The organism is Methylophilus sp. DW102 (assembly GCF_037076555.1).
Lineage (GTDB): Bacteria > Pseudomonadota > Gammaproteobacteria > Burkholderiales > Methylophilaceae > Methylophilus > Methylophilus glucosoxydans.
This window is the reverse complement of the sequence record NZ_AP029023.1, coordinates 2,934,903-2,992,573: the sequence shown is the minus strand read 5'-3', so window position 1 is coordinate 2,992,573 and position 57,671 is coordinate 2,934,903. Positions and strand designations below refer to the sequence as shown.

At 52.1% G+C, this 57,671-nt stretch carries 54 protein-coding genes and 2 tRNA genes (2 of these 56 cut by a window edge); 32 read left to right on the top strand and 24 right to left on the bottom strand.

The features are described 5' to 3' along the window. A protein-coding gene (locus tag AACH41_RS14255; RefSeq protein ID WP_338655894.1) for an arylamine N-acetyltransferase crosses the window boundary here: on the top strand, positions 1-3 show its 3' portion. 762 nt of this gene lie to the left of the window's left edge; only the last 3 of its 765 coding nucleotides appear in the window; the start codon falls outside the window, past its left edge; it ends in the stop codon at positions 1-3. Positions 4-57: 54 nt separating this feature from the next. Here the strand turns inward: AACH41_RS14255 and AACH41_RS14250 are convergent, their stop codons facing one another. Then, on the bottom strand, positions 58-279 hold the full coding sequence (locus AACH41_RS14250; RefSeq protein ID WP_313984704.1) for a hypothetical protein: 222 nt from the start codon (positions 277-279) through the stop codon (positions 58-60). A gap of 97 nt (positions 280-376) precedes the next feature. Then, positions 377-1,201, bottom strand: coding sequence for an SDR family oxidoreductase (locus AACH41_RS14245; protein ID WP_194749706.1), 825 nt, complete (start codon positions 1,199-1,201; stop codon positions 377-379). A gap of 59 nt (positions 1,202-1,260) precedes the next feature. Here AACH41_RS14245 and AACH41_RS14240 point away from each other — a divergent pair, with 59 nt between their 5' ends. Continuing rightward, positions 1,261-1,635 carry a DUF6394 family protein gene (locus AACH41_RS14240; protein ID WP_194749680.1) on the top strand — a complete coding sequence of 125 codons (375 nt, stop codon included), beginning with the start codon at positions 1,261-1,263 and terminating at the stop codon, positions 1,633-1,635. 13 nt (positions 1,636-1,648) lie between these two features. Then, positions 1,649-3,340: an NAD-binding protein gene (locus AACH41_RS14235; RefSeq protein ID WP_275357520.1), complete on the top strand. Its 1,692-nt coding sequence runs from the start codon at positions 1,649-1,651 to the stop codon at positions 3,338-3,340. A gap of 40 nt (positions 3,341-3,380) precedes the next feature. Here the strand turns inward: AACH41_RS14235 and AACH41_RS14230 are convergent, their stop codons facing one another. The 3 genes from AACH41_RS14230 to argS all read right to left on the bottom strand — a co-directional run bounded on the left by AACH41_RS14230 (position 3,381) and on the right by argS (position 6,384). Further along, positions 3,381-4,025 (bottom strand): thiol:disulfide interchange protein DsbA/DsbL, encoded by a 645-nt coding sequence (locus AACH41_RS14230; protein WP_194749682.1) that lies wholly within the window; start codon positions 4,023-4,025, stop codon positions 3,381-3,383. 66 nt (positions 4,026-4,091) lie between these two features. Beyond that, the gene (locus AACH41_RS14225) at positions 4,092-4,685 is read right to left on the bottom strand and encodes an SPOR domain-containing protein (RefSeq protein ID WP_275357522.1); all 594 of its coding nucleotides are present in this window, start codon (positions 4,683-4,685) and stop codon (positions 4,092-4,094) included. Between the two features lie 40 nt (positions 4,686-4,725). Then, entirely contained in the window at positions 4,726-6,384 is a 1,659-nt protein-coding gene (argS, locus tag AACH41_RS14220) for an arginine--tRNA ligase (protein ID WP_338655889.1), read from the bottom strand. Between the two features lie 59 nt (positions 6,385-6,443). Here argS and AACH41_RS14215 point away from each other — a divergent pair, with 59 nt between their 5' ends. The 12 genes from AACH41_RS14215 (at position 6,444) to AACH41_RS14160 (ending at position 21,819) form a co-directional block, all read left to right on the top strand. Beyond that, positions 6,444-8,711, top strand: coding sequence for a primosomal protein N' (locus tag AACH41_RS14215; protein WP_338655887.1), 2,268 nt, complete (start codon positions 6,444-6,446; stop codon positions 8,709-8,711). Between the two features lie 138 nt (positions 8,712-8,849). After that, positions 8,850-10,559, top strand: a complete 1,710-nt coding sequence (locus AACH41_RS14210; protein WP_338655885.1) for a ShlB/FhaC/HecB family hemolysin secretion/activation protein — start codon at positions 8,850-8,852, stop codon at positions 10,557-10,559. Between the two features lie 193 nt (positions 10,560-10,752). Further along, complete coding sequence (locus AACH41_RS14205; protein ID WP_338655883.1) at positions 10,753-14,421, top strand: YDG domain-containing protein; 3,669 nt, start codon at positions 10,753-10,755, stop codon at positions 14,419-14,421. A gap of 104 nt (positions 14,422-14,525) precedes the next feature. Beyond that, a tRNA-Gly gene (locus AACH41_RS14200) sits at positions 14,526-14,599 on the top strand. Positions 14,600-14,610: 11 nt separating this feature from the next. Next, complete coding sequence (locus AACH41_RS14195; protein ID WP_194749687.1) at positions 14,611-15,468, top strand: hydroxymethylpyrimidine/phosphomethylpyrimidine kinase; 858 nt, start codon at positions 14,611-14,613, stop codon at positions 15,466-15,468. Next, positions 15,452-16,078, top strand: a complete 627-nt coding sequence (gene thiE / locus AACH41_RS14190; protein WP_338655882.1) for a thiamine phosphate synthase — start codon at positions 15,452-15,454, stop codon at positions 16,076-16,078. Before AACH41_RS14195 ends, thiE begins: the two co-directional genes overlap by 17 nt. A 70-nt stretch (positions 16,079-16,148) precedes the next feature. Further along, positions 16,149-17,519: a UDP-N-acetylmuramate:L-alanyl-gamma-D-glutamyl-meso-diaminopimelate ligase gene (mpl, locus tag AACH41_RS14185; protein WP_338655880.1), complete on the top strand. Its 1,371-nt coding sequence runs from the start codon at positions 16,149-16,151 to the stop codon at positions 17,517-17,519. Between the two features lie 15 nt (positions 17,520-17,534). Beyond that, the gene (locus AACH41_RS14180) at positions 17,535-18,488 is read left to right on the top strand and encodes an energy transducer TonB (RefSeq protein WP_338655879.1); all 954 of its coding nucleotides are present in this window, start codon (positions 17,535-17,537) and stop codon (positions 18,486-18,488) included. A gap of 31 nt (positions 18,489-18,519) precedes the next feature. Further along, positions 18,520-18,834 carry an NAD(P)H-dependent oxidoreductase subunit E gene (locus AACH41_RS14175; protein WP_338655877.1) on the top strand — a complete coding sequence of 105 codons (315 nt, stop codon included), beginning with the start codon at positions 18,520-18,522 and terminating at the stop codon, positions 18,832-18,834. A 12-nt stretch (positions 18,835-18,846) separates the two neighbouring features. Continuing rightward, a complete protein-coding gene (locus AACH41_RS14170; protein ID WP_338655875.1) occupies positions 18,847-20,130 on the top strand; it encodes a biosynthetic peptidoglycan transglycosylase in 1,284 nt (427 codons plus the stop codon). Between the two features lie 43 nt (positions 20,131-20,173). After that, complete coding sequence (locus AACH41_RS14165) at positions 20,174-21,259, top strand: pseudouridine synthase (protein WP_338655874.1); 1,086 nt, start codon at positions 20,174-20,176, stop codon at positions 21,257-21,259. Positions 21,260-21,429: 170 nt separating this feature from the next. Then, positions 21,430-21,819: a YidB family protein gene (locus tag AACH41_RS14160; protein ID WP_338655873.1), complete on the top strand. Its 390-nt coding sequence runs from the start codon at positions 21,430-21,432 to the stop codon at positions 21,817-21,819. Between the two features lie 42 nt (positions 21,820-21,861). On the opposite strand, the gene pyrE is transcribed toward AACH41_RS14160, so the two are convergent. After that, positions 21,862-22,509: an orotate phosphoribosyltransferase gene (gene pyrE, locus AACH41_RS14155; protein ID WP_194749695.1), complete on the bottom strand. Its 648-nt coding sequence runs from the start codon at positions 22,507-22,509 to the stop codon at positions 21,862-21,864. Positions 22,510-22,536: 27 nt separating this feature from the next. Here pyrE and AACH41_RS14150 point away from each other — a divergent pair, with 27 nt between their 5' ends. Then, on the top strand, positions 22,537-23,310 hold the full coding sequence (locus AACH41_RS14150) for an exodeoxyribonuclease III (RefSeq protein ID WP_338655870.1): 774 nt from the start codon (positions 22,537-22,539) through the stop codon (positions 23,308-23,310). Positions 23,311-24,230: 920 nt separating this feature from the next. Here the strand turns inward: AACH41_RS14150 and AACH41_RS14145 are convergent. The 3 genes from AACH41_RS14145 to AACH41_RS14135 form a co-directional block, all read right to left on the bottom strand. After that, complete coding sequence (locus tag AACH41_RS14145; protein WP_338655868.1) at positions 24,231-25,475, bottom strand: AmpG family muropeptide MFS transporter; 1,245 nt, start codon at positions 25,473-25,475, stop codon at positions 24,231-24,233. A 172-nt stretch (positions 25,476-25,647) separates the two neighbouring features. After that, on the bottom strand, positions 25,648-25,968 hold the full coding sequence (locus AACH41_RS14140; protein ID WP_194749612.1) for a c-type cytochrome: 321 nt from the start codon (positions 25,966-25,968) through the stop codon (positions 25,648-25,650). Positions 25,969-25,981: 13 nt separating this feature from the next. Beyond that, positions 25,982-27,850: a methanol/ethanol family PQQ-dependent dehydrogenase gene (locus tag AACH41_RS14135; RefSeq protein WP_194749611.1), complete on the bottom strand. Its 1,869-nt coding sequence runs from the start codon at positions 27,848-27,850 to the stop codon at positions 25,982-25,984. Between the two features lie 270 nt (positions 27,851-28,120). Here AACH41_RS14135 and AACH41_RS14130 point away from each other — a divergent pair, with 270 nt between their 5' ends. Further along, a complete protein-coding gene (locus AACH41_RS14130; protein WP_338657610.1) occupies positions 28,121-30,034 on the top strand; it encodes a sigma-54-dependent Fis family transcriptional regulator in 1,914 nt (637 codons plus the stop codon). A gap of 19 nt (positions 30,035-30,053) precedes the next feature. Here AACH41_RS14130 and metW read toward each other — a convergent pair whose 3' ends face one another. From metW to hemA, 8 genes are read right to left on the bottom strand one after another with little or no spacing between them, the layout of a single operon-like run. Beyond that, a complete protein-coding gene (gene metW, locus AACH41_RS14125) occupies positions 30,054-30,659 on the bottom strand; it encodes a methionine biosynthesis protein MetW (RefSeq protein WP_338655864.1) in 606 nt (201 codons plus the stop codon). After that, a complete protein-coding gene (locus AACH41_RS14120) occupies positions 30,656-31,783 on the bottom strand; it encodes a homoserine O-acetyltransferase (protein ID WP_275357551.1) in 1,128 nt (375 codons plus the stop codon). Before AACH41_RS14120 ends, metW begins: the two co-directional genes overlap by 4 nt. A 52-nt stretch (positions 31,784-31,835) precedes the next feature. Continuing rightward, positions 31,836-32,639: a TIGR01458 family HAD-type hydrolase gene (locus AACH41_RS14115; RefSeq protein WP_194749608.1), complete on the bottom strand. Its 804-nt coding sequence runs from the start codon at positions 32,637-32,639 to the stop codon at positions 31,836-31,838. A 43-nt stretch (positions 32,640-32,682) separates the two neighbouring features. Continuing rightward, positions 32,683-33,555: a peptide chain release factor N(5)-glutamine methyltransferase gene (gene prmC, locus AACH41_RS14110; protein ID WP_338655860.1), complete on the bottom strand. Its 873-nt coding sequence runs from the start codon at positions 33,553-33,555 to the stop codon at positions 32,683-32,685. Further along, a complete protein-coding gene (locus AACH41_RS14105; RefSeq protein ID WP_338655858.1) occupies positions 33,556-34,404 on the bottom strand; it encodes a DNA alkylation repair protein in 849 nt (282 codons plus the stop codon). It lies immediately after the preceding gene. Next, complete coding sequence (locus tag AACH41_RS14100) at positions 34,404-34,898, bottom strand: hypothetical protein (protein ID WP_338655857.1); 495 nt, start codon at positions 34,896-34,898, stop codon at positions 34,404-34,406. The genes AACH41_RS14105 and AACH41_RS14100 overlap by 1 nt, the downstream gene beginning before the upstream one ends. A gap of 8 nt (positions 34,899-34,906) precedes the next feature. Continuing rightward, on the bottom strand, positions 34,907-35,989 hold the full coding sequence (prfA, locus tag AACH41_RS14095) for a peptide chain release factor 1 (protein WP_338655856.1): 1,083 nt from the start codon (positions 35,987-35,989) through the stop codon (positions 34,907-34,909). 51 nt (positions 35,990-36,040) lie between these two features. After that, positions 36,041-37,300, bottom strand: coding sequence for a glutamyl-tRNA reductase (gene hemA, locus AACH41_RS14090; RefSeq protein WP_194749603.1), 1,260 nt, complete (start codon positions 37,298-37,300; stop codon positions 36,041-36,043). 215 nt (positions 37,301-37,515) lie between these two features. Between hemA and rpe the strand changes: the two genes are divergently transcribed. The 8 genes from rpe (at position 37,516) to hemB (ending at position 44,625) form a co-directional block, all read left to right on the top strand. Next, the gene (rpe, locus tag AACH41_RS14085; RefSeq protein ID WP_049639627.1) at positions 37,516-38,223 is read left to right on the top strand and encodes a ribulose-phosphate 3-epimerase; all 708 of its coding nucleotides are present in this window, start codon (positions 37,516-37,518) and stop codon (positions 38,221-38,223) included. Between the two features lie 18 nt (positions 38,224-38,241). Beyond that, a complete protein-coding gene (locus AACH41_RS14080; protein ID WP_338655848.1) occupies positions 38,242-38,934 on the top strand; it encodes a phosphoglycolate phosphatase in 693 nt (230 codons plus the stop codon). A 178-nt stretch (positions 38,935-39,112) separates the two neighbouring features. Then, on the top strand, positions 39,113-40,630 hold the full coding sequence (gene trpE, locus AACH41_RS14075) for an anthranilate synthase component I (protein ID WP_338655847.1): 1,518 nt from the start codon (positions 39,113-39,115) through the stop codon (positions 40,628-40,630). A gap of 1 nt (position 40,631) precedes the next feature. After that, positions 40,632-41,198 carry an aminodeoxychorismate/anthranilate synthase component II gene (locus tag AACH41_RS14070; RefSeq protein ID WP_026295541.1) on the top strand — a complete coding sequence of 189 codons (567 nt, stop codon included), beginning with the start codon at positions 40,632-40,634 and terminating at the stop codon, positions 41,196-41,198. Continuing rightward, a complete protein-coding gene (gene trpD, locus AACH41_RS14065; protein ID WP_338655842.1) occupies positions 41,198-42,223 on the top strand; it encodes an anthranilate phosphoribosyltransferase in 1,026 nt (341 codons plus the stop codon). The genes AACH41_RS14070 and trpD overlap by 1 nt, the downstream gene beginning before the upstream one ends. After that, on the top strand, positions 42,220-42,708 hold the full coding sequence (locus AACH41_RS14060; RefSeq protein ID WP_338655840.1) for a DUF3465 domain-containing protein: 489 nt from the start codon (positions 42,220-42,222) through the stop codon (positions 42,706-42,708). Before trpD ends, AACH41_RS14060 begins: the two co-directional genes overlap by 4 nt. 16 nt (positions 42,709-42,724) lie before the next feature. Beyond that, a complete protein-coding gene (trpC, locus tag AACH41_RS14055; RefSeq protein WP_338655838.1) occupies positions 42,725-43,513 on the top strand; it encodes an indole-3-glycerol phosphate synthase TrpC in 789 nt (262 codons plus the stop codon). 119 nt (positions 43,514-43,632) lie between these two features. Continuing rightward, positions 43,633-44,625 (top strand): porphobilinogen synthase, encoded by a 993-nt coding sequence (hemB, locus tag AACH41_RS14050; protein ID WP_275357570.1) that lies wholly within the window; start codon positions 43,633-43,635, stop codon positions 44,623-44,625. 78 nt (positions 44,626-44,703) lie between these two features. Here the strand turns inward: hemB and AACH41_RS14045 are convergent, their stop codons facing one another. The 3 genes from AACH41_RS14045 to nudB all read right to left on the bottom strand — a co-directional run bounded on the left by AACH41_RS14045 (position 44,704) and on the right by nudB (position 46,760). Next, positions 44,704-45,132, bottom strand: a complete 429-nt coding sequence (locus AACH41_RS14045) for an HIT family protein (protein WP_338655837.1) — start codon at positions 45,130-45,132, stop codon at positions 44,704-44,706. Next, a complete protein-coding gene (gene nadA, locus AACH41_RS14040) occupies positions 45,132-46,229 on the bottom strand; it encodes a quinolinate synthase NadA (protein WP_338655835.1) in 1,098 nt (365 codons plus the stop codon). The genes AACH41_RS14045 and nadA overlap by 1 nt, the downstream gene beginning before the upstream one ends. Positions 46,230-46,304: 75 nt before the next feature. After that, the gene (gene nudB, locus AACH41_RS14035; RefSeq protein WP_338655834.1) at positions 46,305-46,760 is read right to left on the bottom strand and encodes a dihydroneopterin triphosphate diphosphatase; all 456 of its coding nucleotides are present in this window, start codon (positions 46,758-46,760) and stop codon (positions 46,305-46,307) included. Between the two features lie 177 nt (positions 46,761-46,937). Here nudB and AACH41_RS14030 point away from each other — a divergent pair, with 177 nt between their 5' ends. The 3 genes from AACH41_RS14030 to AACH41_RS14020 are packed head-to-tail and all read left to right on the top strand — an operon-like array spanning position 46,938 to position 52,530. Further along, entirely contained in the window at positions 46,938-48,266 is a 1,329-nt protein-coding gene (locus AACH41_RS14030; protein WP_338655833.1) for a TolC family protein, read from the top strand. A 4-nt stretch (positions 48,267-48,270) separates the two neighbouring features. Continuing rightward, the gene (locus AACH41_RS14025; RefSeq protein ID WP_338655832.1) at positions 48,271-49,431 is read left to right on the top strand and encodes an efflux RND transporter periplasmic adaptor subunit; all 1,161 of its coding nucleotides are present in this window, start codon (positions 48,271-48,273) and stop codon (positions 49,429-49,431) included. 3 nt (positions 49,432-49,434) lie between these two features. Beyond that, a complete protein-coding gene (locus AACH41_RS14020; RefSeq protein ID WP_338655831.1) occupies positions 49,435-52,530 on the top strand; it encodes a CusA/CzcA family heavy metal efflux RND transporter in 3,096 nt (1,031 codons plus the stop codon). A gap of 296 nt (positions 52,531-52,826) precedes the next feature. Here AACH41_RS14020 and AACH41_RS14015 read toward each other — a convergent pair. Together AACH41_RS14015 and ispH are read right to left on the bottom strand one after the other, a co-directional pair. Continuing rightward, a tRNA-Thr gene (locus AACH41_RS14015) sits at positions 52,827-52,902 on the bottom strand. 65 nt (positions 52,903-52,967) lie between these two features. Then, the gene (ispH, locus tag AACH41_RS14010; protein WP_313985792.1) at positions 52,968-53,930 is read right to left on the bottom strand and encodes a 4-hydroxy-3-methylbut-2-enyl diphosphate reductase; all 963 of its coding nucleotides are present in this window, start codon (positions 53,928-53,930) and stop codon (positions 52,968-52,970) included. Positions 53,931-54,047: 117 nt separating this feature from the next. Here ispH and purU point away from each other — a divergent pair, with 117 nt between their 5' ends. Beyond that, positions 54,048-54,902: a formyltetrahydrofolate deformylase gene (purU, locus tag AACH41_RS14005; RefSeq protein WP_338655830.1), complete on the top strand. Its 855-nt coding sequence runs from the start codon at positions 54,048-54,050 to the stop codon at positions 54,900-54,902. Between the two features lie 91 nt (positions 54,903-54,993). Here the strand turns inward: purU and lysA are convergent, their stop codons facing one another. Together lysA and AACH41_RS13995 are read right to left on the bottom strand one after the other, a co-directional pair. Beyond that, the gene (lysA, locus tag AACH41_RS14000) at positions 54,994-56,238 is read right to left on the bottom strand and encodes a diaminopimelate decarboxylase (protein ID WP_338655829.1); all 1,245 of its coding nucleotides are present in this window, start codon (positions 56,236-56,238) and stop codon (positions 54,994-54,996) included. Further along, a complete protein-coding gene (locus AACH41_RS13995; RefSeq protein WP_228518864.1) occupies positions 56,235-56,375 on the bottom strand; it encodes a lipoprotein in 141 nt (46 codons plus the stop codon). Before AACH41_RS13995 ends, lysA begins: the two co-directional genes overlap by 4 nt. A 182-nt stretch (positions 56,376-56,557) precedes the next feature. On the opposite strand from AACH41_RS13995, the gene AACH41_RS13990 reads away from it, so the two are divergent. The 3 genes in view from AACH41_RS13990 to AACH41_RS13980 are tightly spaced (each overlapping or abutting the next) and all read left to right on the top strand, a layout consistent with a single transcriptional unit that may run on beyond the window. After that, positions 56,558-56,968: a type IV pilin protein gene (locus tag AACH41_RS13990; RefSeq protein WP_194749010.1), complete on the top strand. Its 411-nt coding sequence runs from the start codon at positions 56,558-56,560 to the stop codon at positions 56,966-56,968. Beyond that, positions 56,968-57,480: a GspH/FimT family pseudopilin gene (locus AACH41_RS13985; RefSeq protein ID WP_194749009.1), complete on the top strand. Its 513-nt coding sequence runs from the start codon at positions 56,968-56,970 to the stop codon at positions 57,478-57,480. The genes AACH41_RS13990 and AACH41_RS13985 overlap by 1 nt, the downstream gene beginning before the upstream one ends. After that, positions 57,474-57,671: the 5' end (the start) of a hypothetical protein gene (locus tag AACH41_RS13980; protein ID WP_338655825.1), read on the top strand. Its footprint extends 207 nt past the window's final position; only the first 198 of its 405 coding nucleotides appear in the window; it begins with the start codon at positions 57,474-57,476; the stop codon falls past the right edge of the window. Before AACH41_RS13985 ends, AACH41_RS13980 begins: the two co-directional genes overlap by 7 nt.

The window sequence follows — 57,671 nt, the reverse complement described above, 5'->3', positions numbered from 1 at the left end:
TAAAAACCTTTACCCCATGCATCCTGACCTGCCAGGACGTCGCAGAGGCTGGTTTGACTAGCGTGGAGCAGATTGCTCTTTGTTCACCAGTTTACGTATCAGCCGGTTGGCATTAATGGCTGCCAGCGTGGCACCGAATTCGTAATCGTCAAAGCGTGACGCTTCAATATAAGGCAAGGCAACCAGCTTGCCGTTAATCAGGCAGATGCGGCATTGGTCTTGCCAGACCTCGTGTGCTTGTGGCTGTAGAGGGTGTTGGCGGGGTTGGGTGTTGTCCATACTTCTCTTAAAACAAGGTGGGTTTGTTTGATTATCTCCAACTGAAATATCTACTCAATAGCCTGTTCGGGCTAATCGACCTTGATGGCGGCTAAATTTAATCGGGTAGCCTGGCTTTATGCGGTGCTTTTTTCATGATCCAGTCCCACAGGCCGGGCGGGATCAAGCGGAGCAGGCGTGCGACGATACCCATTTGCCAGGGGATGACACTAAAGCGGCGTTGTTGGGCAATCACGCGCATGGCTTTGCGGGCGAAGACATCGGCATCCATGAGAAAGGGCATGGGGTAGGTGTTGATGTCGGTCATGGGCGTGCGGATGTAGCCGGGGGCGATGGTGGTGACGGTAATCGCATATTGCTGCATTTCGACGCGCAGGCTTTCGAGGTAGGTAATGGCCGCTGCTTTACTCGCGCTGTAAGCGCCGGCACCAGGCAAGCCGCGAATCCCGGCCACACTGGCGATGCCAACTAGTTGCGCCATCTTGCCCTGCTCTGTTGCCTGTTTCATGGCCTCGATAAACGGTTGAAAAGTGTGCACCAGTCCCATGACGTTGGTATCAAACACGGCTTGAAAGGCGGGGATGTCGTCCTGGTATTCGGTGAGGGTGCCACGGCTGACGCCGGCATTGCCGATGACGATATGCGGGGTGCCATATTGCTGGATGGCGGCTTGCGCCATGGCTTGCATCTGGTCTGCCTGCCTTACATCGACGCTGTAAGTTGTACAGGCAACCTGATATTGGCTGCTCAGCTGACTGGCAAGCGCTTGCAGGGCGCCCGTATTGCGACCGCACAGACTTAGTTGCAATTGTTGCCGATAATGTTGGGCATAGGCCGTGGCCATGGCGGCGCCAAGGCCACTGGAGGCACCGGTAATCACAATATGCAGGCAGTCAGAATTGGTTTTCGCCATAAAATACATTGCAGTAAACAAATTTTAATCGGGTAGAATGCCATAAAACACTGGTCGGGGAAACGTAGATGAATTTGGAAAAAGTGATTTTTGGCTTTTTTATTATTCTAGCCATGACGCTTAACTTTGGATTTTTTGTTGGTGATATTGATAACCCGCAACATCACTTGCATTACGAGTTGTATGTCGCCATTGTGGTGAATTTGATCGCCACCGTACTTAAATTTGGTGACCGGACGCAGATTGGTGCGATCCACCTCGCTACCAGCCTGGTCGCCGATTTACAGTTGATTGGCGCAGCAATTATCTGGACCGTTGCTGGTAGCAACGGCGCGGATACTGAGGTGATTGTCGGGGTGGTTTCTTTGTCTGGTGGTGCATTTCTCGCCAATATCACGTCGGTCATTTTGCTGATTTATGAAACCGTGACCCTGCGTCGCTAAGCACGTAGTCAGCATGACGCTCAATCAAATTGTGTTCTGGATTTTGCGGCGCATGCGTGCGCCGCTGCTGATGTTGATTGTCAGCTATGCCATTGCGATGATTGGCTTTGTGTTGATCCCCGGGGTAAATGACCGCGGCCAAGCCTATCATCTGAATTTCTTCGATGCCTTTTATATTCTGAGTTATACCGCGACCACCATCGGTTTTGGTGAACTCCCCTACCCGTTTACCACGCCACAGCGTCTGTGGATGACTTTTTCGATTTATGTGACGGTGATCTCCTGGTTTTACGCCATCGGGGCGATTATCGGGTTGTTTCAGGAGGGCGCACTCAAGCAGGCGTTTAAAACTGCGATTTTCCAGCGCGATGTCAAAAACCTGATGGAGCCGTTTTACCTGATTTGTGGCTATGGGGAAACCGGCGGCGAGCTGGTCAGGGCGCTGGATAGAAACGAGTTGCGGGTGGTGGTGCTTGAACGCTCGCCAGAACGCGTGAATGAACTTGAGCTGACGAATTACCAGTTTCATATTCCGCACTTATGCGCAGATGCAAAGTTATCCGAGGTGTTGCTCTACGCCGGCATTAAAAATCCCATGTGCCGCGGGGTGGCGGCGCTGACCGATGATGACCATGCCAACCTGGCAATCTCGGTGGCGGTGAAGCTGATCAAGCCTGGATTGCCGGTGCTGGCGCGTGTACAGGATGATGTCATCGCCGCCAATATGGCCTCGTTTGGCACAGACCGCATTATTAATCCTTACCATATTTTTGGGGAACACTTGGCCATGCGGCTCAACGCATTGGGCACTTACCTGCTGCATGAGTGGTTGACGCGTGCACCGGGCGATGCGATTGAAACCCCGGCCGCCATTCCGCAAGGCCACTGGATTGCTTGTGGCTTTGGTCGCTTTGGCAAGTCCGTCGTCAAAAGCCTGCAAAATGAGGCCATGCATGTCACGATCATCGAGGCAGATCCGGCAGGCACGCAATGTGAGCAATGCATTATCGGCAGCGGTGTGGAGTCGCACATCTTGAAACAGGCCGGGATTGAGCAGGCGGTGGGTATTGTAGCGGGCACCGACAATGACATTAATAACTTGTCTATCGTCATGACGGCATTGGAACTCAACCCTAATCTGTTTGTGATCATCCGCAAGAACAAGCGCCATAACGAGCCGCTGTTTCAACATTTTGATGCCGACATCACCATGCAGCCCAGTGATGTGATTGCACACACCTGTTTGTCTTATATGGTTTCACCCATGTTGGCCGAGTTTCTTGCCACGGCGCGGCATCAGGGCAATGCCTGGGCCAATGCCGTGATTGCGCAACTGGTTTCCAAGCTCGGTGAGCAAGTGCCAGATACCTGGGATATTACGATTGCGGATGACATGGCCGTGGCGGTGTGTGGCCTCATGCAGCAAGGCTTGGGACCAGCGCTCAAGCATTTACTCATGAATCCTGCCGGTCAACAGCGGCATGAAATGCCGGTGGTGCCGTTAATGTTGCTGCGCGCGGGTGAAAAAATGTTATTACCGGACCTGGCGACGCCGCTGGAGATGGGCGATAAAATTTTATTCTGTGGTTTGGATCAGGCCAAATCGATCCAGCGCTATCTGTTGCACGACCTGAAAACCTTGCATTATCTGGTGACAGGGAATGAGATGCCTGAAACCTGGATTGGCCGCTGGCTGAAACAATAAAAAACCCTGCCTAAGCAGGGTTTTTTATTGTCATTGGTGCTTATTTTTTACCCGCTGCGCGGTCCTTGCGCACGTTCTGGATAATAAAGTCCGCTGTTTGCAAGGCAGCTTCATTGCCTCCGGCCATGGAGCTGCCGGTGATGTATTTGCCATCAACAATCAAGGCAGGTACGCCTGTAGCGCCGGAAGCGCGGAACACCTGCATGGCTTTGTTCATTTGCATGTTCAGCGCAAACGACTTAAAAGCTTTTTCAACTTTAATCTTGTCCAGGCCACCTTGTTTGGTCACCCAGTCAATGGCTGCAGCTTCGTCCGCCGGGTTCAAGCTTTTTGTTTTATGAATGGCGTCAAACAATGGGGTATGCAGTTTATCCAGTACGCCCAGTTCTTGCATGGCAAAATAGGTTTTGGCCATGGGCGCCCAGCTGGCATTGGGTAAGGCTGGCATGCGTTTGAAATACACATCCGCAGGTAATTTTTTCACCCAGGCTTCCAGCGGATGCTCCATGTGATAGCAGTGCGGACAGCCGTACCAGAATAACTCCATCACTTCGATTTTGGCAGGTTGATCGGTCGTTATTTGCTGTGCAACCTGATCAAATTGCTCACCCATTTGCGGCTCAGCCAAGGCAGCAGTGGCGGTGAAGCCTGCCCAGAGCATCAAACTTAACAACATTTTTTTCATGATATTCGTTTCCTTATGTGTGGAAAGTAATGGTTTAACGTGACAGTTGGCGATACGATGACAGCATTAATGCGATGCTGAAGATTCGATATTGACCTTGATCAGATTAGGCTGAAAGCCATTGGTTTCCAGGTCATGGCTGATTTTTGTAATTTTTGCCAGATCGTTGAGCGGTCCAATGCGTACACGGTGCATGGTGCCCTTGTTCGGAATTTCTGCCGTTTGTACAACGGCCTCAAAGCCTACCAGTGCCAGTCGGGTTTTGAGATTGTTGGCATCATCCTCTTTGGCAAACGCGCCCACCTGAATAAAGTAGCTTTCTTGTTTGATGGTCGGGTTCTTTTTCACTTGCTCTTCACTGATTTTGCTCTCGGTATCCGGCAAAATGGTGTAGAAGTCAAATTTGTTAGGGTCCTCAATCGAGGTGCTCCCAGGTTTGACTTCTTCTTCGGTGACGGTGCTTTTGATCGGCAGCTCTTGCGAGCCGCTGTCATTCTTGAAGGCGCTGGAGAACGGGCTGTGGTCACCTTTGATATAAATGATGAGCGCGACCGTCAAGGCGACGCCCAAAAACAAGCCGACCAGCAGGCCGTTAAAGAAGGTGCTGCCGCTGCTCTTGCTTTTTGCTTTGGCTTGTGAGGGTTTGTAGTCGCGACTCATAGATAATTTGAACCAATCAATTCGGGCACTTTTCAGGTGCTTACATTTTATCCGGGGCGCTTACCCCCAGCAAAGACAAGCCATTGCGAAGGACGACGCGGGTTGCGGTAATCAGCGACAGGCGTGCCAGTTTGACTTGTGCATCATCCACCAAAAATTTGGTGTCATTGTAATAACTATGCAGGGCACTGGCTAGCTCCTTGAGATAGTTGGCCACCATGTGCGGTGCCAGTGCCTGGCAGGCGCTGCTGACCACTTCAGGGTATTGCCCCAAGGCTTGCATCAGGGTTGTTTCTGCTGCGCTGTTGAGTGGTGACAGGTCGGTGGTGGTGAGGCTGCCAACATCGCCGCCCCATTGATTCAATACGCTGCAAATGCGCGCATGCGCGTATTGGATATAGTAAACCGGGTTGTCATTGGTTTGCGCACGTGCCAGATCGATGTCGAACACCAATTGCGAATCCGGGCTACGCGCCGCCAAAAAGTAACGCGTGGCATCACAGCCAACTTCTTCAATCAGGTCGCGCAAAGTCACATAGCTCCCTGCACGTTTTGACAGTTTGACCTCTTCACCGCCGCGCATCACCGTGACCATTTGGTGCAGCACGTATTCGGGCCAGCCTTGCGGAATGCCAACATTGAGGGCTTGCAGCCCGGCGCGCACGCGCGTAATGGTGCTGTGGTGGTCTGCGCCCTGCTCGTTGATCACACGTTTGAAACCGCGCTGCCACTTTTCACGATGGTAAGCGACATCCGGCACAAAATAGGTGTAGCCACCTTCTTTTTTGCGCATGACGCGGTCTTTGTCATCACCAAAATCCGTTGTGCGCAGCCATAAGGCGTCGTCTTGTTCATAGGTGTGACCACTGGCGATCAGCGATTGCACGGTGTTGTCTACCTTGCCTTCGGTGTATAGCGCGCTTTCGAGTGAGAACACATCAAATTTGATCTGGAATGCCTGCAAGTCGAGATCTTGCTCATGGCGCAAATAAGCCACCGCAAATTTTCGGATGGATTCCGTATCATTGACATCACCGCTGGCAGTCACCTGCATGTCGTCAGCAGTCACCGTCGCTTTGGCTAAAAAGGCCTCTGCAATTTCGAGGATATAGTCCCCACGGTAACCATCTTCAGGGAAGCTTGCATCGTCTGGCGGTATCCCTTGCGCGCGCGCCAGCACCGATTTGGTCAGGTTATCGATTTGTGCGCCCGCATCATTGTAATAAAACTCACGTGTCACCTCCCAGCCATTGGCGGCCAGTAATCGGCATAAACAGTCGCCGACCGCAGCACCGCGGCCATGCCCCACATGTAACGGGCCAGTGGGGTTGGCAGAGACAAACTCCACCTGAACTTTTTCGCCTTGCCCTGCCGGGTTGCGGCCAAACTGGTCGGTTTGTTTCAAAATATCGTGCACGATGGCCTGTTTGCTATCTGCCGACAAAAAGAAATTGATAAAGCCTGCACCCGCAATCTCCACCTTGCTGATCACCTGGTTGGCGGGCAAGCCGTCGATAATCTGCTGGGCAATCATGCGCGGATTTTGCTTGAGCGGTTTAGCCAGTTGCATGGCGATATTGGTCGCGAAATCCCCATGCTCGGCAGATTTTGGCCGCTCAAGGATGATATGGAGACTGGAGGTGTCTGCCACCAGCGGCGTCACCGCTTGCAGAATCAGTTCTGTGATCGTTTGTTTCAAGGTTAAAATGATGCGTTATCGTCAAACCGCCATTTTAACCTAATTAAGCCTTTTCACCCATGTGTTCAACATCCGCCGCTCCTCAGGTCACCACGTCCGCCAGCATTGTGCGCGTCGTGCTTGATGTGCCGCTGGAGCGTGAGTTTGATTACCTGAATCCTGGCCTGGTGATCAAAGTGGGTAACCGCGTGGTGGTGCCATTTGCTGGGCGGCAACTGGTGGGGATCGTGATGGCTCTGGTCAATGAGACCGATATCCCCTTGCACAAGCTCAAAGCGGTATTGCAAGTGTTTGACGACGTGCCGCTGGATGCTGCCAGCTTCAAATTATTGCGCTTTTGTGCAGACTATTATCACTATCCGTTTGGGCAAACCGTATTATCCAGCCTGCCATTGCGCTTGCGGCAAATTAAGCCGGCGGTGTCGCGCAAAATGTGGCTCTATCATCTGGCACAAGCGGTGCCAGATGCGTTGATCGGAAAGCGGCAACAAGTCTTAGCGAGGTTGCTGGCCTTGCTGCAGCAGCACGCCGAATGCAGTGAGGCCATGCTCGCTGCGGTTTCTGCCACTTGGCGCAAAGCGTTACAGCCCTTGCTGGATGGCGGCTATGTAAACAGGCGAGAAGTCATCGCGACGCGGCCCTCCATGCCTGCCTCCGCGCAGGTCCCCGAACTCAATGACGAGCAGGCCGCGGCCGTTGAGGCGATTCTGGGCCGCCTGCATGGATTTCAGCCCTGGCTACTGTTTGGGATCACGGGTTCGGGTAAAACCGAGGTGTATATTCGCTTGCTGGAAAAAGTGTTGGCCGATCCAAAGTCGCAAGTGCTGATTATGGTGCCAGAAATCAACCTGACACCGCAGCTGGAAAGCCGTTTTCGTAGCCGGCTCAGTGAGTACGCATTGGTTACCTTGCATAGCCATTTGAGTGAGAGTGAGCGCTTGCAAAACTGGCAAGCGGCACAGTCTGGCGCCGCACGCATTGTGATCGGGACGCGCTTGAGTGTGTTTACGCCCATGCCGCACCTTAAGCTGATGATTCTGGACGAAGAGCATGACAGCTCTTACAAGCAACAAGATGGCATGCGTTATCATGCGCGCGATGTTGCGCTGGTACGTGCGAAGCAGCATGGTGTGCCCGTGGTGCTTGGCAGTGCCACGCCTTCGCTGGAAAGCTGGTACAACGCAACGGGCGATCACGAGCACGCAGGCGGCAGAAAGCCGATTTATCGTTTGCTCACATTAAACAAGCGGGCGGTGGCGCAAGCCACATTGCCACGTATTTTTTGTATAGATACTGCGCATCCGCCGCCAGAAGCTGGATTTACGCCCTTGTTGAAGCAGGCGATAGCGCAGCGTTTGCAGCGTGGCGAACAAAGCTTGTTGTTTATTAATCGCCGTGGCTATGCCCCGGTGCTGCATTGCTCGGCCTGCCAGTGGCTGGCCGATTGCCGCCGATGTTCTGCCAAAGCGGTGCTGCACCTGCGGCAGCGCGTGCTGCGCTGTCACCACTGTGGCGATGAGCAGCCTATTCCGCTGCAATGCCCAAGTTGCGGCAATCCAGATTTGCGCCCGGTTGGTCAGGCGACGCAACGCATCGAGGAAACGCTGCAGCAGGTCTTTCCGCAGGCGCGTGTCGCACGCGTGGACAGAGATACCATTCAGGCCAAAGATGCTTTAACTACCTTGCTTTCCGAGGTGCATGCTGGTGAAATCGATATTTTGGTGGGCACCCAAATGCTGGCCAAAGGCCATGATTTTGCTAATCTGACCTTGGTGGGTGTGCTCGATACCGACAGTGCATTGTATAGCCCGGATTACCGCGCCAGCGAGCGCTTGTTTGCTCAATTAATGCAGGTGGCCGGTCGTGCCGGCCGTGGTGAAAAACCGGGTGAGGTGTTAATACAAACGGCCTTCCCGCAGCACCCATTATTTGCCGCCTTGCGCGAGCAGAATTACGCCGAGTTTGCACAGGCTTTGTTGCAAGAGCGAATGGCGATGCAGTTCCCGCCTGCTACCTATATTGCCGTGATGAAAGCAGAAGCCACTGAGTATGCCTTGGTAAACCAGTTTCTGACGGAGTTTAGTTTGGCCGCCAGAGCCTATGTCGATCAGCATGCTGCAACTTTGCCTGATCAGCCGCTAATTTATGATCCTGTCAGACCAGGGCTTGCACGCCTGAACCGTATGGAGCGGGGTTATGTGATGATGCAATCTGCACATCGCAACGCCTTGCAGCAGCTACTGCAAGTCGCCGTCGCCTGGGTAAGAGCACATCCATTACAGGCGAAAATTCGCTGGGTATTGGATGTCGATGCCCTGGAATACTAGCAAATTTGCAAAAGTGGTCTTCAATGACAGGGTGTTTTGTAAAAAAGAGTTAGTGTTTGATTGTTTTTTAAGGTAAATTTGAGGGTTGAGATATTATTTGTAGCATATTGATTTTAATAAAAGTTTTGGGGAGTCATCTTGAAAAAACACACGACAGGTATGCGCCTGATTCCTTGGCTGGTCATGGGATATTGCTCGCAGGTTTTGGCAGGGGGCGTTTCGTTCCCGGAGCCCTTGCAGCCCAATATCCCTAGACCGATTATTCCAGAGCCACGGCCCATTATTCAGGTGCCACAAGAAACGCCACAGCCAGAAAAAAAACAAAAGAAATCCAGTCTGAAGATTGTGGTCAAGGCGTTCAAATTTTCTGGTAACAAACAGTTTTCAGATGAGGTGCTTGCAGCACAAGTCGCCTCGCTGACTGGCCATGAAGTTGGTATGCGCGAGCTAAATGAAGCGGTGGGTACCATTCGGAACTATTACCGCCAACGTGGCTACTTGCTGACACAAGTCTATTTGCCTACGCAAGATTTGCAAAAAACTACTGAAGCAGAAGCTGTGGTTGAGTTGGCGATTCTGGAAGGTACTTTGGGCGAGGTGAAAGCCGAAACCGGTGAAGGGCTGAATCAGTCGTATTTCCAGTCTGTTTCCGAGTACGGCTTGAACAAGGGGGATGTGCTCAATGAGCGCAACCTTGTGCGCAATATCATGGTGATGAACGGCTTGCCGGGCATTCAGGTCACCTCTCAGCTCAACCCCGGTGAGGCTGTGGGCAGTTCAGATGTGGCTGTGTCTGTTGAACCCAGAGCGCGTTACAGTGGGTATGTTGCGGCAAACACTTACGGCAACCGTTACACCGGTCGAGAAACATTAGGTTTTGGCGGTGCCATCAACAACCTGAACGGTCGTGGAGATCAATTGGCGGTGGTGGGTAAAGTTTCCAGAGATGAAGGTCAGCGCTCATTGAGTGGATTGTATCTGACCCCTGTTGGCAGTGCAGGTAATATTTTAAATCTGGCTTACAGCTATGTAGATTATGAGCTTGGTCGCGATTTCAAACAGTTTGATGCGTCGGGCGATGCGCATTATTTTTATGCGTCTTTAGAACATCCCTGGTTACGTGAAACTAAAAAAAGCATTTCATTCAAAGTGGGTAGCAACTACAAAATTCTGGATGACGATGTGAAGGCATTTTCTATTAACAACCGCCGTAACATTAGCAGCCTTGAGCTCGGCGTGTTAGGTGATTGGATCAATGAGACCGGTGACGTTGCTTATCAATGGAGTTTGGTGCTCACGCAAGGGAATGTTTCATTCAAGGATGCCTCAGCAAAGGATACGGATAGGTCTCAACTTGATACCCAGGGCAGTTTTACCAAATGGAACTGGACTTCCAGCCGTACGCAGGTATTCGACAATGGCGTTAACTGGATTGTGCGGGCAGATTACCAAGGCACAAATAGTAACCTTGATATCGCAGAGCGCTTTGGTATTGGGGCCATTAACCGCTGGCGTCAATTCTCTGATATCCCCAGCCAGGCAGACCAAGGCTGGATGGCAGGAACTGATTTACGCCGTACTTTTGCGACCACGGGCGCTGACGTGACTCCCTACATCCAAGCTGTGACGCCGTTTGTTTTTTACGATGCTGGTCGTGGCAAGTTAAATCATGACCCGATTGGCAGCAGCAACTATGTCCGCTCCCAACATGTGGGTATCGGTACTGATATCCAGATTCCAGGACAGTGGGTATTAACGACCACTTACTCCCAGCAAAAGCGTGATCTGGATGGGTCGTCAAGTAATACTGAGTACCAGCTCTGGGGTCAGTTGAGAAAAAATTTCTAGTAGTAAACCAACAGGCCTCGGCCTGGCAAAAATAAAATAAGTAGCTCGGATGAATAGGCATTAGTCATACTGGGCTACATACAAAAAAAAATTCCTGAACCAAAATTACATTCATATCAGGAATATGAGAGAAGTAATGGTAACCCACTGGTCATGAGATCGGTGGCGTTTATTATTAACAAGGAGAAGTGTCATGAAAGCAGCATCCTTAAACCATATCTACCGTCTTGTGTGGAGTCGGCTTCAGCAAGCTTGGGTTGCCGTTGCAGAAACCGCGCGTGCGCAAGGTAAGTCCAGTGTCAGTGGAAAAGTGCCTGAACCGGCTTCTGGCTATATAGGCAAGCGACATATTGGTGCTATCACCTCTTCTGCCAAACGTGGCATGCTTGTCGCCAGTGCATTTGCTGCGGTCATCGCTCCATTGACTTCTTTTGCTGATACCAATGTGGTTGCTGGGGTGGTTGCGGGTGATCTGGCAGTCAAAGATTTGAGCAGTACGCATACTCAGTATACCCATACAGCCAATGTCAATATTGTTGATTTTTACAAGTTTGGTGTAGAAAAAGGCCATCAACTAGATGTTGTGATGCCAGATGCTGGCCGTGCGCTCTACCGTGTAATCGGAGATAGCCGTTCCGAAATCATGGGCACACTTAATTCCAATGGAAGCCTGTTCCTGATTAACCAAAACGGGATTTTATTTGGTCACGGTGCAGAAGTGAATGTCGGTAATATCGTTGCCTCCAGTTTGGACATTTCTAATGATGACTTTATTAAAGGCAAATACAATTTTGCCGTGGGCAGCATCGTTGGTAACGTGGAAAACTATGGTGTCATCAAAGCAAAAAATGAAGGCTACATTGTTCTCTTAGGCAAAACCGTCGATAACAGTGGTACCTTGGTCGCAAGCAACGGTAGTGTGGTATTGGGCTCTGCCCAACAAGCGACATTGGACTTTTTTGGCAATGGGCTGGTTAAAACCAAATTGTCTGGTGGTGCACTCGAGGCCACCATTAAAAACAGTGGTTCCATTTATGCCGATGGTGGCTTTGTGCAAATGGCAACCAATGCCCGTGCCTCAGCCATCAATATCTCCGGGATTGTGGAAGCCAATCAACTGGTCGAACGTAATGGCGTCATCCGTCTGGAAGGTGGCGATAATGCCAAAGTCGAAGTGTCAGGCCGCTTGATTGCGAAAGGTGAGCACACTACTGGCGGCACTATTGAGGTCACAGGCGAGCAAGTCGCTTTGATGAACGGCGCTGTGCTGGATGCCTCCGGCGATAAAGGCGGTGGCAAAGTGTTGGTAGGTGGTGATTACCAAGGTAAAAATGATGCGGTTTACAACGCTAGAACCACTTATGTAGCCAGCGGTGCAACGATCAAAGCAGATGCCATTCAGGAAGGCAATGGCGGTAAAGTGGTTGTCTGGGCGGATGATTTGACCCGTTACTATGGCGAGATTTCTGCTCAAGGCGGCGCCAAGAGTGGAAACGGTGGGTTTGTTGAGGTCTCTGGCAAGCAGCACTTGGCCATGCTAGGTGACGTTAATGTTGGTGCCACAAATGGCATCGGTGGCACCGTTTTATTTGATCCTGAAAACATTGTTTTGAATAACACCGCGGCATCTGCACCAGCAAACCAACCGGATGGCACCCCAGATGATGCATTCGCCAGTAATCCAGGGGCAAATACTGAAGTCAATGTCACTCAGGTGAAGGGTTACAGCGAGCTCTATTTGCAAGCTAACAATAACATTACCGTTAACAGTGCGCTTACGATGAATCGTGATGGTAGCGTGCGTCTGGAAGCAAATAATGACATCAATGTAAATGCTGCAATTACAACCACTGGCAAAGGCAGTATCAACCTTAAGGCAGATGCTGACAATAGCGGTACCGGTAATTTAGCAATTGGTGCCAATATTTCAGGGACAGGCGGCGTCACACTTTCAGCTGCGACATTGACGCATACAGCGGGTGATATCAGTGCGCCTGGCGCCGGAAGTAGCACAGGAAACGCTGGTAATGTGAATATTACGGTGACTGGTTCTGCAGATTTGGGCTCAGCAAATATTTCTGCCAAAGGGCGTGAAAACTCATTTCCGCCAGCTGGGTTTAATGGTGGCACAGTAACGATCAATGCTGGCAGCCTCAATATGACAGGCAATATTGATACTTCGGGCTCTTCAGTCGTGGCCCCTAACGGACAAGTTGTTGCATTGCCAGGTGGTAATGGCGGTGCAGTGACAATCTCCACCTCCGGAAATGCTACTGTCGGTAACATCACTACTGGCGCTGGCGGGGCGGGTGCTGGTAATAATATTGCTGCCAGTAATTCAGGTGCAGTTCAAATCAGTAGTGCTAGCGGCAATCTGAATATTGGTAATATTAATACTCAAGGCGTCAGCAACTCCAATGGAGCAAATGTCACTCTAACCGCTAACAATGGGAGCGTTAATACCGGGGACATTAATACGAATGCCTCCAATCCTGGCAATAACAACGGTACAAATGCAGGTAATATCGCTGTGAATGCGGGTACGGGTATTAATGTTGGCAATATCAACGCTTCGGGTGCAACAGGTAAAGGCCAAAGCGGTAATGCTGGGTCGGTCTCACTTGTTTCGACTGATGGTGATGTTGTCACTAAAGAAATTTCACTCAAAGTCGGTTTTGCGTTAGCCAATGGAACAATTGGGCAGGCTCCTGATCTCTTTATTCGTGCGGGCCGCGATGTAATTCAGTCTGGCAATATCATTACTAATGCTCAGAGTTTGAATACGACAATTGTTGCAGGCAGAGGGTATAGGAATACCAGCAACTTTGATATTTCTACGGGTGCAAATGGTCGTTGGCTCATTTATTCACAGTCACCGGATAATGGGCAGCGCGGGACAAAAATCCTCAACGGCTATGATTTCAAGCAGTACGGCACTACTTATGATGGTGTAAAAAATGGTACGCAGCAGATCAATGCTGCAGCCAAAGGGAATGGCTTGATTTACTCTGAAAATATTGTGATTGATCCCAAGCTATCTGGGTCTGTAAGTCGTGTTTACGATACGACAACAGATGCTAGTATTGCAGGCTTATCATTGGTGACAGAGGGCCGTGATGGTGATGTGATTAATTACAGTAATATAGTTTCTGCAACTTTTGATAACAAAAATGTTGGCGACAATAAGGTCGTGACCACTAATCCTATTTCGATCCTGAGTGTGACTAATACAACAAGTAGAAATGGTGTTGATGTGGCGAGACAGGTGTATGGTTATACCTTGACCAACAATCAGACCTCAGCAAGTGCAACTGGAGCTATTGGTCAAATTACCCCGGCTAGCCTTTCAACTGTCGCTGGAATAACAGCCAATGACAAAGTTTTTGATGGAAATACACTTGCTTCTTTAAATACGGGTGCTGCCATATTTAATGGACGGTTGGGTAATGATCAGCTGACAGTGGCGACAGCTGATGGGCAGTTTATTGATAGTGCCGTAGGTGCTGGTAAAACTGTTAATATCAGTGGCATCACTTTAGGTGGTGTAGATGCAGGTAACTATACACTGGTTAATAATACCGCAACGACTACAGCTAGTATTTTGGCTGTTCCAACGCCCCCTACCACCCCAACGACTACAACGTTGAATATCTCACCACGTGACAACGCTGGTTTAGGTGGCCTGGTCGGAACTAACCCTGCTTTGAATACGATGACCATCGTTTCTCTGAACCCTGCTGCGGGTGATGATGAAGATCCGGATGCAGTGGCTTGTCCAGTGAATGAAGATCACCTGGGTAGTACGCCTATCCTTAGTTCTGGCGTTAAATTGCCAGATGGTGTGAACTCGAATTGTATTTAATGTGTTGAGTGTTAATAAAGCCGGGCAATTGTCCGGCTTTATTTTTATGCTGAATAATGTTTTGTATTCATGCTAACACCAAGTAAAATAGAGCCCGTTCATCTGCGGCTGTAGTTCAATGGTAGAACGCCAGCTTCCCAAGCTTGATACGCGGGTTCGATTCCCGTCAGCCGCTCCAAAGGATTTTTCATGGCAAATACCCCTCCCACCGTTTTAACGTTTGCGGCCACAGATCCCAGCAGTGGTGCAGGTGTGCAGGCCGATATTCTGGCGCTCTCCAGCATCGGGTGCTACCCGTTGTCAGTGATTACTGGCATTACCGCGCAAGATACAGTGGGGGTAGAGAGCGTGATGCCACTGGATGCAGACCTGATCAATGATCAGGCACGCACCATTCTGGAAGATGTCTCCGTCAGCGCGTTTAAATTGGGTTTGCTGGGGAGCGTTGAAAATGTGGCAGTGATTGCCGAGATTGTGGCTGATTACCCGGATGTGCCGCTTATCATCGATCCGATTCTTGCATCCGGCCGCGGCGACGAGTTGTCGAATGAAGAAATGCAGGCCGCGATGTGCGAGCTCTTGTTCCCGCAAGCCACTCTGATTACGCCTAATAGCCTGGAGGCCCGTCGCCTGGCCTATTACGATGAAAGCGACGAGGTGAAGCATAGCTCGCTTGAAGAATGTGCGCTACGCCTGCTGGGCATGGGGGCTGAATATGTGATGATCACGGGCACGCACGAGCGTTCAAATGACGTCGTTAACAGTTTGTATGGTTTACAAAATGGGGCGCCTGGCCTGATCAAGGATTATCACTGGGAGCGTTTGCCTGGCAGTTATCATGGCTCTGGCTGCACGCTCACCAGTGCCATCACCGCATGTTTGGCACATGGCTTGAGTATGGAAGAAGCCGTGCACGAAGCACAGGAATTCACCTGGCAAACCCTGCGTCACGCTTTTAGGCCGGGCATGGGGCAATTTATTCCCGACCGTTTCTTCTGGGCACGTGAGTCCGAGGTACAGGAAAAAGCGAGTGAGCTTCAGCATTAAAGGTTTGTATCTGGTCACGCCAGATTGTGATGACACTGCATTGTTGTGCGGACAGGTGGCACAGGCCTTGCAAGGGGGCGTTGCCATTGTGCAATACCGTCATAAAACGGCCACCGAGGCCTTGCGTCTGGAGCAAGCGGCAGCCTTGTTGTCATTATGCCGTGGCGCTCAGATTCCCTTTTTGATTAATGACCATGTTGATCTGGCCGCTCATCTGGATGCAGATGGCGTGCATGTGGGTCAGCATGACCGTGCCATCACGCAGGCACGCGCCCTGCTTGGTAAACAAAAAATCATTGGCGCTTCTTGCTATAACCAGTTTTCGCTGGCGGAACACGCGCAAACTGCGGGGGCGGATTACGTGGCTTTTGGCGCCTGTTATCCTTCTTCTACCAAGCCGAATGCGCCGCGTGCCGAGACTGCGTTGTTTGCGCAAGGCAGGCAACAGTTGTCTGTGCCGGTGGTTGGCATTGGGGGGATAACGTTGGAGAATGCCCGTCCATTGATCACGGCTGGCGCGGATGCACTGGCCGTGATTAGCGATATTTTCCAGGCGGACGATATCACTGCCCACTGCCGGGCATATCAGTCTTTATTTGCGTCAAATTGAATCACATCACTACCGTTTTGCCAGACGTTGTTTGGTAAAATGCATGCGTTAATCTGTTCTGGTAAATTCTATGCATATTCACATCCTTGGCATTTGTGGCACGTTTATGGGCGGCATCGCCGTGCTGGCCAAGGCGGCCGGGCATCGGGTCACTGGCTGTGATGCCAATGTGTACCCGCCTATGAGCACCCAACTTGAGGCTCAGGGCATTGAGTTGATCCAAGGCTTTGATCCTTCGCAAACGGGCTTGCAGCCTGATATTTATGTGATTGGCAACGTGGTGACGCGCGGCAATCCTTTAATGGAGGAAATCCTCAATCAAGGATTGCCTTATATTTCTGGCCCACAGTGGCTGGCAGAGAATGTGCTGCAAGGTAAATGGGTACTGGCCGTGGCCGGGACACACGGCAAAACCACCACGTCTTCGATGCTGGCCTGGGTGCTGGAGTACGCCGGGTTGGCGCCGGGCTTTTTGATTGGCGGCGTGCCTGAAAACTTTGGTGTTTCTGCGCGGTTGCCACAAACACCCAGGCAAGATCCGCAATCGGTCTCCCCTTTCTTTGTGATTGAGGCCGATGAATATGACACCGCTTTCTTCGACAAGCGCTCAAAGTTCGTGCATTACCGTCCGCGTACAGCCGTACTGAATAATCTGGAATTCGATCATGCGGATATCTTTGACGACCTTGCCGCTATTGAAAAGCAGTTCCATCACCTGGTGCGCACCGTGCCTCAGCAAGGTCTGGTGGTCGCGAACCAACAAGAAAGCCTGGACCGGGTACTTGCACGCGGGTGTTGGAGTGCTGTGGAGCGCATAGACAGCGCGAGTGGCTGGCAAGTGCAACATGTGGATGCCCAAGGCCGCTTTGATGTGTTTTTTAACGGTGAGCGCCAGGGCAATGTGAGCTGGAATCTGCTCGGCGAACATAACCGTAATAATGCGCTGGCAGTGATTGCCGCCGCCCGCCATGTCGGTGTTGCACCTTGCATTGCGATTGAGGCCTTGAGCGAATTCAAAAACGTCAAACGCCGCATGGAAGTCAAAGGCGTGGTTAACGAAATCACGGTGTATGACGATTTTGCCCACCATCCTACCGCGATTGCCACCACGGTTGCAGGCTTGCGCGCCAAAGTGGGCGCAGCTCGCATTCTGGCCGTCCTCGAGCCACGCTCTAACACCATGAAACTGGGTGTGATGAAAGAGGCCCTGCCCGACAGCCTGCGCGATGCCGATGCCGTATTTTGCTACGCCAGCAACCTGGGCTGGGATGCGGCAGCGGCGCTGGCGCCGATTCAGCACAAAGCCCAAACCTTTGATGACCTGACACAGTTAGTGGCCGCTGTAAGCGCCATGGCCAAACCTGGCGACCATGTGCTGGTGATGAGCAATGGCGGGTTCGGCGGCGTGCACCAGAAATTATTGCAGGCTTTGCAGGGATAAACAGGCAGACGCCGCATGGGCCTCGTGAAAGGTTTCAGCAAACAGTCACCACTGGTATGGGCCTTGTGGGCTTCTTTACTGGTGCACGCCGTATTGCTGACGCTCCATTTTCAGCCCGAACTCAAGGCGTTTAAAGACCAGATTCCCTCTTTGCAGGTGATGCTGGTCAACAGCAAAACCCGCAGTGCGCCAGAAAAAGCGGATGCGCTGGCACAAGCCAACCTTGATCGCGGCGGCAATACCGATGAAAAGCGGCAGATGAAAAGTCCGCTGCCCAGCGTGCAGCAATTACAAGCAGCCTTGCCCGCTACGCCACAGGCAAACACCGCCTCAGCAACGCCTGCCGCGGCCCCGCAAGAGTCTGAGCTGGTTCGAGAAAAACAGCGGGTGACCCAACTGGAGCAAGAAGCACAGGCACTACTGACGCAACTAAAAGCCAGTACATCGGTCACTAGTCTGCAGGCGCCGTCCACATTGCCGCATCCATCCAGCAAAGAGCAAACGCCGGCAAAATTGCTGCCAGAGCAATCACAGCCGCAATTGGCTGCCATGCAAGAAATGGCCAAGCTGGAAGCATTGATTGCCAAGCAGCAGGAGGCCTATGAAAACCGCCCCAAGCGACAGTTTATCGGTGCCCGCACACGCGAATATCGCTTTGCGAATTATGTGGAGCAATGGCGGCAAAAAATTGAGCGTGTGGGAAACCTGAATTATCCGCAGGCGGCCCGAACACAAAAGTTATATGGTCAATTGCAGATGACGGTGTCGATCAAGGCCGATGGGTCGATAGAAGATATTCGTATTCATCGCAGCTCCGGGCACAGGTTGCTCGATGAGTCCGCACGTCGCATTGTGCAATTGGCCGCGCCGTTTCCGGTATTCACCGAAGATATTCGTCAGGATACCGATGTGCTGAGTATTACCCGTACCTGGAACTTTACCAGGGATGACCAACTTTCGACTGAGTAATGTGCAGTCCCTATTTACTGAGGCAATTTAGATGACTCCAAGCCACTTTCAATACCATGTCTTTTTCTGCCTGAACCAGCGTGAAAACGGTGAAGACTGTTGTATGCACAAAGGTGCCGAAGCGGCTTTTGATTACATGAAAAAGCAGGTCAAACAGCAAGGCTTGGCTGGGGCTGGCAAAGTGCGGATTAACCGTGCCGGTTGCCTGGACCGTTGTGGCGTTGGCCCGGTCATGGTCGTCTATCCAGATGCGGTTTGGTATACCTTTGTCGATGAAAGCGATATTGACGACATCATCGAAAGTCATCTGCAGCAAGGCAAGGTTGTGGAGCGCCTGGTGGTCTAAGCATTGCTCAACATGGTCAGACTCTGGTGCAAACGCCTGTTACTCACGCTCTTGGCAGCTGTTCTGCTGACAACGCTCGCCGTCACCGCCTGGATTTGGCAGCCCTATGATAAAACTGCCTGGCGAATAAAGCTGCCGATAGGCAGTGGCGTTCAGGTCCGTGTGTTGCCGCTGTTCATGCTGGCGACCTCGCCAGTTGGCCGCTGGTGGCTGGACCACAAGGCATTTAGCCTGCACCATGGCCAGATCCGCTTGTATGATGCAGACGGCTTGCGTGTCCACTGCCAGCAATGCTGGTTAATCGCTAAATCGGTGAGTGATAAGCCCCTGATGCTGGAAAGTGTCGAGTTATGGCTCAAGCTGAATGGCCAGCAACTTCACGGACACCTGGTTGCGCACTCCTCAGCGCTCCCCAATACCCCTTCCGCAGAGCCCCCGCCCGCCTTCAAAATTAACTTTGAAGGCAAAGTCACCATGCACGCCTTAAAGCTTAACTGGACGCTGCCTGCTACCCCCTTAGCGAGCTTGCTGGCACCCTTGGCCAGTCATTCCTCCAGCATCTCGCAGGCGCATGTCTCAGGCATTCTTAGCGCCAGCGGTACCCTGCGCTGGCCCAAGCAGAGCTGGAGTGCACAACCTCAGCTTGAACAGCTGCAAGTGACAGGGCTTGATCTCAGCAAAGTCACAGCGTCGACGGTGCAGTATGATTGCCCCTTGCTTGATGAGCAAAAACATCCTGAAAAAGTCCACTGGCTCAGTTATGAAAACATGGGGCATTGGCTGCCGATGGCGGTGATCATCGCCGAGGATGCCGAGTTCAGGCACCATCCCGGCTATGTGCTCACGCAAATGCGGCAGCTATTAGGCAAAGAAAGCACGGATAAAGCGGTAGGCGGCAGCACCATCACCCAGCAGGTCGTGAAATACATGTTCACCAATGGTGAACGGACCTGGAAGCGTAAAATTGAAGAATTGCTCTACGCGGTGCAGCTCGAACACACTTTAAATAAAACACAAATTCTTAATTTGTATCTGAATACGGTGGATTGGGGCCCGGGGCTGTGTGGTGCACACGCAGCGGCCAACTATTATTTTGGCCTGGAGCCTGCCAAGATGAATCCGATTCAGGCCGCCTGGCTGGCGGGCATCATCCGCAACCCGCACCGTGCCTGGAAACAACAGTTTATTGCCAGAAACCCCGTATTGTCGCGTGCTGAAAGTATTTTGCACTATATGCCGGAAAGTGCCCGCAAACAGCCTGGCACCCTGAATTTTCGTCCGCTGCCAGTCAAATAAATTACAATAGCGTCTTATTCATTTCTATGGTGAGACGACTACTTTGTCTACGCTCAAACTCAATAAATCTCCCGCGGCCACAGAACAAAAACGAGAAAAGCCGGTGCGGCCACTTTCACCCGAGTTGCGCGACCGCAGCAAAGCGCCCCCTGTCAAAAAAGAACGGGCTGCAGCCGTGCCGCAAGCGCGCGACGCACAAGCGCAACCCGCACGCAAAGAAAAAGCCGTGCGTGATAAAAAGCCACGTGCATTTGATGGCAAACCCGAACAAAAAGAGAGACGCTCACCCACCGCCAACGACGGCCGTCGAGAATACAACCGCGAACAGCAGCGTCCGCGCATGACAAAAACCGATGACCGCCCCACTCGCCCGTCAGCCCCTGCGCCCGCTGCCATTGACCAGCAGCCTCGCTTGTCCAAAGTGATGGCCGACCGCGGCTTGTGCTCACGTCGCGAAGCCGACGACTGGATCGTGAACGGTTGGGTCAAGGTCAATGGTGAAATCATTGAAACCTTGGGCACCCGCATTGACCCAGCGGCCGAGATTATTATCAGTGCCTATGCCAAAGAGCATCAGGCCGAAACCGTCACCATTCTGCTACACAAACCAGTGGGTTACGTCAGCGGCCAGGCTGAAGATGGCTATGAACCAGCAGTAGTACTGGTCAATCCAGACAATCAATGGCCCGAAGATAGCAGCGGTATCCACTTCAAGCGAGGCCATTTGCGTGGCTTGGCCCCCGCCGGGCGGCTGGATATTGACTCCACCGGACTGCTCATACTCACACAAGATGGCCGCGTTGCGCGCAAGCTGATCGGGGATGACTCCAGCGTTGAAAAAGAATACTTGGTGCGGGTTGAAGGTCAGCTCAGTGCCAATGGCCTGGCTTTGTTGAATCATGGCCTGAGTCTGGATGGGGTGCAGTTAAAACCTGCCAAAGTTTCCTGGCAAAATGAAGATCAACTGCGATTTGTGTTACGTGAGGGGCGTAAGCGCCAGATTCGACGCATGTGTGAACTGGTGGGATTGCACGTCGTCGGCTTAAAACGGATTCGCATAGGCAGTATCAACTTGGGTAAGTTACCGCCGGGACAATGGCGTTATTTGGGCGAGCATGAGCGTTTTTGATTGGTCTTTTCTGAATCGGTAAACAATTTACTTCTAAGATAGTTATTAAAGCAGATTGATTGGCTCTTGGGATCTGTCATTCCGGCCTAGAGCGGATCCAGGCGGGGTAATCGTTGCCTGGGTGCAATAAAAGAAGAACTATTTGGACAATAAACTAGGAGCAGCCCAGAATGGGATTATTCGATAGCGTCGCTGGTGCCATGATGAACAAGGTCATGGGTGATAAAGGTCCATTGGCAAAACTGGCGATGGAGCTATTTCAACAATACGGTGGCTTGCCTGGCATTTTGCAAACGCTGAAAAACGGCGGCTTGAGCGAGCAGGTTGATTCGTGGGTAGGCACAGGGGCGAATTTGAATGTGAGTGCCCAGCAAATCGGCGCTGCCTTGGGGACTGCAGTATTGAGTGGGATCGCCGGTAAGTTGAATATGACGACCGATGAGCTGAGCAGCAAAATTGCCGAACATTTACCCGATGTGGTGAATCAATTAACGCCGAATGGTGTGGTGGAGAATAATCCGGCACTTATCATGTCGCGCTTGATGGGCATGCTGAAATAAAAAAAGCGAGCCGATGCTCGCTTTTTGGTGGGATCCGCCGGCTTAGCGTACGCAATATTGTGCGCGGTACGCTTCAATGGCCGGGAAATACTGCGCCAGCTTTTCGTTGCCTTGCAAATAGGCAAACAGGTCAGCCAGTTTGGCAATACTGACCACCGGCATCTGGTTGGTTTGTTCAACCTCCTGCACGGCAGACAACTCCCCTAGCCCCTTTTCCTGGCGATCCAGGGCGATGCTGACCGCGCAAGGCGTGGCTCCTGCTTTGCGGATGAGTTCAACAGACTCCCGGATAGAAGTGCCCGCAGAAATCACGTCATCAATAATCAGCACACGGCCGTTCAATGCAGCCCCGACCAACGTCCCGCCTTCGCCATGGTCCTTGGCTTCTTTGCGGTTATACGCATACGGATAATTATGGCCCAGACGTGCAAATGCAATACTGATCGCGGTCACCAGCGGAATGCCTTTATAAGCTGGCCCAAACAGCATGTCGAATTGCAAGCCAGACTGTAGAATGCTGTTTGCATAAAACTCACCCAGTTTGAGCATGCTCTCGCCGTCATCAAACAGGCCAGCATTAAAAAAATATGGGCTCAAGCGGCCGGCTTTGGTTTTAAATTCACCAAAGCGCAATACCTGTTTGTGGATGGAAAAAGCAATAAAATCGGCACTAAGTGTGTTGGCAGTCATTTTAAAAAAGCAGAAAGTATTTAAACAATGCGTATTATAACCTTGAACCTCAATGGCATACGGTCAGCCTGCAACAAAGGCTTTTTGCCCTGGCTGGCGAATAGTGGCGGCGAGATTGTGTGTTTACAGGAGCTCAAAGCCCAAGCCGGTGACATGCAGCCTGACATGCTGCAGCCGCCTGGTTACCACGGCTATTTTCACTATGCTGAGAAAAAGGGCTATAGCGGTGTGGGGATTTACAGCAAGCAGCCTGCAGACAAGGTGATTATTGGCTTGGGCCATGCCGAAATAGACGCTGAAGGGCGCTATCTGGAATGTCAGTACGGCAATCTAAGCGTGGTGTCTTTATACCTGCCGAGCGGCTCTAGCGGCGAAGAGCGGCAGCAATTCAAATTTGCCGTGATGGCAAAATTTTTGCCGCATCTGGAGCAGTTGATTGCCTGTGGCCGCGAGGTCGTAATTTGCGGCGACTGGAATATTGCCCATCAGGAAATCGACCTCAAAAACTGGAAAGGCAATAAAAAGAACTCCGGCTTTTTGCCAGAAGAGCGCGCCTGGATGGGGGATGTGTTGCAACGTGTCGGCTGGGTCGACACTTATCGGACGCTGTATCCGGACACCACCGATGCGTGCTACACCTGGTGGAGTAACCGTGGGCAGGCTTGGGCCAAGAATGTGGGTTGGCGCATTGATTATCAGCTAGCAACGCCTGCGTTAGGTGCGAAGGTGATGGCGGCGAGCGTGTATAAGGCGGAACGGTTTAGTGACCATGCACCTTTGATTGTGGATTATGCGGATTGAGTAAGCAAGGTTGTTCTTTTTAGCTTGCTGGGATAGTGCGTTCTGTCATTCTGACGTAGGTCGGAATCCAAGTGCTCTAGTGAGTACTTTGTTAATATGATGCCGAATGCATGAAGAGTTTGTTTCGCCTCTAGGCGAGTTACTTTCTGTTGCTTGCCCCACAGAAAGTAACCACAACTAACGCAGTGTTGCGGCGAAGGCTAACCTTTAGGTTAAGCCACGCAGTGGCGGCCGAAGCCAAAGAAGAGGGTACCCAGCCATCACGGCCTTTGGCTTCCTTGCGTTGTTGGCTACGGCCGCTACGCTTAACATTGCTGCGCAAGTTAGCCTACGCCGTAACAGACTGCTTCGCAGTCTTAGTTATCAACAAAGTAAGCGGTCACGAAACTCGCCCTGACAAGCCACACACTTCGTGGCTTGTTGCGGAACTCAAACAGCCGATGGCCGACATCCCCCACTTCGTCTCCGCTACTCAGCGTGATGGAATGGGATTCATCTCGCCAAACTCACACTATTGAAATTTGGACCGTTCAAAAACTCAAATTCTTTTCTTTTTAGCCCACAAACGGTGGCGCTCATGGGTTTTCGGGCCCCTATCTGCCGCGCCGAGTAGCGCAGCCAAAACAAGGAAGAAGGCAGCGACTGTTCGAGTCCCGCACCAGCTCACGTATTTTGTGAGCTGCCAGGTCGAGTTTCGTGACCGCTTGTTTTGGCGAGCAACGCAGGAATGAAGCGGAAGCTAGGGTGTCTTGTTCTTTGCATTCTTTCTTATGGACAAGCATAAGAAAGAATGGTCGCCTAAAGGCGAAATAGACCCTTCCAAAATCCCAAAGCGCACTCAAAAGTAAATCACAGCCTGTGCAAGCAAAGAAAAGTAACTCGTCAAGAGTCGAAAAGAAACATATTTGTCTGCGAAAAACCTATTTTTCCCGCCAAGGAGCTACCTTAAACAACAGCAACATCCCCGGGATTGCCAGCAAAGTGCACACATAAAAAAACTGCTGCCATCCCAGTGCCTCCACCATGCCACCAGTCAGAGCATTAAAAACCGAGCGCGGTACGGCGGATAGGCTGGTAAACAAGGCGAGCTGGGTTGCGGTATAGGCGGGGTTGGTTTCGCGTGCCATGTAGGCCACATAAGCCGCTGTGCCCAAGCCAACGCCAAAGGCTTCAAAGCCGATCACAATCGCAAGCATGCTGCGTTCCGGGGCACCGATCTCGGTAAAGGGGCCGCTGCCCGCGAGCCAGGCGAACCCCAGGATGGAGAGTGCCTGCACGACTCCAAAGATCCATAAACCGCGGTTAATACCCAATTTCAGCATCCAGATGCCGCCAACGAAGGCACCGGCGATTTGCATGACCAGGCCGCTGCCTTTGGCAATGGCGCCGATATCGGTTTTGCTGAAGCCCATGTCAATATAAAACGGGGTAGCGAGTGCGGTGGCCATGCTGTCGCCCAGCTTGTAGAGCAAGATAAACAGCAACACCCACAGTGCATGCTGCCAGCCGCTGCGATTAATAAACTCCTTGAAAGGTTCAATCACGGAGGCGAGCAAGGTTTTGGGCGCGCTGGCCATCACGGGTTCTTGCGCCCACAGTGTAAATCCGATACCGGGCAGCATAAACAGGCCAACGACCAAAAATACCTGCGACCAGGCCAGATGGTCTGCCAGAATCAGGGCCAGCGAGCCAGGAACCAAGCCAGCAATCCGATAGGCGTTGACATACAAGCTGTTGCCCAACCCCAGCTCTTCATCGCTCAGTGTTTCGCGGCGGTAGGCATCAATGACGATATCCTGACTGGCCGAAAATAGCGCTACCAGTGTGGCAAGCAGGGCGACCATGCTGATTTCTTGCTGCGGATGGAACATGCCCAGGCCCACAATACTGGCCAGCAGCGCCAATTGAGTGCCCAGTATCCAGCTGCGGCGGCGGCCCAGCGCTTGTAACAAGCTGTAGCGGTCCATCAAGGGCGACCACAAAAACTTCCAGGTATAGGGCAGTTGCATAAAGGCAAAGGCGGCGATGGTTTTGAGATTGAGGCCTTCGCTACGTAACCAGGCAGGCAACAGTTGCAGCAAAAGATACAGGGGGAGGCCAGAACTGAAGCCTAGGGCGACACACATCAGCATGCGGCGTGTAAACAGGGTTTGCGAGATCGTCATGCCCGCATTGTAAACGCTTTTAAGGCTTGGCTAATTTTGGGGCAAAAAAAAGCCAACCCTTGCGGGTTGGCACACTCGGAGATCAATGGTAAAACGGTTGGAAACAGGACGTCAGTGGGCAAGTGAATCATCCATATTGCACAGGCCACCGACGCCTTATTTCGCAGGGGAACTACAAACTCAACACCCACTGGACGATGGTCTTGATATCTTCGTCCTTCACTTGTGGGCTGTTCGGTGGCATAGGCATTTCACCCCATACCCCGCTGCCACCGGCTTTCACCTTCTGGATCAGCTTGGCTTCAGCGGTTTTATCACCTTTGTATTTGGCGGCGACTTCTTTGTAAGCCGGGCCAACGACTTTTTTGTCGATGCCATGGCAAAGCAAGCAGCCGCTTTTTTGAGCCAAGGCCTCGGCGCCACTCCCTGCAATGGCAGAGGCTGTGGCAGCCAGCAAGGCCGTGGCGAGCAAGGTTTGGTTAAACAATTGCATGCGACTTCCTCTCTTATAAGCTGAATACATTCATGGCGCCACCACCAGGTGCGGCGTTGTATTTAGTCAGTTCCTTGTAACCACCGGCAGCACCCAAGCCATCGGTATCATTGGTCAAGCCCAGGTTCATCGCCACGGCCGCCCAACCACCAATGCCAGACAGTACGCCGACGTATTGTTTGCCTTTGTGACCGTAGGTGATCATGTTGCCGACCACGCCGGAACCTACTTGGAATTTCCACAGTTCTTTACCGGTTTTGGCATCCAGTGCTTTCACCCAACGGTCCAGCGTACCGTAGAAGACCAGATCAGACGCGGTGACCAGTGCGCCACCCCAAGCAGAGAATTTCTCCTTGTTGTACCACTGAGCTTTGCCTTTGAGGCCATCCCAAGCCATAAAGCCACCCATCACGCCGTCTGGACCGGCAAACATGGTCAATGTCGCCCCTACCCAAGGTTGACCGGCCACATATTTCGATTCAACTGGCTCATAGGTCATGCACACGTGGTTAAGCGGGACATAGAACGTTTTGGTTTTCGGTGAAAACGCGGACGGTTGTTCGTCTTTAACACCCAGTGCAGAAGGGCAAACGCCTTTTGCGTTGTAATCCTGGTGCGTAGAGTATTTTGGATCCTTGACCGGAATACCGGTTTTCAGATCAATCTTGGTTGCCCAGTTGACGAACGGGTGCATTTTTTCAGCGACCAGCAGCGTGCCGTTGGTACGGTCAAAGGTATAGCCAAAACCGTTACGGTCAAAGTGGGTGGCCAATTGCTTGCCGTTTGCTTCCCACAACACGATTTCGTTCATGCCGTCATAATCCCACTCGTCGTGTGGCGTCATCTGGTAGCCCCAGCGTGCCAAGCCGGTATCAAGGTCACGGGCAAAAATCGTCATCGACCATTTGTTGTCGCCTGGACGTACGTCTGGGTTCCAGGTACCTGGGTTACCGCTGCCGTAGTACATCAGGTTCAATTTTGGATCATAAGAATACCAACCCCATGTTGGGCCGCCGCCATTTTGCCAGCCATCTTTCTGCTGTTGTGGTTTGAGCCAGGTGCGTACACCCAGGTTGGCTTCTGGAAATTTCAGTTGTGCTTTGTCCAGATTCTTGAAGGAACCACCCATTTTGTTACCACCATTCACGTCTTCGTACAGAGACAGTGCGCTGTAATGTGGGTTTTCCTTGTTGAAGTCTGGTCCAATCATGACTTCGCTGTCTGGACCGGTGCTGTAGGCTTTCCAGATCAGGCTGCCATCTTTGATGTTGTACGCGCTGATGTGGCAACGTACACCGAATTCACCGCCTGAACAGCCAGTGATTACTTTATCTTTAAACACGTGTGGAGCGTTGGTGTTGGCCGCGCCTGTTCTTGGGTCGTTGACAGTTACTTCCCAAACCTTGGCCCCTGTTTTTGCATCCAGAGCGACCAGTACGCCATTATTCTGTTGCAGCAGAATCTTGCCGTCACCGTAGCCCAAGCCTTTGTTCACGTTGTCGCAACACATGACGGATTGCACATCCGGGCTTTGTTTAGGGAAATAAGACCACAGAATTTTCTGGTCATCGTTCAGGTCCAGCGCATACACGTTGTTAGGGAATGCGGTGTGGATAAACATGGTATTGCCGATGACCAGCGGTGCACCTTCGTGACCGCGGTTCACACCAGTGGCAAACGACCAGGCCATTTTCAATTGTTTGACATTACCTTTGTTGATTTGTGACAAGCGGCTATAGCCCTGATTCGCGTAGTCTTTACGCTGCATGGCCCACTGATTGTCATCTTTCATTAAAGTGTCCAGTTCAGCATCTGCCCATACGCTGGTGCTGATGCTGCCTAACAGTAATGCGCTGATGGCAAGCTTGATACGTTGTTGCATAAATAACCTCCAAAATGGTTGCTTTGAAGCTGGATGAGTTGTGTTGACACGCCGTTAACAAATGCTTCTTTTGTGACGGCTTGATCACTCATTGCAATGCGTGTGCCAACCGCAATCATGTTTTGGAAATTTTTAAAAAATATATTAAAATCAGTAGGTTATAAAAGTATGATCAATGCTCGAGATTCTGTGCAAGATAGCCTGTACTGTTCACAACTGTGTCATACTGGTACAGTTGTTCAATCCGACGTGACAGGTGTTCAGTTTTCCATGCCCAACAAGTATTCCCCCTCCTCCACCCCTCTGCCGCAAGCAGGCTTGCGTGATGATCAGCGCGCCATTGCCGAAGCGATTGCCCGCTCGTGGCGGCGGTGTATGGTCAAAGGCGTGGATGAGCAAGCCCCGGCAGAAGATCAGATTATTACTGCCCAGGAATTGGCGCAGCGGCTGGAGAAAAACCGCCTGTTATTGGCGCAAGCCGAACCGGAAATGATCACCTTGAGTGAGCAAATTGCCCATACGCGTAGCCTGGTGATTTTGACCGATAACGAAGGGGTGATTTTGCGCACCATGGGTGAAGGCGTGGATGAAAATCAGATCCGCGCCTCATTATTGCCTGGCGCGTCGTGGAGCGAAGAGCACCGGGGCACCAATGCCATAGGCACTGCGCTGGTAGAGCGCCTGGCCATCAGTGTGCAGGGGGCTGAGCACTTCATGGCCTATCATCATTCACTCAGTTGTTCCGCTGTGCCTATCTTTGCTGCCAATAACCATTTGGTTGCGACGCTGGACGTATCCAACGACCTCAATGCGCCGCAGCAGCATACGCTGGCCCTGGTCAAAATGGCGGCACAAATGGTCGAAAACCGGCTGTTTCATGCCACTGCAGAGGGTGAAATCGCCGTGCATTTTCATGTGCGGCCAGAATTTATTGGTACCTTGTGGGAAGGGGTGGCGTTGTTTGATGCGGCTGGCCAGCTACAGACGATCAACCGTAGTGGTCAGTTTCAGTTTGGTTTGCCGCTGGACCAGGATAGCCTCTCTGCGCGGCGTATTGCATTTGAAGATATTTTTGACGAGTCGTGGATCGCGTTCAAGCAACGCGGTTTAAATGCCGATGTCCTGTTTCCACTGCATCTGCGTAATGGCGCGCGGTTATATGCCCGCGCCTCGGCGAGCCAGGCGCCTTCCGCTCCGAAAAAAATGCCGCCGCTGGCGCCGCGCGAGTCTGCCGCCAGTCTGGAGCTGCTGGACAGTGGCGACCCGCAATTCAAGCTGGCGATCACGCAAGTGAAGCAAGTGCTGGACAAAGACATCCCGGTGCTGATCCTCGGCGAGACCGGGGCCGGTAAAGAATTATTTTCACGCGCGATTCACGATGCCAGTGCGCGCCGCCACAAGCCGTTTATTGCCGTCAACTGTGCGGCCTTGCCAGAAGGGCTGATTGAAGCCGAACTGTTTGGCTATGAAGAAGGCGCCTATACAGGGGCCAAGCGTAAAGGCAATCTTGGCAAAATCCAGCAAGCGGATGGCGGCACCTTGTTTCTGGATGAGATTGGCGATATGCCATTGTCACTGCAAGCGCGCTTGTTGCGCGTCTTGCAAGAGCGCAGCGTGACGCCGTTGGGCGGCAGCAAGTCTATCCCGGTCAACTTTATGCTGCTCAGCGCGACGAATCAGAAGTTGAAAGATAAAGTGGCTGCAGGCGAGTTCCGCAGTGATTTGTATTACCGCATCAATGGCCTCAGTGTGCAATTGCCTGCGCTGCGGGAGCGGCTGGATATGGCAAGGTTAATTCAGGTCATTCTGCAAATTGAACAGGCGCCGCAAGCCACCTTGAGTGAAGAGGTGGTGGCGCTGTTTAATGACCACCCCTGGCCGGGCAATGTACGCCAGTTGCATAATGTCTTACGTACAGCCGTGGCATTGGCGGATGGCGGCGTGATTGGTCGCCAGCATTTGATGCAGGATTTTCTGGATGAAATGCATGCCAAAAAAGCAGATGCTGAGCCGGCTGCGGTCGGCATGGCCGCGTTGCCAGCGGCCAGCCTGAAAGTGCAAAATGATGAAGCGATCCGGCAAGCCATGCTGCAACATGGCGGCAATATTTCAGCGGTGTCCCGTCAGCTGGGGTTAAGCAGAAATACGCTTTACCGGCGCCTGAAAGCGCTCAATCTTTCTTGAAATAGCTGGCTTGATGTTGTCAGGCGGCGCGTTTCAACCGGTACATCGCGAGATTGCCCAGCAGATTAGGCAAAAAGTGAATATCCTGGCCATCGGTAATCACTTTACGTTCAATGACTTGAATGTTGTGCTGGCGGCAAAAGTGGTCAAAGTCGTTGATGGTGCATAGGTGCACGTTGGGTGTGTCGTACCATTGATAGGGCAGGCTTTTGGAGACGGGCATGTTGCCCAGCGTGATTTGCAGGCGGTTGCGCCAATAGCCAAAATTGGGGAAGGTGACGATGATTTCGCGCCCTACCCGCAGCATTTCATGCACGATGCTTTCAGTATTGTGCATGGCCTGCAAGGTTTGCGACAAAATGACTGTATCAAACGACTGGTCTTCAAAGCCGGACAGGCCTTCTTCGAGGTTCATTTGAATCACATCCACGCCATTTTTTAATGCTGCCAACCAATTGGCATCGTCTTTTTCAATGCCGTAGCCTGTAATGCCCAGTGTTTGATGCAAGTGCGTGAGCAGCGTGCCATCTGCGCAACCCAAATCCAGCACTTTGGCTTTTGTTTGCACCCATTTTGTAATTAATGCAAAGTCTGGGCGAACATTGGTAATATTTACATTCGTCATACTTTGATTTGCTCCAGATAGGCGCGCATGATGGCATGGTAATGCGCATCAGGCATCAAGAAGGCATCATGCCCATGGGCCGAGGTGACCTCGGCATACTTCACGGGCAAGGCGTTATCCAGCAAGGCCTGGACGATCTCGCGCGAACGTGCAGGCGAAAAACGCCAGTCGGTGGTAAACGAGATGACGACAAACTTGGCTTTGGCGCGGCTGAGCGCCTTGCTCAAATTGCCTTCAAAATCCAGCGCCGGATCAAAATAATCCAGCGCGCGTGTCATGCGTAAATAGGTGTTGGCATCAAATTCGCCGGCAAACTTGTCGCCTTGATAGCGCAAGTAAGACTCCATTTCAAACTCGACATCAAAGCTGTACTTCACATCGCCATGACGCAGTTTGCGGCCAAATTTTTCACCCATGGCATCGTCTGACAGGTAGGTGATATGACCCAGCATGCGGGCAATGCGCAAGCCACGGCGCGGCACGGTGCCATGGTTGTAATAATCGCCGTCAAAAAACTCGGGGTCAGTGATAATCGCCTGGCGTGCCACTTCGTTAAACGCCATGTTCTGTGCGGTCAGGTTGGGCGCCGAGGCAATCACAAAGGCATGCCGCACACGCTCGGGATATACAATGTTCCAGTGCAGCGCTTGCATGCCCCCCAGACTGCCGCCAATCACCGCCGCCAGTTGGTCAATACCCAGGTAATCTAACAGTCGTGCTTGTGACTCTACCCAGTCTTCTACGGTCACGACCGGAAAAGTAGCGCTATAAGGCTTGTCTGTCAGCGGATCCACGCTGGATGGGCCGCTACTGCCATGACAGCCGCCCAGGTTATTCAACCCGATCACAAAAAACTTGTTGGTATCCAGCGGTTTGCCCGGACCCACCAGGTTATCCCACCAGCCAGGATATTTATCTTCTGGCGTATAACGGCCAGCCACATGATGGTTGCCAGACAGGGCATGACAAATCAACACGGCATTGCTTTTGGCCGCGTTAAGTTCACCATAGGTTTCATAAGCAAGATGGTATTGTGGCAACACGGCGCCGCTTTTAAGCGTGAGCGGCCGGGTGAAATGCGCAACTTGCGCTTTAACGATACCAACAGAATTCGATTCAAACATGCCGCAATTATACTATGCGGCATGCCGAAACGGCGAGACCGGGCTGACCCGGTCAGGAGGAATGGGCGGAGGCAGAAAAGCAGCCTAGCAATGCCGGTAAATCTGCCACTGAAGCAATCATCGCATCCGGCTCCACGGCGGATAAGCGCGTATAGGTTTCGCGATATTTTCCAGTTTTGACCAGAATGCCATGCAAGCCCGCATCTTGTGCACCGCCAATATCCGCATCAATATCATCGCCTATCATTAGCACTTCCGAAGGTTTCAGCCGTAAGGCATCGATGGCCATATGAAAGAAATGCTGCGAAGGCTTGCCCATTAGCATGGCTTTGGTATTGCTGGCGTACTCCAGCCCGGTGACAAACGCGCCAATATCCATTTGCAAGCCAGTCTCGGTTTGCCAGAAGCGGTTTTTATGGATGGCAATTAACTGCGCGCCATTCACCAGGCAGGTAAACACTTCATTGAGTAGTTGGTAAGACCAGCGGTCGCCTATATCGCCGATCACCACATAATTGGCCGCGGTTTCCGATTGATCAAAACAGGCAAAATCTTTTTTCACATCGTCTGCCAGCAACAATTTACAGACCGGGTTCGGCTGCTTTTTGAGGTACTGGATGGTCGCTTGTGGTGCACTCATGATTTCTTCGGGCACTACATTGAAGCCCAACGCATTCAGCTTGGATTGCAAGGACGCTAAAGATAGCGTGCTAGTGTTGGTGACAAAGCGGACCGCAATGCCCGCTTCGCGCAGTTGTTTCACGGCCGCGATCGCGCCATTGATGACTTGATTGCCGATATACAACACGCCATCCAGGTCAAATAGCACGGCTTTAATATTAGGGATAGGCTGCATCACAACTCCTTAGATAAAGGTTTTGTTTTCAATCTAGCAAAAATCATACTGGTTTTGCTAGTGGCCATTTTCCTGACGTGACTCGGGGCTGATTACCCAGATCATGCATCGTTGCAATCTCTGCAAACCCTTGTGCTTTTAAGAATGATTGCACGGCGTCCGCCTGGTTGTAACCGTGCTCCAGCATGAGCCATCCATTTTCAGTCAAATAGCCAGGCGCCTGGGCAATAATCTGCCGGATCGCTTGCAAACCATCTGCCCCTGAAGCCAGCGCCGATAAGGGTTCAAAACGCAAATCGCCTTGTTGCAGATGCGGGTCGTCTGCTTCAATATAGGGCGGATTGCTCACAATCACATGGTAAGATTTGGGAGCCAGCGCTGAAAACCAGTCGCTTAACACAAACTGCGTATTCTCAATGCCCAGTGCATAAGCGTTATTTTTCGCGACGGCCAAGGCTGCTTCAGAGGCATCCACCGCAGTCACCTGGCAGTCTGGTCCATGTTTGGCCAGCGCGAGTGCGATAGCCCCGGTTCCTGTGCCCAGGTCCAACACTTCAAGCGGTTTGCCGCGCGCATGCTGGTTGATTTTTTCCAAGGCAGCCTCTACCAGAGTTTCAGTATCTGGTCGCGGGATCAAGGTGTCAGGCGTCACTCTGAGCGGTAGCCCAAAAAACTCGCGGTAGCCCAAAATATGGGCGATGGGCTCACCTTGCAGGCGGCGGGCAACTAAGGCGTTAAAGTCTGTTTGTTTTTGCGTATCCAGCAAATCCAGTGCATGACCGAGTAGCCAGGCATGGTTCACCTTGAGCACCTCCATTAATAACATGCGGGCTTCTATGCTGGCTTCGTCAGCCGGGATGGTTTGCATCAATTGGATTTTTGCAGCATCCAGGCAGGCGCGGATGGTGGGCAGCATTTATTTTCCTCCTGCCGCCAGCCGGATAGCGCGCGCTTGCGCGTTGCCTTGCTTGGCCGGATGGCGCACCGCATGGCGGATCACCCATTTCAAGTCTTTATCCGCATTAGTCAGCCAGCGCTCACATACCTCAAATGCCAATGCTGGATGGTCTTTTGCGATATCGCCCAGATGATTGGCAACACTGCGGCGTACATACAGGCTGGGGTCATTTTTCAGGGCTTCCAGAATAGGCAGTGTTGGCCTGGGGTCTTTAATCAACTGGGGAATGCGCGCCCCCCAAGGCAAGCGGGGGCGACAGCCTTCAGAGCATAAGCGGCGCACATGCGGATCTGCGTCGTTTAGCCACAAGGTCAGTTGATTCAAGGTGCGCTCAAAATCCTGCATCAGGAACGGACGGATCGAAAATTCGGCGGTAAAGCGGCGCGTCAATTCATATTGGGCACGCATGGCCGTGTCAAAAGGATCTTCGCCCGCGTTGTGTTGCGGATCACGCCCGTAGTCGGCAATGAAGCGTGTATGCGGCAAGTAAAAAAACACACTCAAGCCGAGACGTTCGGTGTGTACATTCGGCGGCGTTAGCGTGCTGAGCAGAATGTCGGTGGCTTCGGAAAACTTTGCGGGTAAGGTCGCTTTTAATGCCGCAGCAATATGCGCTGAGCGGTCCATAATCCCCAGCGCTGCAATGTTGGTGAGCGCCAAGCTTTTGAACGCGTGTCCATCAAAAGCCGAATGCACTAATCCGATATTATGTGCCAAGCAGTCGACGGCCTCACTATCAAGTAAAAACTTGATCGGGTTGTCTTTCTGGATACTGCGTGGCGCGACGGGGATTCGAAACTTAAGCATTAAGGATTTCTAAGTTTACTCAATTCTAGCAAACCGTCCTTAAGAGTATTTGTAAAATCTAGTTCGAAGTTTGAAAGTAATTCAGAGTTAATTCTTGAGTTCTTTTGTGCTTGAATGCCAATACTTATTATTCTGCTTTGGAGTTTATCGGGAGAAAACCACGCATCACTGACTGTGATATGGCTCGCTTTATACCAAGCCAACCTGTATTGCATTAAAGCTTCGCGCCACTCAGGGAAACCTTCAGATTTAGACAGCACTGAAGATTTATCTTTTTCTATATTACTAATTTCATTCCATTGCCAGTTGTGACCAGTTCTAACGCATAACACAAAAGCCTCAAGTAGCGCGTCGGCTTTTTGATATCTGTCCTGCAGCTGTAATTGTGACTTCCAAGTTCGTAATGCGCATAAACCGATAACTGCAGTTGCTAAGCCAGTTACCCAGGTGCCGGTTGCAGCCCAATCAATTGATGCTGAGCATAACAAAATCATAGCGGTGATTAACCTTCTTCACCCAAGCTGGCGAGCAAATCTGCTTGGTACTCAGTCGCCAGCGCATTAATCAACTCATCCATATCGCCCTCGGTAATCGCATCAATTTTATACAGTGTCAGGTTGATGCGGTGGTCGGTAATGCGGCCTTGCGGGTAGTTGTAAGTGCGAATACGTTCTGAGCGGTCACCCGAACCAATCAGGTTGCGCCGCTCGGAGGCGATTTTGCTTTGTTGCTCATCGACTTGTTTGGCTTTAATGCGCGCGGCCAGCACTTGCATGGCTTGCGCCTTGTTGGCGTGCTGGCTGCGGCCGTCTTGGCATTCGACCACAATGCCGGTGGGCGCGTGCGTAATACGCACGGCAGAGTCAGTTTTGTTAATGTGCTGACCACCTGCACCACTGGCGCGGAAGGTGTCGATACGAATGTCCGCCGGGTTGATTTCTACATCGCCCACCTCTTCAACCTCGGGCAAAATCGCGACTGTACAGGCTGAAGTGTGAATCCGGCCTTGTGTTTCGGTATCGGGCACGCGCTGTACGCGGTGGCCACCCGACTCAAATTTGAGTTTTGAATATGCCCCGTAGCCGATAATTTTGGCAATAATTTCTTTGTAGCCGCCGACCTCGCCTTCGTTGGCAGAGACCACTTCTACCTTCCAGCCCTGCCGGTCGGCATAGCGCGAATACATACGGAACAGGTCACCGGCAAACAGGCCAGACTCATCGCCGCCGGTGCCGGCACGGATTTCGAGGAAAATATTTTTGTCATCGTTGGGGTCTTTAGGCAGCAGCAGTTTTTGCAGGGTGAGCGCCACTTCTTCCAGACGTTTTTTGCCAGTCTCGATTTCTTCCTGGGCAAACTCTTTCATCTCAGGGTCAGACAGCATGGCATGTGCCTCTTTGATGTCAGACTCGGTTTGCGCGTAGACGTGATACTGCTCGACAATCGGAGTGATTTCCGTGTGTTCCTGCATGATTTTACGGTAGTTATCCATATTGTCAGTCACGCCCTCGCTGCTGAGTAGGCGGTTGAGTTCTTCGAGACGCTCGCTTAGGTTGGCGAGCTTTTGCAACATGCTTGGTTTCATTGTGGGACCCTAAAATTCAAAGCGTCAGCGGAGGCCTAAGTCTTGAAAAAATTATTCTTTTAACTGAAAAAGTTGTTTGACCAGATGCTCCATGTGCGCATGGGCATCGCCTTCGGTGTTGTTGAGTGCGTGGCTGGGGCCATGCAAAAACTTGTTGGTCAGTGCATTGCTGAGATGTTCGAGTACTTTTTCGGGTGGCTCGCCTTTTTGCAGCAATTTGAGCGATTTTTCCACCTCAGCCTTGCGTAGGCTGTCTACTTGATCACGCAGGGCTTTGATGGTGGGCACCGCTTCGCGCTGCTTGAGCCATTGCATAAAATGTTCAACACGTGCGTTGACGATCATTTCTGCATCTATCGCGGCTTCTTTGCGATTGCCCAGACCTTCGGAGACCACTTGCGCCAAATCGTCTACGGTGTACAAAAATACGTCATCCAGTGCCGAAACTTCAGGTTCGATATCCCGCGGCACGGCCAGGTCTACCATAAACATCGGTCTGTGCTTACGCGCTTTAATGGCGCGTTCTACCATGCCCAAGCCAACAATGGGCAGCTGACTGGCGGTGCTGGTGATGACGATGTCGAATTCCTGAAAACGCTCTGGCAGGTCGTTGAGCAAAATAGCCTGTACATTGAGGCCCTGGCCGCGAATCTTGTCTGCCAGTTGTTCGCCGCGCTCCAGTGTACGGTTTGCCACAGTGATTTTTTTCGGTTTTTGCGCGGCAAAATGGTCAGCACAGAGCTCTATCATTTCACCTGCGCCAATAAACAGCACCCGTTGCGCACTCAAATCACCAAAAATACGTTGTGCCAGTTTTACCGCTGCGGCGGCCATCGAAATCGAGCTGCCACCGATATCGGTATTGGTGCGCACTTCTTTAGCCACTTCAAACGTGCGTTGAAACAGTTTGTGCAGCAGGGTGCCCAGCGTACCTGCATCCTGCGCAATTTTGACTGACTGCTTGAATTGCCCCAGTATTTGCGCCTCGCCCAGCACCATGCTATCCAAGCCGCTGGCCACGCGGAAGGCATGTTTGACGGCCTCATGGCTGCTCAAGGTGTAGGTGTAGGGCAGCAACTTGTCTGCCTCCAGGCGGTGATACGCTGCCAGCCAATCAATCACCACTTCTGGCCGGATCGATTGCACATAGATTTCGGTGCGGTTGCAGGTGGACAGGATCGCCACCTCTGCCACATTGTGTCGTGCCAGATCAGCCAATGCTTGCGGCAAGGTTTCGTTGTTAAACGCAACGTTCTCGCGGATGGCAATGGGGGCGGTGGTGTGGTTAACACCAATGGTATACAGTTGCATGGCGCTATTTTACCTGTGGGACAGGGTCAAAAGTGAAACACGTGGGCGCTTGCAGGTTGTTCATGGCGAATTGGAGAGGCATCCATGTCAAAAGTGCCGACATTTTCTTATATTCGGCGGCGGCAAGCAAGAATCCTGTCAATTTGTCACAAAATGGCGTTAAAATATTGGTTTTGCTAAATTTTTATTAGATTCATTTACGGAACATCAAGCGCATGGACAAAACTTTCCGCATTGCCCCCAGTATTCTGTCTGCCAACTTTGCCAAGTTGGGCCAGGAAATCGAAAACGTGATCAAATCCGGCACCGATATCGTGCACTTTGACGTGATGGACAACCATTACGTGCCTAACCTGACCATTGGTCCATTGGTCTGTGACGCGATTCGTGACCTGTCACACAATGTTGGCGCGCTCATCGACGTGCACCTGATGGTGAAACCTGTTGACCGTATCATCCCAGACTTTGCCAAAGCGGGTGCGGACATCATCACTTTCCACCCTGAAGCCTCTGACCATATTGACCGTAGCCTGGCCTTGATCCGTGATAGCGGCTGTAAGTCTGGCTTGGTATTTAACCCAGCGACACCATTGCACTACCTGGATTACGTGATGGATAAAGTGGACATGATTTTGCTGATGTCGGTGAACCCAGGCTTTGGTGGCCAAAAATTCATTCCTGCCACGCTGGACAAACTGAAACAAGCGCGTGCACGCATTGATGCTTATTACGAAAAAACTGGCCGTCAAATCTGGCTGGAAGTGGACGGTGGTGTGAACGCCAACAACATCGCAGAGATCGCCAAAGCCGGTGCGGATACCTTTGTTGCAGGCAGCGCGATTTTTGGCTCACCTAAAGACACCGACCCTAACCGTTACGACACTGTTGTGGCTGCGATGCGTGCTTCTTTAGCCACTGTTTAATTTAAAAAGCCTGTTGTGATGCGGTTTCAAGTCAAGTTGGTGATGTTCGATCTGGACGGCACCTTGCTGGATACCGCGCCGCAAATTGCCGAAGCTGCCAACCGTATGTTGGTGGCTTTGGGCAAACCCATGTTGCCGCAAGCACAAATCGCCACTTATATTGGCGAAGGCGTGCAAAACCTGATCAAGCGCTGCCTCACAGGGAGCGTGCAGGTGGAGCCAGAGGCCGATTTGTTTGCGCAGGCGCAGCCGCTGTATCATGATTTTTATACTGCCAACGCCACCCAAAGCCAGCCATTCGCAGGGGTTGTCCCTGCTTTGCAGCAGCTGAAGAAACAAGGCTATCGCCTGGCTTGTGTGACCAATAAACCCGAAAAATTCACCTTACCTTTGCTGCAACAAGCAGGTTTGGCTGATTTTTTTGAGGTCATTATTTCTGGCGACAGCTTGCCCAAAAAGAAACCTGACCCCTTGCCGTTGTTGCATATTTGCCAAAAGCTAGGTGTGCTGCCTGCTGAAGCGGTGCTGGTAGGGGACTCGGAGACGGATATTCAGGCCGCGCATGCTGCCGGATGCTTTGTCGTGACCGTGCCTTATGGGTATAATCAAGGCCGCGAAATTGATGTCGCGACGGTAGATGCTACCGTGCAGCAACTCACCGAGGTGGTGAACTTGCTGGAGTTACCTGCACTCCTAAAGCAGGGATCATAAAAAATAGACCTTAATTACCATGATGTTTTGTGCTCATCATTCTTCCAGTTGGCCAGTATTAAGCTGGCGTCGTTCGTGGCGGGGCTAGTCCTGCCCCACGCGCAGGTGCGCGCCATTTGCACCGACCTGCTGTGATTGTTTGCACGGCACTCTACGAATCAAACTGGAAAAAAGCATCATGTTAAGCACATTAAGCAAGACCGAATTCGACGCGCTGGCGGCGCAAGGCTACAACCGTATTCCGCTGGTGCTAGAAACCTTTGCCGATCTGGATACGCCTTTATCACTGTATCTCAAACTGGCCAATCAACCTTATTCCTATCTGCTTGAAAGCGTACAAGGCGGTGAGCGCTTTGGCCGCTATTCGATCATAGGCCTGCCTGCCACCACGCGAATTGTGGTGCGTGAGCAGCAATTGCAGGTGATTCAGGATCATCAAGTCGTTGAATCGCATAGCGATCAAAATCCGCTGGACTTTATCAAGGCCTATCAGGCGCGCTTTAAAACGCCGCCTTACGATGGTTTGCCGCGCTTTACCGGTGGCCTGGCTGGCTATTTTGGCTATGAGACTATTCAATACATTGAAAAACGTCTGGGTAAGCAGAAAAAGCCAGATGTGATTGGTACGCCAGATATATTGTTGATGGTGTCAGAAGAAATTGCCGTGGTGGATAACCTCTCCGGCAAACTGTATTTCATCGTGTATGCTGACCCGGCTAAAGCCAATGCCTATGAAACTGCATGCGCACGCATGCACACCTTGGTCGGGAAGTTACGGTGTAGCGTAGAGATTCCTGCTGCATTGCCCAGCGCTAAAACAGCGGCTATTTCTGAGTTTGGTGAAGACAACTTCAAAGCGGCAGTCAAAAAAGCACAGCAATATATTTTAGAAGGTGACATCATGCAGGTGGTATTGAGCCAGCGGATGTCGCAAGACTTTGACGCGTCACCATTGAGCTTGTACCGCGCTTTGCGTAGCCTCAATCCCTCCCCATATATGTTCTATTATGATATGGATGATCACCATGTGGTCGGTGCTTCACCAGAAATCCTGGTGCGTCTGGAAGAGACCACCGTGACTTCACGGCCGATTGCCGGGACACGCCCACGCGGTAAAAACCGTGATCATGACCTGGCCCTAGAAGCCGAGCTGCTGGCTGACCCTAAAGAGCGTGCCGAGCATGTGCAGTTGATGGATCTGGGCCGCAATGATGTGGGTCGCGTCGCGCTCACGGGTACTGTGAAAGTCACCGACAACATGACGATAGAGCGTTATTCACACGTCATGCATATCGTCAGCAATGTTGAAGGTCAGCTCAAGCCAGGCTTGGATGCGATTGACGTGCTTAAAGCGACTTTCCCTGCCGGGACCGTGTCTGGTGCCCCTAAAGTGCGTGCCATGGAAATCATTGAAGAACTGGAGCCTTCCAAACGTGGCATTTATGCTGGCGCCGTTGGCTATTTAGGCTTTAATGGCGATATGGATGTGGCAATTGCGATCCGTACTGCCGTGATCAAAAACAAAAAACTCTATGTGCAGGCCGGGGCAGGCATTGTGGCCGACTCGGTGCCGCAAAGCGAATGGGAAGAAACCCAGAATAAGGCCAAAGCCGTGATCCGCGCCGCTGAGCTGGTGCAGGCAGGACTGGATAGCCAGGCCGCCAATGTTCAAACCCATGCAGGAAAAGGAGCCTGATATGTTGTTGATGATTGATAACTACGACTCTTTTACCTATAACCTCGTGCAGTATTTTGGCGAGCTGGGGCAAGATGTTCATGTGCACCGCAATGACGAAATCACGCTGGAGCAGATCAAAGCGATGGCGCCGGAAAAAATCGTGATTTCTCCCGGACCGTGCACACCAAACGAAGCCGGGATTTCCGTGCCTCTGATTCACGAGTTTGCCGGCAAGATTCCTTTGCTGGGCGTCTGTTTGGGTCACCAGAGCATAGGCCAGGCGTTTGGCGGCAACATCATCAAGGCGAAAACCCTGATGCACGGCAAAACCTCATTGATCCACCATACCAATACCGGTGTGTTCAGAAACCTGCCTAACCCGTATACCGCGACGCGTTACCATTCGCTGGTCATCGAGCGCGAAACTATTCCGGATTGCCTGGAGATTACGGCCTGGACCGAAGATGGCGAGATCATGGGCGTCAAGCATAAAACACTGGCCGTGGAAGGCGTGCAATTTCACCCCGAGTCTATTCTGACCGAATACGGGCATGAGTTGCTGGATAACTTCCTGAAAGGCTATTGATGGCCATCACACCTAAAATCGCCTTACAGCGCCTGATTGACCATACAGATTTCACGCATGAAGAAATGCTGGAAATCATGCAGCAGATCATGAGCGGCGAGTTTACCCAAATCCAGATTGCCGGCTTTTTGTCGGCCCTGCGCGTCAAGGGTGAAACCGTCACCGAAATCGCCGCGGCGGCACAGGTGATGCGCGACCTGTCCAGCAAGGTAGAAATTACTGATTCTACGCATTTAATTGACACCTGCGGCACTGGCGGTGCGCCCAACAAAGCCTTTAATGTGTCAACCGCATCAGCCTTTGTGGCGGCTGGTGCCGGCGCAAAAATCGCCAAGCATGGTGGCCGGGCCGCTTCGTCCAAGAGCGGTTCTGCCGATGTGCTGGAAGCACTGGGCGTCAACATTGGCTTAACGGCTGAGCAAGTGGCGCGCTGCGTGAACGAGGCCGGAATCGGCTTTATGTTTGCACCTAACCACCATGCGGCCATGAAATACGCCGCACCGGTGCGCCGTGAGCTTGGCGTGCGTACCATGTTCAACCTGTTAGGCCCCATGACCAATCCGGCCGGCGCCAAGCGTCAGGTGATGGGGGTTTTTCACCGTGACCTGGTGCCTTTGCTGGCGCAAACCTTGCAAAAGCTCGGCAGCGAGCATGTCATGGTGGTGCACAGTGCGGATGAAATGGATGAAATTTCTTTTTCAGCAGACACTTATGTGGCCGAGCTCAAGCATGGCCAGGTGAGTCAATACACTTTAAATCCTACCCAGTTTGGCATGCCCGTGCATGATGTAAACAGTATCCATGTGGAAAGTGCGCAGCATTCGAGTGAAATTATCTTAGGCCTGCTCTCAGGCGAAACAGGTCCTGCCCGCGATATCGTCTTGCTCAATGCCGGGGCGGCGATTTATGTGTCTGGCCTGGCAAGCGACTTGCCATCAGGCATTGCGCAAGCCGCGCAATCGATTGATTCAGGCGCAGCGTTGCGTAAACTGCAACAATTGAAGGCCTTGAGTCAGGCAGCATGAAACAAGGGGCGCTGATTGCAATATTCTGCCTGCTGGCCGCCTGCCAGCAAGCAGAGCAGTCCAGTCCGCTGAATCAGCCACAGTCTGCGCTAGAGGTAAAATCGCAGGTGCAGTCTCTACACCTGCAACCGCTCTCGGCAGGACTCGTCACTGAAGAGAATGCGGCGCTTAAGCAGGCGTTTGCCCAAAAGCAAAGTCATGTCTGGCTCGAAGGCAGCGGCACGGTGAAGAAGCTGCTGCCCGATGACACTCAAGGTGCCAGGCACCAGCGGTTTCTGGTGAGCGTGTCGCCAGAGCAAACATTATTATTTGCGCATAATATTGACCTCGCGCCCAGAGTAGAAAACCTGAACATAGGGGATCAGATCAGTTTTAAAGGCGAATATATTTATAACCCCAAAGGCGGCATTATGCACTGGACGCATCATGACCCGCAGGGCCACCAGCATGGCTGGATCAAACATCAAAATCACACTTACGAATAAGGCATGCGAGCAGATTATGTCCGATATTTTAAATAAAATTTTAGCGACCAAACGTGAAGAAATCAGCAAAGCGCAAGCCAGCAAGTCATTGGATGCGATACGTGATGAAGCGCTGAGTCAGCCGGATTGCCGTGACTTTATCGGCAACATTGTTAAAAAGGTGGATGCAGATAAACCTGCCGTGATTGCTGAAATTAAAAAAGCCAGCCCGTCCAAAGGCATCATCCGTGCTGACTTTAATCCGGCCGCCATTGCTAAAAGCTATGAAAAAGGCGGCGCGGCCTGTTTATCGGTACTGACTGACGAGCAATATTTTCAGGGATCTGCTGCCTACCTTCAGCAAGCGCGCGCGGCCTGCAAATTGCCCGTGTTGCGCAAGGATTTCATGATAGATCCTTATCAGATTTACGAAGCCCGAGCCATGGGCGCTGACTGCGTGTTGCTCATCGTGGCTGCTCTCGAACTGTCACAAATGCAGGAACTGGAGCTGACGGCCCACAATCTGGGCATGGCGGTACTCGTCGAAGTCCATGACGCGGATGAGCTTGAACTCGCGCTGCAACTGGAAACGCCGCTACTGGGAATCAACAACCGCAATTTGCGCACGTTCGATGTCACCTTGCAAACCACGCTCGACCTGCTCGAGAACATGCCGGAAGACCGTTTCGTCGTCACAGAGTCTGGCATTTTCACACCAGAAGATGTGGCTTTGATGCGCAGCCATCATGTGAATGGCTTTTTGGTCGGCGAAGCATTTATGCGGCAAGAGGATCCAGGTGCAGAACTCGCCAGGGTCTTTGGTTAGGAGAAGTTTTAAATAGCGTGAGTGCAAAGGTATGCCCTGCATGAGCGTATCCAAATCAGGCGCAATGATTGAAAGCACAAGCAATTTGACCAGATGCTGTGGTCAAAAAAGGAATCGATATGAGTAATCAATTTTTAGCCCTCCGTCCACGCCGTATGCGCAAAGACGAATTTTCACGTCGCTTGATGCGTGAAAACGTTCTCACCACCAATGACTTGATTTACCCGGTGTTTGTGCTTGAGGGTGAAGGCGCGATTGAAGAAGTCAAATCGATGCCTGGCGTACAGCGTCAAAGCCTGGATGTGCTGCTCAAGACCGCTGAAGAGTGCGTAAAACTAGGTATTCCAGCGCTGGCTTTATTTCCGGTGGTGCCACAAGAATTTAAAAGCCTGGATGCCAAAGAAGCTTATAACCCTGAAGGCTTGGTGCCACGGACTGTGCGAGCCCTGAAAAAGGCTTTCCCGGACTTGGGCGTGATCACTGACGTGGCTTTAGACCCGTACACCACTCACGGCCAGGATGGCCTGATCGACGATACCGGCTATGTCCTGAATGACGAAACTGTTGAAGTGCTGGTGAAGCAGGCGTTATGTCACGCAGAAGCGGGTGCAGATGTGGTTGCGCCCTCTGACATGATGGATGGCCGGATTGGCGCCATTCGTGATGCGCTTGAAGAGCAAGGCTACATCTACACGCGAATTCTTGCTTACTCTGCCAAATACGCCTCAGCGTTTTACGGTCCTTTCCGCGATGCGGTCGGTTCAGCGGCCAATCTGGGCAAAAGCAACAAATACAACTACCAGATGGACCCAGCCAATTCTGATGAAGCATTAAAAGAAGTCGCACTGGATTTGGAAGAAGGCGCGGATATGGTCATGGTTAAACCAGGCATGCCCTATCTGGATATCGTACGCCGTGTCAAAGACGAGTTTGGCGTACCGACTTATGCATATCATGTTAGCGGTGAATACGCCATGCTCAAAGCCGCTGCACAAAATGGCTGGCTGGATGAAAAAGCCTGCGTGCTGGAAGCAATGCTTGGGTTTAAACGTGCCGGAGCGGACGGCGTGCTGACTTATTATGCGATGGATATCGCAAGATGGCTGAAATAAGGGTCTAAAAGTAAAAAGGGGCTTTTGAAAGCCCCTTTTTTTGCGACCATGATCAGCCGCCACTTCAGCCTATATTGATTACGAATTTAAGGCACATTCCACGCGTTCGATCACTAACTGTTGTAGCCTGTCTCTTTGGTCTTGTTGCAGTGGCCGACTCTCGGAATCCCGCATAGCGCTGCCCCAGTGGCTATTCGGAAAGTGTTTGTCACTCTCGAATCTTGGCAACAGATGCCAGTGCATATGCGGCGTTTTATTACCCAGGCTAGCCAGGTTGATTTTATCCGGTTGTATGACTTCCCGCAGTGCAGTTTCGACAGCAAACACGACTTTCATGGTGCGCGCTCGCGCTGCGGGAGGCAGGTCGGTCATTTCTTTGACGTGTGCAATTAATTCCACCCGGCAATAGGCAGGGTAATCTGCGTCGTGCAATAACACTACCCGGCAAAAATCATCCTGCCATAGCAAGTCGTAGGGGGTTGGTTGGCACAGCGGGCAATCACGCATCAGGAAACGGCCAGCATTCTATCCAGTGTGAGTTTGGCCAGTTTCGCTTCATGCGCGGGCACTTTAATCTGGTTGACCACATTGCCTTCGGCCAGGTTTTCCAGGCACCAGGCCAGGTGTTGCGGGTCAATACGTGCCATGGTTGAGCATTCGCAAACCACATGACTCATGAACTGTACCAGCTTGTTTTGCGGTTTCATTTCTTCGGCCAGGCGTGTGACCAGGTTCAATTCGGTGCCTACCAGCCATTTCGTCCCAGGCTCGGCTTCACTCACGGTACGCAAGATGTATTCTGTAGAACCGACATAATCTGAGTTGATGCAGACCTCAAACGCCGTTTCCGGGTGAGAAATGACTTTGCCATCTGGATGCTGGGCACGGAACTGGTCGATATTCTGTTTGCGGAACATCTGGTGTACTGAGCAATGACCTTTCCACAGCAGGATTTTTGCGTCTTTGATTTGCTGTTCGGTCAAGCCGCCCATGGGCAGGTCTGGGTCCCAGACGGGCATTTGCTCTAATGGGATACCCATTTTGTAGCCGCTCCAACGGCCCAGATGCTGATCCGGGAAGAACAGGATTTTTTCGCGCTGGCTGAAGCCCCACTCCAGGATTTTGGGGGCGTTGGTGCTGGTGCACACAATGCCGCCATGTTCACCACAGAAGGCTTTCAGGTCCGCCGCGGAATTGATATAAGTGACCGGTGTGATGGTCTCATCAAAATTAAGGACTTTGCTGAGTTCGCGATAGCTACGCTCAACTTTGGCCAGATTGGCCATGTCTGCCATGGAGCAGCCTGCGGCCAAGTCTGGCAAGATCACGACCTGATCCGGGCGGCTCAAGATGTCAGCCACCTCGGCCATGAAATGCACACCCAGAAAGACGATGTATTCTGCATCCAGGCTGTCACAATATTTAGACAGTTTCAGTGAGTCACCAGAGTAATCCGCATGGCGGTAAACACTCTCGTGCTGGTAATGGTGGCCCAGAATCACCAGTCGCTTACCCAGCTTTTCGCGGGCAGCCAGAATACGGGCCTGACAGTCATCGTCTTTGGCCGACTGGAACTTTTCAAATTTGATAGTGGCGGTTTGCATGGTCATAGCCATTAGTTGAGGGTAAAACGCTATTTTACAACCGATGTGGATTTATCCCAATTGCAAAGCTGGCAATTACAGTGTTAAACGGTGTTTTTCGCCCAGCCGTTTAAGGGCATCCACATTGGTCCAGCTGAAGACTTTTTTAGCCGCTTGCCGCCAGTCCACCCATTCATAGCGCGTGTGTTCGTCTGGCGCCAGCGTGACTGGCTGAGGCTCTGGCAGACACAAGCCAAACAGGTGCTCGGTGTTTTGCATGACGCCGGGCGCATATCGGTGACGCCAATGCGGATAGATTTCATACACATTGCTGGCGTGCCAATCTTCAAAGTCGTAAGCCAGCGCGTCCAGGCCGGTTTCTTCCCGCACTTCGCGGATCGCTGCCTGATAGGGCGATTCTTCTGCTTCTATGCTCCCGGTCACTGACTGCCAGTATCCCGGTTTGTCCGTACGCTCCATCAACAGTACTTGCAAATCTGGCGTATGAATCAACACCAATGCGGAAACGGGAATCTTGAAATGTTGTGTCATAAGGAGGATTGTCTATAAAGCCCGCGGCCTTGTCCATGGCTGTCGGTGTTTACAATAGACTCTTTTTTGTCAGGATGCGTTCAGTGAAAGATTGTCGTAAGCAGATAAGCCTACTATGATAAGGATAATCAGGTGTATACCATAAAAATTTAAGTGATGAGCACAGGGATAGGTGTTATGTTGAGGCGTCAGCAGGGCTGGCTTTGCGTGTTGCTGATGGTCTGTTTTGAGGCGATTGCGGATTCCGGTGTCGCTCCAGCAGTTGCATGGGACCAGCTTAGCCTGCAACAGGCGGAACTTGTGTTTGCAGGCAATAACCGTGATCTGCTTGCTGCCAAGCGGGCGATTGAAAGTGCAGAAGCCGATACCCTGATTGCTGGCCAAAAACCAAACCCGGTCTTGTCACTCGGCCTTTCCAGTCTCAACCTCAATCGCGGCCAAGGCAATAAAAACCAAAACGGCAAACGAGACCTGTTGGATCAAACCTATAACTCGGCGGTGCAGGTCACTCAGTTGTATGAGCGTGGTGACAAGCGGGCACTGCGTTCTGCCGTGGCGGAAAGTGCGGTCAAAGCGAGCCGGCTCGACCTGGGGGAAACCTATCGTCAACAGGCGTTGGCCATGGCCAATGCCTATTTTGATCTCAAACTTGCCCAGGAAAGTCTGCTCATTCAGCAGGCGAATGTCAGTAGTTATGAGAAAACACTGCAGGCAGCGCAATTGCGTCTGAAAGCAGGCGATGTGGCGTCGGCGGATGTAGCGCGCATCCGGGTAGATGCCCTGCGGGCCAGCAATGATTTGCGCCAGGCAGAGGCTACTGTGCAAAAAGCGCAAGCCATGCTGGCTTACTTGCTTGGCAAGGATCAGGACGCGAGCAAGCTCCGTGTGACGGACCCCTGGCCCGCCCTGATTGCAGAGCCATCGGCCAATCCAGCGGCTGAGAAAGACACTGGCTGGTTACCACAACGTCCGGATGTGAAGGCGGCTGAAGCGCGCATGGAGCAGGCTCAGCAGACCAGAAAGCTTGCAGAGTCGCTCAAGGTCAGAGATTTTACCTGGTCGTTTGCTTACCAGCATTTTCCTGGGCAGGAGCCTGGATCGGCACCAGATACCATAGGCGCTTCATTGAGCATTCCCTTGTTTACCAATTATCAGTATGAGGGCGAGGCCGCACGGGCTGAAGTTGGCTATACCAGTGCAATCGAGGCCAGAGAGCGAGTGCAGGCGGCGGCGATTGCCGAAATGAGACAGGCCAAAGCAGATTTGGATGCCGCGATTGATAAAAATCGACGTTTTGACCAGAGCATTCTGCGGGAAGCGCAAAATGCAGCAGACGCGGCAGAGTTTGCCTACAAGCATGGCGCCATGAATGTCATGGATCTGCTCGATGCCAGACGTATTTTACGCACGCTCCAACTAGAGGCAGTCAGCGTCAAGGCTGATTATGCCAAGTCCCTATCCGCCTGGTTAGCGGCCACCCGCCAGGCATTTGTCTATCAAGAATAATTTTATGATGCGCTCATTCACTTCCATGGCTTCCCCTCCTGCTACCGTCAAGGCGATGCGCCAGTTCGTATTTATCTTGTGCGCGATAGGGGTTTGCATGGCTTCAGCCATGGCGGCAGACAAAAATGCCCGCGTGCCCGCGCAGCCTGCCAACCAGATTGTACTGACGCCGGGTTCGCCACAATTAAACAGTCTCAAAATTGAACCCGTCACCGAGATCCCGGTGCCGGTGACCGAGCCCCTCAACGGCAAGATTGTGTTTGATGAAAACCGGACAGCACGGGTGTATTCGCCAGTGGCCGGACGAGCGCTGAATATTCAGGCACAAATAGGCGAAGCTGTGAAAACCGGTCAGCCCTTGCTGGTGATGGACTCGCCGGATGTGGGGGCAGCGGTCGCGGATGTGGGCAAAGCACAGGCAGATTTGGGACTCAAACAACAGGCGCTGGAGCGTAGCCGCATGCTGGTAGAGGGCGGCGTGCTGGCCAGAAAAGACATGGAAGTCGCACAGGCGGACTGGGCGAGTGCGCGTGCAGAACATGAGCGCGCGATGGCGAGGTTGAAAAACCTGCGGGTGTCGACGGGGGCCAGTGATCGCTATGTCGTGCGCTCGCCAATCGCGGGGGTGGTGGTTGACCGCAAAGTGAATCCCGGCAGCGAGGTCCGCCCCGATGCGGCAGATCCTTTGTTTTTGATCACGGATCCCAGCCATGTCTGGGCCAGTATCGATTTGCCAGAGCGGGACTTGAGCCGGATTTCGCAAGGGCAAAAGCTCAGTGTCCAGGTGGATGCCTATCCTGACGAGGTGTTTGACGGCGAAATTAAAACAATAGGCATCATGGTAGACCCGACCACGCGCCGGATTCCTGTGCGTTGCCTGCTCGACAGCAAAGGCAAGCTCAAACCAGAAATGTATGCGCGGATTACGCCGCTGGATACCAGCCAGCATCGTGTTATCCGCGTGCCCAACAGTGCCCTGATTACCGAGGGACTCTACAGCTATGTCTTTGTAGAAGAGCAGCCCTTGCATTTTAGCAAGCGTAAAGTCGTACTGGATTTACAGCGGCGGGAATATGCCACCGTGAAAACCGGCTTAAACCCTGGTGAGCGCATCGTGACCAGCGGTGCCATTCTGCTCAATTCAGATTTGTCCGTGAGTAAATAGGCGATGTTAAAAGGCTTGATCACCTTCTCACTGCAACAGCGTGTCTTTCTGCTGATTGGCGCGGTTGTGCTCATGATTTTTGGCTGGTTTGCCGTGCAAAACCTGCCAATTGAAGCGTTCCCCGATGTTGAAGATGTGCACGTGATTATCGTCACACAATCACCAGGTATGGCGCCAGAAGAGGTCGAGCGCGTTGTTTCACTGCCGATTGAGCATGGGATGAGCGGGGTACCTGGACTGGCACAAATCCGTTCGGTGTCTATTACCGGGCTCTCCGTGGTCACCCTCACTTTTGCCGAGCGCACGCAAGATTATTTTGCGCGGCAGCAGGTGTTAGAGCGTTTACAAGGGGTGAGCTTGCCCATCGGCTTGCAACCCACGCTGGCACCGCTGACGACGGCGGTGGGGGAGGTTTACCGCTATTTGGTTGAAGCGCCGGCAGAAATGCCGCAACGCGAAATCCGCGCTATCCAGGACTGGAAAATTATCCCGCAACTGCGCATGGTGCCAGGGGTGGCCGATATCACCAGTTTTGGCGGGACGGTCAAGGAATACCAAATCAAGCTGGATCCTTACCGCTTGAAAAAGTTTGATGTGAGTATTGATCAGGTTAACCAGGCGGTCAGCAACAACAGCAGTAACGTGGGTGGCGGACTCATGCACAGAGGCGACGAGTCGCTGGTGGTGCGTGGCATCGGCCTGTTTCGCAGTCTGGATGATATTGCGCAATCCGTGGTTGATACGCGGGATGGCAAGCCGATTCTGGTCAGCGACCTTGGTCAGGTGGTGATTGGTGATCGCCCCCGTTCAGGCATCGTTTCCTTTAATCAGCAGGATGACATTATTGAAGGCATCGTGCTGATGACCAAGGGCCAGAATGCCGCCAAAGTGATCGACGCCTTGCGCGAGAAGGTGGATCTGGTCAATCAGACCCTGCCGCCCGGCGTCAAAATCGTGCCTTTTTATGACCGCACCGGCCTCGTTCACCACACCGTGCATACCGTGGCAGAAAACCTGATTGTCGGCGCGTTACTGGTGGTGACGATTCTGGTAGTGTTTTTGCGCAACTGGCGCGCCGCCCTGATTGTGGCTTCGGTGATTCCGTTATCCCTGTTATTTGCCTTTATTGTCATGGATTTACGCGGCGTCTCCGCCAACCTGATTTCGCTCGGGGCGGTAGACTTTGGCATTATTATTGATAGTGCAGTGGTGCTGGTAGAGGCGCTGATGGTGCGCCTGGCGGTGGCTGAGGTGGATAAAACACAAGGCAATATGGGGCTGGCCTGGCGCATGCAGACGCTTAAAAGCACGGCGATTGATATGGGGCACCCGATTCTGTTCTCCAAAGCCATCATCATCACTGCCTTTTTGCCGATTTTTACCTTTCAACGCGTAGAAGGAAAAATTTTCTCGCCAATGGCATTCACCTTGAGTTTTGCCTTGCTGGGCGCCATTATCCTGACCTTGACGCTGGTGCCAGCCTTGTTGTCATACACCATGAAGCGTGAGGATATGGCGGAAAAACACAGCCACTGGATGCAAAGCTTGCAAAATGCCTATCGGCATATTTTGCTTAAAACCCGCAAATGCCGCGTATGGGTGGTCATCGTATCCGGCGGCATTTTAGTTATATCCGTGCTCTCTGCGCCCATGTTAGGCTCTGAATTCCTCCCCAAGCTGGATGAAGGCAATATCTGGCTCACCGTTGATCTGCCACCCTCGGCTGGCCTGGAAAAAACTAAAGAGATCGAGCGAGAAATCCGCAAGATTCTGAATAGCTACCAAGAGGTGAGGTTGGTGGTGTCGCATGTCGGACGGCCAGATGACGGTACCGACCCTAAGGGCCCCTACCACATGGAGATTCTGGCTGATCTTAAGCCGCACAGCGAATGGAAGTTTGCCGATAAGGAATCGCTGATCAAGGATATGTCGCGCCGTATCCACGAGATTCCGGGCGTGCCCACCAACTTTTCGCAAGTGATTCAGGACAGTGTGGAAGAGGCGTTGTCTGGCGTGAAAGGTGAAATTGCAGTCAAGATTTTCGGCCCGGATTTAACGATTCTCGAGCAGAAAGCGGCAGAGGTGGTCGATGTCATTAATCACGTGCGTGGCGCAACCGATGTGGCGGCAGTCCGCATTTCAGGCAACTCTGAGCTAGATATCACGCTTAATCGTGCCCAATTATCGCGCTATGGCCTGATGGCGGGCGATGTTAACAATACGGTACAAACCGCGTTGGCTGGCAATCCGGCGAACACATTTTACGATGGCGACCGGCATTTTGATGTCACTTTAAGGCTGGACAGGCCTTTCCGCGATTCTGTGGATGATATTGACGAGTTACCGATTGCCTTGCCAAATGGAAACGGCAGCATCCCGCTCAGCGAGGTAGCCGAGGTGACCATCAAGGAAGGGGCTTCACGTGTCAGCCGCGAATCAGGCTCGCGTATTGTCTCGATCAAAGCCAATATTACAGACCGCGATCAGGGCAGCTTTGTGCAAGAAGCCATGCAACAGGTCAAGGCACAGGTCAAGCTACCGCCTGGCTACAGCATGACCTGGGGCGGGCAATTTGAAAACCAGCAACGGGCCATGAAGCGGCTGATGGTAATTGTGCCCTTGTCTGTGTTGTTGATTTTTATCTTGCTGTTTTGGGCATTCAAGTCGGTCAAAAATGCTTTGCTAGTGTTGCTGATGATTCCATTTACGCTGGTGGGCGGCCTGGCCGGACTGGCCGTGGCCGGACTGCATTTGTCCGTGTCTGCCGCCGTCGGTTTTATTGCGCTGGCCGGCATTTCGGTGCAAAACGGGGTGATCATGGTCGAGCAGATCAAGAGTTTGATGCGCGAAGGCAGAGAGCTGTCGGAATCGGTGATTGAAGGCGCAGTTGCCCGCTTGCGCCCGATATTGATGACGGCCTTGATGGCCGGGTTGGGCTTGATGCCAGCGGCGCTCTCGCATGGCATTGGCTCCGAAACCCAGCGGCCGTTTGCGGTGGTGATTGTCGGTGGGTTAATTACCGCGACCTTGTTCACACTGTTGTTGTTGCCTTTGTTGTTCCCGCTGTTTTCCGACCTGCGCCGTCCGCGCGCTGAATAACCACCAATTTGGTTCTATTAAACCAGATTGGTGGTTGATATCAATCAATTCGTGTGGGCGAGTGCGCCCCATGTCTAGATTTATTCAATTAAAATCAAGTGCTTGGACTGTTTAAATGATTTGGCACAAATCATGCATACGTGAATCAGTGTAGTGGAATTCAATCGCAATGGCAGTTAACAACAATCACATGCGAGTTTCCCGACTATCCTTTCCCGAGGATATTGCTTGCCCCAAGCTGAAATGGCTTGGGCTTTTTTTTGCCGGTGGCCGGTCGGAATTTTTTGATGTGTGGATGGTGCCGGAGAAGGGAATCGAACCCCCGACCTTTTCATTACGAATGAACCGCTCTACCAACTGAGCTACACCGGCAAACAAGGCGAACATTGTTTGCCAATCTTAGCAAGGGACGGCCAGCCAATCAATGCGGCAAGCGTTTAAACCGTGCTGCGCTTCTCTGCATTGACCAGGTTTTTGGGCAGCTGGAACACGACGTTTTCCACTACCCCTTGCAACTCTTCCACCTGGTTAGCCCCCATGTTTTTCAAAGCAGCAATCACTTCCTGTACTAACACCTCAGGGGCTGAGGCACCGGCAGAAATGCCGATTTTCTTTTTACCTTGTAACCAGCCTGCTTGCAGGTGGCTGGCATTATCGACCATATAAGCTTCTACGCCCTGGTTTTTGGCAACTTCACGCAAACGGTTTGAGTTAGAGCTATTGGGTGAGCCGACAATAATCACCAGATCACAGTCTTTGGCCATGATTTTCACCGCGTCCTGCCGATTTTGCGTGGCATAGCAAATATCATCGCTTTTGGGTGCCTTAATGTTGGGGAAGCGTGTTTTGAGGGCGTTGATGACCTGAGTGGCGTCATCCACCGATAAGGTGGTTTGTGTCACATAGGCCAGTTTGTCAGGGTCGGTGACAGTGAGGGCGGTCACCTCTTCCGGGGTTTCCACCAGATACATGCCAGCCTCGGACTGGCCCATGGTGCCTTCGACTTCTGGATGGCCTTTGTGGCCGATCATAATGATCTCCAGACCATCTTTACGCATTTTGGCGACCTCGATATGCACCTTGGTCACCAGCGGACAAGTGGCGTCAAACGCCGTCAGGCCGCGCGACTCTGCCTCTGCGCGCACCGCTTTGGAAACGCCATGCGCACTAAAAATCACAATGCTGCCTGCCGGAATTTTTTCCAGATCATCGACAAAAATGGCGCCTTTGTCGCGCAATTGACCGACGACAAATTTGTTGTGAACCACTTCATTGCGCACATAAATCGGCGCGCCGAATTTTTCGAGTGCCTGTTCGACAATAATAATGGCACGGTCTACCCCCGCACAAAAGCCACGCGGGTTGGCCAATACGATCTCAGGTGTCACTTCTGTTTGCATAATCAATTCCGTCAAGAGTCTACTGCTGTCTGCGCCTGCAACTGCCAAGCTCAACCACAAGGGCTGGCAGGCATCAGGTATAATCTGCATTTTTGTTGCTCGCTTAAAGCCCATGTTATGAAAAACACTGCTACCTTGCTGATTACCTGCCCGGATACCAAAGGGATTGTGGCGGCGATTGCGCAATTTTTGTATGAGCACAATGCCAATATTTTACACGCAGACCAGCATCAGGATGCGGAAAATAATCTGTTTTTGATGCGCGTCGAGTGGGACCTGACCAATTTCAATGTGGCCGTGGCCGATTTCGAGCAGGCGTTTGGCCCGGTGGCGCAACGCTTTGCCATGACCTGGCAACTCAAATTGTCTGAGCAAAAAACACGCATGGCGATCATGGTGTCGCAATATGATCATTGCCTGGTAGACCTGCTGCACCGTCATCATAGTGGCGAGCTGGCCTGCGAGATTCCGCTCATTATCAGCAATCATAGAGATACGGAGAAACTGGCGCAGTTCTATGGCATCCCGTTTCACTATCTGCCGATGACCAAAGAGACCAAAGCCGACGTCGAGGCGCAGCAGTTTGCCTTGTTTGACCAACACAAGATTGACCTGATTGTGCTGGCAAGATACATGCAAATTCTGTCCCCCGAGTTTGTCGCGCGCTATCCTCAGCGAATTATCAATATCCATCATTCATTTTTGCCAGCCTTTATCGGCGCGCGCCCCTATCACCGTGCCTTTGAGCGTGGCGTAAAGCTGATTGGCGCCACCAGTCATTATGTGACTGAGGTGTTGGATGAGGGCCCTATTATTGAGCAGGATCTGGCGCGTATTTCTCACCGTGACCAGGTCGAAGACCTGATCCAGAAAGGTCGTGATCTGGAGCGGGTTGTGTTATCCAAAGCCGTGCGCTGGCATATTGAACATCGTATTTTGCTTTATGCGAACAAGACCGTGATTTTTGATTAACACGTATCTTTATAACAATAAAAAAACCGAAGCAATCAAATGCTTCGGTTTTTTGTTGATTACTGCTGAAAAATTGCAATGACGGCCAATGTTACGGCAAGATGCGCTCCAGTTTAAACAGATCAGCAATCTGCTCGCGCTCGCGAATCACATGCACCTGATCGCCGTCGACCAGTACTTCTGCGGCACGTGCACGCGTGTTGTAGTTGCTGGCCATGCTCATGCCATAAGCACCGGCAGAGTGTATGGCCAGATAATCGCCTTCTGCAATTGCCAGTGTCCGGTCATGGCCCAAAAAGTCACCACTTTCGCAGACGGGACCTACGATTTCATAGACGGCAGTGGGTGCCGTAGACGGGGCAATGGTCGTGATATTGTGAAAAGCGTCGTACAAGGCGGGGCGCATGAGGTCGTTCATGGCGGCATCGACGATGGCGAAGTTTTTGGTCTCACCTGGCTTGAGGTATTCGACTTTGGTCAGTAATACGCCTGCATTGCCGACCAGCGCGCGGCCGGGTTCAAACAACACCTTGACGTTTCTGCCCGCCAGTTTTTGCAGGATGGCGGCCGTATAGGCGGCAAAGTCCGGCGGGGCTTCGTCACTGTAGGTAATGCCTACGCCGCCGCCGACATCAATATGCTGAATAGGGATGCCTTTGGCCGCCAGCGCATCCACTAAACCAAGGACTTTATCCAGCGCATCTAGAAACGGCGATAGCTCGGTAATCTGCGAGCCGATATGGCAATCGACGCCATGCACGGCAATGTTGGACAATTGTGCCGCTTTTTCATACAAAGCCAGTGCATCTTCAAATGCCACGCCAAACTTGTTATTTTTAAGGCCGGTAGAGATATAGGGGTGGGTTTTTGCGTCCACATTTGGATTGACCCGCAACGAAACCGGGGCCTGTTTACCCAGGCGAGCCGCCACTTGCTGGATACGGTCCAGCTCATTGATAGACTCTACGTTAAAGCAATAGATCCCCGCTTCAAGGGCGGCCTCAATTTCAGCGTGGGATTTTCCAACGCCAGAGAACACGACTTTTTTCGGGTCACCGCCAGCTGCAATTACACGGGCCAGCTCTCCGCCAGACACAATGTCAAAGCCGGCACCCAGGCGGGCAAACAGATTCAGTATCGCCAGGCTAGGGTTGGCCTTCACGGCAAAACAGACCAAATGGTCATGCCCACGCAGCCCAGCGGCAAAACGCTCAAACGCCTGCGTGAGTGCCGCCCGCGAATAGACGTAGGTGGGGGTTTGGTGGGTTTGCGCAATATCACGCAAGGCTACATTTTCGGCATGTAGCAGGCCTTGTTGGGTTGAAAACGGGATCACGATGGCGACTTGTCTGATGGCGGTTGTGGTTGAGGATACTGACGCTCGGGAAGATACAAATTGCCTTTGAGGCCACAAGCACCCAGGGTGCATAACAGCAGGGCAAGTGCTATTAATTTTGTAGAGCTGGCAAACATGATCCTGGCGTCCAATCAAAATAAAGCCAGATTTTACCACTAAAGCTGCGCTGGCCCATCCCTGGTCGCGCGCGCTTGGGCCAAGTCTACCGTTTGTCGGCCAGAGTTAACCGCTAGTCGGCTACTGCTAGACAGGAAGAATCGCTGTTTGCATGATAAGGCTGTGCAAAAAGGGGATATTCATGAAGCGTCTTTTACAACAAGGCTTTAGTCTGATTGAAGTCATGGTGGTGGTGGCCATTATCGGCTTGCTCGCCAGCATTGCCGTGCCGGGTTACCAGGATTATGTCAAAAGTGGCAATGCGGCTGAGGCACCTGCCAATCTGGCCAATTGCCGTGTGCAGGTCGAACAGTTTTACCAGGATAACTTTACCTATGTGGGCTTTGTCTGCAACCCAAGTGATGCCAAGTATTTCGATTACTCGATTGATAACCAGTCAGCGACGACTTACACCCTGAAAGCGACAGGCAAATCAGCGCAGAACATGGGTAATTTTTCATTTACCGTCAACCAGGATAACGCCAAGACCTCTATTTACGACGGCACCACTGGCGCCACTTGCTGGCTGACTTCATCCTCAGGAAGTTGCTAATGCAGCAGCAAGGCTTTACCTTGATTGAGCTGGTCGTCACCGTGGTTGTGATGGTGGCGGTCTCCAGTATTGCCATCCCGGCTTTTCAGACGGCGATTGGCAATTCGCAAATCAGAACCGTGGCCGAGTCTGTCAGAAACGGTCTGCAGCAATCACGTGCCGAAGCGATCAAGCGTAATAGTCGAGTGAAATTCACGTTGCAAACCAACAGTGCCTGGCAGATTGGCTGCGTCGCTATCACGCCAGCCTGCCCAGCGGTCATCACCCAGAAAAGCGCCACCGAAGGCGCATCCAGCAATGTCACCGTGACTGCAGATAACTATACCGCGGTGTTTAGCAGTTTTGGTACGCGCGACCCGGCCAGCCCGGATGCGCTGACCATGGTGAATGTGAGTAACAGCCAGGTCAAGGCAGAAGAACGTAAAGCATTGAGAGTGACATTGGCGGCAGGCGGCAACGTCAAGGTTTGCGATCCTGCTGTGACCACGGTTGGGGATACCCGCGCATGTTAAAAACATCCATTAACAGGGCGCGACCCACCTTGGGCCAGCAAGCAGGATCTGTATTGATTGAGGCGATGGTGGCGGTCGTGATTTTTAGCATGGGGGTGCTGGCCCTGGTTGGCTTGCAAAGCGCCATGATCAAGAATAGCAGTGACAATCGTTACCGTGCCGAGGCACAGCTGATTGCACAGACCCATATT

Bases quoted from the DNA above. Each gene is read 5' to 3' on its own strand.
- AACH41_RS14225 (WP_275357522.1), bottom strand. From the start codon at position 4,685: ATGAGTCGCGACTACAAACCCTCACAAGCCAAAGCAAAAAGCAAGAGC.
- AACH41_RS14250 (WP_313984704.1), bottom strand. From the start codon at position 279: ATGGACAACACCCAACCCCGCCAACACCCTCTACAGCCACAAGCACAC.
- AACH41_RS14020 (WP_338655831.1), top strand. From the start codon at position 49,435: ATGTTAAAAGGCTTGATCACCTTCTCACTGCAACAGCGTGTCTTTCTG.
- AACH41_RS14140 (WP_194749612.1), bottom strand. From the start codon at position 25,968: ATGCAATTGTTTAACCAAACCTTGCTCGCCACGGCCTTGCTGGCTGCC.
- prfA (WP_338655856.1), bottom strand. From the start codon at position 35,989: ATGAAACCAAGCATGTTGCAAAAGCTCGCCAACCTAAGCGAGCGTCTC.
- AACH41_RS14080 (WP_338655848.1), top strand. From the start codon at position 38,242: ATGCGGTTTCAAGTCAAGTTGGTGATGTTCGATCTGGACGGCACCTTG.
- AACH41_RS14240 (WP_194749680.1), top strand. From the start codon at position 1,261: ATGAATTTGGAAAAAGTGATTTTTGGCTTTTTTATTATTCTAGCCATG.
- prmC (WP_338655860.1), bottom strand. From the start codon at position 33,555: ATGCTGCCCACCATCCGCGCCTGCCTGGATGCTGCAAAAATCCAATTG.
- hemB (WP_275357570.1), top strand. From the start codon at position 43,633: ATGAGTAATCAATTTTTAGCCCTCCGTCCACGCCGTATGCGCAAAGAC.
- mpl (WP_338655880.1), top strand. From the start codon at position 16,149: ATGCATATTCACATCCTTGGCATTTGTGGCACGTTTATGGGCGGCATC.
- metW (WP_338655864.1), bottom strand. From the start codon at position 30,659: ATGACGAATGTAAATATTACCAATGTTCGCCCAGACTTTGCATTAATT.
- AACH41_RS14235 (WP_275357520.1), top strand. From the start codon at position 1,649: ATGACGCTCAATCAAATTGTGTTCTGGATTTTGCGGCGCATGCGTGCG.
- nadA (WP_338655835.1), bottom strand. From the start codon at position 46,229: ATGCAAACCGCCACTATCAAATTTGAAAAGTTCCAGTCGGCCAAAGAC.
- AACH41_RS14180 (WP_338655879.1), top strand. From the start codon at position 17,535: ATGGGCCTCGTGAAAGGTTTCAGCAAACAGTCACCACTGGTATGGGCC.
- AACH41_RS14145 (WP_338655868.1), bottom strand. From the start codon at position 25,475: ATGACGATCTCGCAAACCCTGTTTACACGCCGCATGCTGATGTGTGTC.
- pyrE (WP_194749695.1), bottom strand. From the start codon at position 22,509: ATGACTGCCAACACACTTAGTGCCGATTTTATTGCTTTTTCCATCCAC.
- trpE (WP_338655847.1), top strand. From the start codon at position 39,113: ATGTTAAGCACATTAAGCAAGACCGAATTCGACGCGCTGGCGGCGCAA.
- AACH41_RS14160 (WP_338655873.1), top strand. From the start codon at position 21,430: ATGGGATTATTCGATAGCGTCGCTGGTGCCATGATGAACAAGGTCATG.
- AACH41_RS14150 (WP_338655870.1), top strand. From the start codon at position 22,537: ATGCGTATTATAACCTTGAACCTCAATGGCATACGGTCAGCCTGCAAC.
- AACH41_RS13995 (WP_228518864.1), bottom strand. From the start codon at position 56,375: ATGTTTGCCAGCTCTACAAAATTAATAGCACTTGCCCTGCTGTTATGC.
- AACH41_RS14115 (WP_194749608.1), bottom strand. From the start codon at position 32,639: ATGCAGCCTATCCCTAATATTAAAGCCGTGCTATTTGACCTGGATGGC.
- AACH41_RS14215 (WP_338655887.1), top strand. From the start codon at position 6,444: ATGTGTTCAACATCCGCCGCTCCTCAGGTCACCACGTCCGCCAGCATT.
- AACH41_RS14070 (WP_026295541.1), top strand. From the start codon at position 40,632: ATGTTGTTGATGATTGATAACTACGACTCTTTTACCTATAACCTCGTG.
- trpD (WP_338655842.1), top strand. From the start codon at position 41,198: ATGGCCATCACACCTAAAATCGCCTTACAGCGCCTGATTGACCATACA.
- AACH41_RS14195 (WP_194749687.1), top strand. From the start codon at position 14,611: ATGGCAAATACCCCTCCCACCGTTTTAACGTTTGCGGCCACAGATCCC.
- AACH41_RS14170 (WP_338655875.1), top strand. From the start codon at position 18,847: ATGGTCAGACTCTGGTGCAAACGCCTGTTACTCACGCTCTTGGCAGCT.
- rpe (WP_049639627.1), top strand. From the start codon at position 37,516: ATGGACAAAACTTTCCGCATTGCCCCCAGTATTCTGTCTGCCAACTTT.
- AACH41_RS14030 (WP_338655833.1), top strand. From the start codon at position 46,938: ATGTTGAGGCGTCAGCAGGGCTGGCTTTGCGTGTTGCTGATGGTCTGT.
- AACH41_RS14245 (WP_194749706.1), bottom strand. From the start codon at position 1,201: ATGTATTTTATGGCGAAAACCAATTCTGACTGCCTGCATATTGTGATT.
- AACH41_RS13985 (WP_194749009.1), top strand. From the start codon at position 56,968: ATGCAGCAGCAAGGCTTTACCTTGATTGAGCTGGTCGTCACCGTGGTT.
- AACH41_RS14130 (WP_338657610.1), top strand. From the start codon at position 28,121: ATGCCCAACAAGTATTCCCCCTCCTCCACCCCTCTGCCGCAAGCAGGC.
- AACH41_RS14205 (WP_338655883.1), top strand. From the start codon at position 10,753: ATGAAAGCAGCATCCTTAAACCATATCTACCGTCTTGTGTGGAGTCGG.
- trpC (WP_338655838.1), top strand. From the start codon at position 42,725: ATGTCCGATATTTTAAATAAAATTTTAGCGACCAAACGTGAAGAAATC.
- nudB (WP_338655834.1), bottom strand. From the start codon at position 46,760: ATGACACAACATTTCAAGATTCCCGTTTCCGCATTGGTGTTGATTCAT.
- AACH41_RS14230 (WP_194749682.1), bottom strand. From the start codon at position 4,025: ATGAAAAAAATGTTGTTAAGTTTGATGCTCTGGGCAGGCTTCACCGCC.
- AACH41_RS14045 (WP_338655837.1), bottom strand. From the start codon at position 45,132: ATGCGTGATTGCCCGCTGTGCCAACCAACCCCCTACGACTTGCTATGG.
- AACH41_RS13990 (WP_194749010.1), top strand. From the start codon at position 56,558: ATGAAGCGTCTTTTACAACAAGGCTTTAGTCTGATTGAAGTCATGGTG.
- purU (WP_338655830.1), top strand. From the start codon at position 54,048: ATGAAAAACACTGCTACCTTGCTGATTACCTGCCCGGATACCAAAGGG.
- AACH41_RS14025 (WP_338655832.1), top strand. From the start codon at position 48,271: ATGATGCGCTCATTCACTTCCATGGCTTCCCCTCCTGCTACCGTCAAG.
- AACH41_RS14135 (WP_194749611.1), bottom strand. From the start codon at position 27,850: ATGCAACAACGTATCAAGCTTGCCATCAGCGCATTACTGTTAGGCAGC.
- ispH (WP_313985792.1), bottom strand. From the start codon at position 53,930: ATGCAAACAGAAGTGACACCTGAGATCGTATTGGCCAACCCGCGTGGC.
- AACH41_RS14060 (WP_338655840.1), top strand. From the start codon at position 42,220: ATGAAACAAGGGGCGCTGATTGCAATATTCTGCCTGCTGGCCGCCTGC.
- AACH41_RS14105 (WP_338655858.1), bottom strand. From the start codon at position 34,404: ATGCTTAAGTTTCGAATCCCCGTCGCGCCACGCAGTATCCAGAAAGAC.
- AACH41_RS14120 (WP_275357551.1), bottom strand. From the start codon at position 31,783: ATGTTTGAATCGAATTCTGTTGGTATCGTTAAAGCGCAAGTTGCGCAT.
- AACH41_RS14100 (WP_338655857.1), bottom strand. From the start codon at position 34,898: ATGATTTTGTTATGCTCAGCATCAATTGATTGGGCTGCAACCGGCACC.
- hemA (WP_194749603.1), bottom strand. From the start codon at position 37,300: ATGCAACTGTATACCATTGGTGTTAACCACACCACCGCCCCCATTGCC.
- AACH41_RS14175 (WP_338655877.1), top strand. From the start codon at position 18,520: ATGACTCCAAGCCACTTTCAATACCATGTCTTTTTCTGCCTGAACCAG.